The organism is Stenotrophomonas sp. PUT21, from assembly GCF_052232875.1.
Taxonomy (GTDB): domain Bacteria; phylum Pseudomonadota; class Gammaproteobacteria; order Xanthomonadales; family Xanthomonadaceae; genus Stenotrophomonas; species Stenotrophomonas maltophilia_N.
In genome coordinates, this window is sequence record NZ_CP197645.1 from 1,018,408 (window position 1) to 1,073,828 (window position 55,421).

General features: G+C 66.8%; 52 protein-coding genes (2 of these 52 only partly in view). 18 read left to right on the plus strand and 34 right to left on the minus strand.

The genetic code is table 11. The features are described 5' to 3' along the window. The 13 genes from ACTT2I_RS04730 to ACTT2I_RS04790 all read right to left on the minus strand — a co-directional run. Positions 1–748, minus strand: partial view of an HvfB family MNIO-type RiPP peptide maturase gene (locus ACTT2I_RS04730; protein ID WP_443096793.1) — the 5' portion only. The gene continues 125 nt to the left of window position 1, outside the view; the window shows 748 of its 873 coding nt (coding positions 1–748); the start codon lies at positions 746–748; the stop codon falls past the left edge of the window. Continuing rightward, on the minus strand, positions 735–1,109 hold the full coding sequence (locus ACTT2I_RS04735) for an HvfA family oxazolone/thioamide-modified RiPP metallophore (RefSeq protein WP_421099693.1): 375 nt from the start codon (positions 1,107–1,109) through the stop codon (positions 735–737). Before ACTT2I_RS04735 ends, ACTT2I_RS04730 begins: the two co-directional genes overlap by 14 nt. Before the next feature lie 217 nt (positions 1,110–1,326). Further along, positions 1,327–2,034, minus strand: coding sequence for a phosphate signaling complex protein PhoU (gene phoU / locus ACTT2I_RS04740; protein ID WP_019185895.1), 708 nt, complete (start codon positions 2,032–2,034; stop codon positions 1,327–1,329). Positions 2,035–2,099: 65 nt separating this feature from the next. Beyond that, positions 2,100–2,930: a phosphate ABC transporter ATP-binding protein PstB gene (gene pstB, locus ACTT2I_RS04745; protein WP_421099758.1), complete on the minus strand. Its 831-nt coding sequence runs from the start codon at positions 2,928–2,930 to the stop codon at positions 2,100–2,102. A gap of 19 nt (positions 2,931–2,949) precedes the next feature. After that, positions 2,950–3,816 carry a phosphate ABC transporter permease PstA gene (pstA, locus tag ACTT2I_RS04750; protein WP_019185893.1) on the minus strand — a complete coding sequence of 289 codons (867 nt, stop codon included), beginning with the start codon at positions 3,814–3,816 and terminating at the stop codon, positions 2,950–2,952. After that, positions 3,816–4,784: a phosphate ABC transporter permease subunit PstC gene (gene pstC / locus ACTT2I_RS04755; protein WP_019185892.1), complete on the minus strand. Its 969-nt coding sequence runs from the start codon at positions 4,782–4,784 to the stop codon at positions 3,816–3,818. The genes pstA and pstC overlap by 1 nt, the downstream gene beginning before the upstream one ends. 87 nt (positions 4,785–4,871) lie before the next feature. Then, positions 4,872–5,963, minus strand: coding sequence for a phosphate ABC transporter substrate-binding protein PstS (pstS, locus tag ACTT2I_RS04760; RefSeq protein ID WP_421099692.1), 1,092 nt, complete (start codon positions 5,961–5,963; stop codon positions 4,872–4,874). A 232-nt stretch (positions 5,964–6,195) separates the two neighbouring features. Beyond that, complete coding sequence (pstS, locus tag ACTT2I_RS04765) at positions 6,196–7,215, minus strand: phosphate ABC transporter substrate-binding protein PstS (RefSeq protein WP_070471808.1); 1,020 nt, start codon at positions 7,213–7,215, stop codon at positions 6,196–6,198. Positions 7,216–7,338: 123 nt separating this feature from the next. Next, a complete protein-coding gene (locus ACTT2I_RS04770) occupies positions 7,339–8,115 on the minus strand; it encodes a hypothetical protein (RefSeq protein ID WP_421099691.1) in 777 nt (258 codons plus the stop codon). A gap of 139 nt (positions 8,116–8,254) precedes the next feature. Further along, positions 8,255–9,466, minus strand: a complete 1,212-nt coding sequence (locus tag ACTT2I_RS04775) for an OprO/OprP family phosphate-selective porin (RefSeq protein WP_443096794.1) — start codon at positions 9,464–9,466, stop codon at positions 8,255–8,257. 180 nt (positions 9,467–9,646) lie between these two features. Continuing rightward, complete coding sequence (gene nth, locus ACTT2I_RS04780; protein WP_421099689.1) at positions 9,647–10,321, minus strand: endonuclease III; 675 nt, start codon at positions 10,319–10,321, stop codon at positions 9,647–9,649. Further along, positions 10,321–10,683 (minus strand): hypothetical protein, encoded by a 363-nt coding sequence (locus ACTT2I_RS04785; RefSeq protein ID WP_293980306.1) that lies wholly within the window; start codon positions 10,681–10,683, stop codon positions 10,321–10,323. The genes nth and ACTT2I_RS04785 overlap by 1 nt, the downstream gene beginning before the upstream one ends. 3 nt (positions 10,684–10,686) lie before the next feature. Next, entirely contained in the window at positions 10,687–11,445 is a 759-nt protein-coding gene (locus tag ACTT2I_RS04790; RefSeq protein ID WP_421099757.1) for an enoyl-CoA hydratase/isomerase family protein, read from the minus strand. Between the two features lie 191 nt (positions 11,446–11,636). Between ACTT2I_RS04790 and ACTT2I_RS04795 the strand changes: the two genes are divergently transcribed. The 3 genes from ACTT2I_RS04795 (at position 11,637) to ACTT2I_RS04805 (ending at position 14,116) form a co-directional block, all read left to right on the plus strand. After that, entirely contained in the window at positions 11,637–12,338 is a 702-nt protein-coding gene (locus tag ACTT2I_RS04795) for an FKBP-type peptidyl-prolyl cis-trans isomerase N-terminal domain-containing protein (RefSeq protein ID WP_088433054.1), read from the plus strand. Between the two features lie 87 nt (positions 12,339–12,425). Next, positions 12,426–13,229, plus strand: coding sequence for a CoA pyrophosphatase (locus tag ACTT2I_RS04800; RefSeq protein ID WP_421099688.1), 804 nt, complete (start codon positions 12,426–12,428; stop codon positions 13,227–13,229). Then, positions 13,226–14,116, plus strand: a complete 891-nt coding sequence (locus tag ACTT2I_RS04805; RefSeq protein ID WP_421099687.1) for a sulfurtransferase — start codon at positions 13,226–13,228, stop codon at positions 14,114–14,116. The genes ACTT2I_RS04800 and ACTT2I_RS04805 overlap by 4 nt, the downstream gene beginning before the upstream one ends. A 16-nt stretch (positions 14,117–14,132) precedes the next feature. Here the strand turns inward: ACTT2I_RS04805 and ACTT2I_RS04810 are convergent, their stop codons facing one another. After that, positions 14,133–14,702 (minus strand): N-acetylmuramoyl-L-alanine amidase, encoded by a 570-nt coding sequence (locus ACTT2I_RS04810; RefSeq protein ID WP_088433051.1) that lies wholly within the window; start codon positions 14,700–14,702, stop codon positions 14,133–14,135. Between the two features lie 57 nt (positions 14,703–14,759). Between ACTT2I_RS04810 and ACTT2I_RS04815 the strand changes: the two genes are divergently transcribed. From ACTT2I_RS04815 to ACTT2I_RS04825, 3 genes are all read left to right on the plus strand, one after another. Beyond that, entirely contained in the window at positions 14,760–15,287 is a 528-nt protein-coding gene (locus ACTT2I_RS04815; RefSeq protein ID WP_421099686.1) for a hypothetical protein, read from the plus strand. 107 nt (positions 15,288–15,394) lie between these two features. Beyond that, positions 15,395–17,539, plus strand: a complete 2,145-nt coding sequence (gene rlmKL / locus ACTT2I_RS04820; RefSeq protein WP_421099685.1) for a bifunctional 23S rRNA (guanine(2069)-N(7))-methyltransferase RlmK/23S rRNA (guanine(2445)-N(2))-methyltransferase RlmL — start codon at positions 15,395–15,397, stop codon at positions 17,537–17,539. A gap of 15 nt (positions 17,540–17,554) precedes the next feature. Continuing rightward, a complete protein-coding gene (locus tag ACTT2I_RS04825; protein WP_421099684.1) occupies positions 17,555–18,091 on the plus strand; it encodes a GNAT family N-acetyltransferase in 537 nt (178 codons plus the stop codon). A 34-nt stretch (positions 18,092–18,125) separates the two neighbouring features. Here ACTT2I_RS04825 and ACTT2I_RS04830 read toward each other — a convergent pair whose 3' ends face one another. From ACTT2I_RS04830 to ACTT2I_RS04845, 4 genes are all read right to left on the minus strand, one after another. Then, entirely contained in the window at positions 18,126–18,461 is a 336-nt protein-coding gene (locus ACTT2I_RS04830) for a DUF3325 domain-containing protein (protein WP_088433050.1), read from the minus strand. Continuing rightward, positions 18,458–20,074: a PepSY-associated TM helix domain-containing protein gene (locus ACTT2I_RS04835; protein ID WP_293980322.1), complete on the minus strand. Its 1,617-nt coding sequence runs from the start codon at positions 20,072–20,074 to the stop codon at positions 18,458–18,460. Before ACTT2I_RS04835 ends, ACTT2I_RS04830 begins: the two co-directional genes overlap by 4 nt. Then, the gene (locus ACTT2I_RS04840; RefSeq protein ID WP_253247664.1) at positions 20,071–20,430 is read right to left on the minus strand and encodes a DUF3649 domain-containing protein; all 360 of its coding nucleotides are present in this window, start codon (positions 20,428–20,430) and stop codon (positions 20,071–20,073) included. The genes ACTT2I_RS04835 and ACTT2I_RS04840 overlap by 4 nt, the downstream gene beginning before the upstream one ends. Before the next feature lie 83 nt (positions 20,431–20,513). Then, positions 20,514–22,745, minus strand: a complete 2,232-nt coding sequence (locus ACTT2I_RS04845; protein ID WP_421099683.1) for a TonB-dependent siderophore receptor — start codon at positions 22,743–22,745, stop codon at positions 20,514–20,516. 368 nt (positions 22,746–23,113) lie between these two features. Here ACTT2I_RS04845 and ACTT2I_RS04850 point away from each other — a divergent pair, with 368 nt between their 5' ends. Together ACTT2I_RS04850 and ACTT2I_RS04855 are read left to right on the plus strand one after the other, a co-directional pair. Continuing rightward, positions 23,114–25,501, plus strand: coding sequence for a TonB-dependent receptor plug domain-containing protein (locus ACTT2I_RS04850; protein ID WP_421099682.1), 2,388 nt, complete (start codon positions 23,114–23,116; stop codon positions 25,499–25,501). Beyond that, the gene (locus ACTT2I_RS04855) at positions 25,501–26,796 is read left to right on the plus strand and encodes an aminotransferase class V-fold PLP-dependent enzyme (RefSeq protein WP_088433046.1); all 1,296 of its coding nucleotides are present in this window, start codon (positions 25,501–25,503) and stop codon (positions 26,794–26,796) included. Before ACTT2I_RS04850 ends, ACTT2I_RS04855 begins: the two co-directional genes overlap by 1 nt. 63 nt (positions 26,797–26,859) lie before the next feature. On the opposite strand, the gene ACTT2I_RS04860 is transcribed toward ACTT2I_RS04855, so the two are convergent. The 3 genes from ACTT2I_RS04860 to ACTT2I_RS04870 form a co-directional block, all read right to left on the minus strand. After that, positions 26,860–28,152 (minus strand): DUF445 domain-containing protein, encoded by a 1,293-nt coding sequence (locus tag ACTT2I_RS04860; protein WP_421099681.1) that lies wholly within the window; start codon positions 28,150–28,152, stop codon positions 26,860–26,862. Positions 28,153–28,204: 52 nt separating this feature from the next. Further along, complete coding sequence (locus tag ACTT2I_RS04865; RefSeq protein ID WP_421099680.1) at positions 28,205–29,095, minus strand: plasmid replication/partition related protein; 891 nt, start codon at positions 29,093–29,095, stop codon at positions 28,205–28,207. 79 nt (positions 29,096–29,174) lie between these two features. After that, positions 29,175–30,527, minus strand: a complete 1,353-nt coding sequence (locus ACTT2I_RS04870; RefSeq protein ID WP_421099679.1) for an aspartate aminotransferase family protein — start codon at positions 30,525–30,527, stop codon at positions 29,175–29,177. Positions 30,528–30,641: 114 nt separating this feature from the next. Here ACTT2I_RS04870 and ACTT2I_RS04875 point away from each other — a divergent pair, with 114 nt between their 5' ends. Then, positions 30,642–32,144: an aldehyde dehydrogenase gene (locus ACTT2I_RS04875; protein WP_421099678.1), complete on the plus strand. Its 1,503-nt coding sequence runs from the start codon at positions 30,642–30,644 to the stop codon at positions 32,142–32,144. Between the two features lie 6 nt (positions 32,145–32,150). Here the strand turns inward: ACTT2I_RS04875 and ACTT2I_RS04880 are convergent, their stop codons facing one another. Further along, complete coding sequence (locus ACTT2I_RS04880) at positions 32,151–32,780, minus strand: hypothetical protein (protein WP_421099677.1); 630 nt, start codon at positions 32,778–32,780, stop codon at positions 32,151–32,153. Between the two features lie 173 nt (positions 32,781–32,953). On the opposite strand from ACTT2I_RS04880, the gene ACTT2I_RS04885 reads away from it, so the two are divergent. After that, positions 32,954–34,231, plus strand: coding sequence for an MFS transporter (locus ACTT2I_RS04885; RefSeq protein ID WP_421099676.1), 1,278 nt, complete (start codon positions 32,954–32,956; stop codon positions 34,229–34,231). On the opposite strand, the gene ACTT2I_RS04890 is transcribed toward ACTT2I_RS04885, so the two are convergent. Together ACTT2I_RS04890 and ACTT2I_RS04895 are read right to left on the minus strand one after the other, a co-directional pair. After that, complete coding sequence (locus ACTT2I_RS04890) at positions 34,232–34,693, minus strand: bacteriohemerythrin (protein WP_019185865.1); 462 nt, start codon at positions 34,691–34,693, stop codon at positions 34,232–34,234. Positions 34,694–34,763: 70 nt separating this feature from the next. Next, complete coding sequence (locus ACTT2I_RS04895; protein WP_421099675.1) at positions 34,764–36,110, minus strand: diguanylate cyclase; 1,347 nt, start codon at positions 36,108–36,110, stop codon at positions 34,764–34,766. Between the two features lie 350 nt (positions 36,111–36,460). Here ACTT2I_RS04895 and ACTT2I_RS04900 point away from each other — a divergent pair, with 350 nt between their 5' ends. Continuing rightward, a complete protein-coding gene (locus ACTT2I_RS04900) occupies positions 36,461–36,769 on the plus strand; it encodes a hypothetical protein (RefSeq protein ID WP_421099674.1) in 309 nt (102 codons plus the stop codon). 141 nt (positions 36,770–36,910) lie between these two features. On the opposite strand, the gene ACTT2I_RS04905 is transcribed toward ACTT2I_RS04900, so the two are convergent. Then, positions 36,911–38,515: an MASE1 domain-containing protein gene (locus ACTT2I_RS04905; RefSeq protein WP_421099673.1), complete on the minus strand. Its 1,605-nt coding sequence runs from the start codon at positions 38,513–38,515 to the stop codon at positions 36,911–36,913. 625 nt (positions 38,516–39,140) lie between these two features. Beyond that, positions 39,141–40,427, minus strand: coding sequence for an NAD(P)/FAD-dependent oxidoreductase (locus ACTT2I_RS04910; RefSeq protein ID WP_293980006.1), 1,287 nt, complete (start codon positions 40,425–40,427; stop codon positions 39,141–39,143). A gap of 196 nt (positions 40,428–40,623) precedes the next feature. On the opposite strand from ACTT2I_RS04910, the gene ACTT2I_RS04915 reads away from it, so the two are divergent. From ACTT2I_RS04915 to ACTT2I_RS04945, 7 genes are all read left to right on the plus strand, one after another. Further along, positions 40,624–41,382, plus strand: a complete 759-nt coding sequence (locus tag ACTT2I_RS04915; RefSeq protein ID WP_293980004.1) for a gamma-glutamyl-gamma-aminobutyrate hydrolase family protein — start codon at positions 40,624–40,626, stop codon at positions 41,380–41,382. Continuing rightward, positions 41,379–42,776, plus strand: coding sequence for a glutamine synthetase family protein (locus ACTT2I_RS04920; RefSeq protein ID WP_088433034.1), 1,398 nt, complete (start codon positions 41,379–41,381; stop codon positions 42,774–42,776). The genes ACTT2I_RS04915 and ACTT2I_RS04920 overlap by 4 nt, the downstream gene beginning before the upstream one ends. A 132-nt stretch (positions 42,777–42,908) precedes the next feature. Next, positions 42,909–44,015 (plus strand): polyamine ABC transporter substrate-binding protein, encoded by a 1,107-nt coding sequence (locus tag ACTT2I_RS04925; protein ID WP_293980000.1) that lies wholly within the window; start codon positions 42,909–42,911, stop codon positions 44,013–44,015. Positions 44,016–44,138: 123 nt separating this feature from the next. Then, entirely contained in the window at positions 44,139–45,272 is a 1,134-nt protein-coding gene (locus ACTT2I_RS04930; RefSeq protein WP_421099672.1) for an ABC transporter ATP-binding protein, read from the plus strand. Further along, positions 45,269–46,180, plus strand: a complete 912-nt coding sequence (locus ACTT2I_RS04935; RefSeq protein ID WP_421099671.1) for an ABC transporter permease subunit — start codon at positions 45,269–45,271, stop codon at positions 46,178–46,180. The genes ACTT2I_RS04930 and ACTT2I_RS04935 overlap by 4 nt, the downstream gene beginning before the upstream one ends. After that, the gene (locus tag ACTT2I_RS04940) at positions 46,177–47,022 is read left to right on the plus strand and encodes an ABC transporter permease subunit (protein WP_019185856.1); all 846 of its coding nucleotides are present in this window, start codon (positions 46,177–46,179) and stop codon (positions 47,020–47,022) included. The genes ACTT2I_RS04935 and ACTT2I_RS04940 overlap by 4 nt, the downstream gene beginning before the upstream one ends. A gap of 116 nt (positions 47,023–47,138) precedes the next feature. After that, positions 47,139–48,503, plus strand: coding sequence for an NAD-dependent succinate-semialdehyde dehydrogenase (locus ACTT2I_RS04945; protein WP_421099670.1), 1,365 nt, complete (start codon positions 47,139–47,141; stop codon positions 48,501–48,503). A gap of 137 nt (positions 48,504–48,640) precedes the next feature. Here the strand turns inward: ACTT2I_RS04945 and ACTT2I_RS04950 are convergent, their stop codons facing one another. The 8 genes from ACTT2I_RS04950 to miaB all read right to left on the minus strand — a co-directional run. Further along, entirely contained in the window at positions 48,641–49,639 is a 999-nt protein-coding gene (locus tag ACTT2I_RS04950) for a magnesium and cobalt transport protein CorA (protein ID WP_088433029.1), read from the minus strand. A 15-nt stretch (positions 49,640–49,654) separates the two neighbouring features. Next, a complete protein-coding gene (locus tag ACTT2I_RS04955; protein ID WP_421099669.1) occupies positions 49,655–50,932 on the minus strand; it encodes a lipoprotein N-acyltransferase Lnb domain-containing protein in 1,278 nt (425 codons plus the stop codon). A gap of 8 nt (positions 50,933–50,940) precedes the next feature. After that, positions 50,941–51,822 carry an HlyC/CorC family transporter gene (locus tag ACTT2I_RS04960; protein WP_046272009.1) on the minus strand — a complete coding sequence of 294 codons (882 nt, stop codon included), beginning with the start codon at positions 51,820–51,822 and terminating at the stop codon, positions 50,941–50,943. A 64-nt stretch (positions 51,823–51,886) separates the two neighbouring features. Then, positions 51,887–52,480, minus strand: coding sequence for a hypothetical protein (locus ACTT2I_RS04965; protein WP_421099668.1), 594 nt, complete (start codon positions 52,478–52,480; stop codon positions 51,887–51,889). Between the two features lie 81 nt (positions 52,481–52,561). Then, positions 52,562–53,248: a hypothetical protein gene (locus tag ACTT2I_RS04970; RefSeq protein ID WP_421099667.1), complete on the minus strand. Its 687-nt coding sequence runs from the start codon at positions 53,246–53,248 to the stop codon at positions 52,562–52,564. Between the two features lie 55 nt (positions 53,249–53,303). Continuing rightward, positions 53,304–53,789 carry an rRNA maturation RNase YbeY gene (gene ybeY / locus ACTT2I_RS04975; protein WP_121041647.1) on the minus strand — a complete coding sequence of 162 codons (486 nt, stop codon included), beginning with the start codon at positions 53,787–53,789 and terminating at the stop codon, positions 53,304–53,306. Then, positions 53,786–54,772, minus strand: coding sequence for a PhoH family protein (locus tag ACTT2I_RS04980; RefSeq protein WP_088433024.1), 987 nt, complete (start codon positions 54,770–54,772; stop codon positions 53,786–53,788). Before ACTT2I_RS04980 ends, ybeY begins: the two co-directional genes overlap by 4 nt. A 237-nt stretch (positions 54,773–55,009) precedes the next feature. Beyond that, on the minus strand, positions 55,010–55,421 hold the 3' end of the coding sequence (gene miaB / locus ACTT2I_RS04985) for a tRNA (N6-isopentenyl adenosine(37)-C2)-methylthiotransferase MiaB (protein WP_088433023.1). The gene runs 1,052 nt beyond the window's last position; only the last 412 of its 1,464 coding nucleotides appear in the window; its start codon lies beyond the right edge, outside the window; it ends in the stop codon at positions 55,010–55,012.

A 55,421-nucleotide genomic window follows, 5' to 3' on the forward strand; every position in this document is an offset into this window, starting at 1 on the left:
GGGCATAGGTGCGGGCGAGCAGCGCCCAGACCGGATCGATCACCGCGCTGCCGTGGGTATCGATCTTCAGGTCAGGGGCTTCATCGAGGTGACCGGCCACATGCAGGCAGACGATGCGCGCAGCCGGCAGCCCGGCAATGAAGGCGTCAGCGTCGTAGCCATGGTTGCAGGCGTTGACGTAGACGTTGTTGACGTCCAGCAGCAGGTCGCAATCGGCTTCGGCGAGCACCGCCGTGGTGAAGGCCAGTTCGTCCATGGCCGGTTCCGGGGCGAGGTAATAGGACACGTTCTCCACCGCGATGCGCCGGCCCAGCAGATCCTGCACCCGGCCGATACGCGCTGCGGTATGACGCACTGCTTCCTCGGTGAAGGGAATCGGCAGCAGGTCGTAGAGGTGGCCGTCATCGCTGCAGTAGCTTAGGTGTTCGCTGTACAGCGGCACCTTGTGCCGCTCCAGGAAGCGTCCCACCTGGTCGAGCAGGGTGGTATCCAGGGGCGCGGTGCTGCCCAGCGACAGCGACAGCCCGTGGCAGGTGAGCGGGTGGCGCGTGGCCAGCTCGGTCAGTGCATCGCCGGCCGGCCCACCGACGCCGATCCAGTTTTCCGGCGCGCATTCGAGGAAGTCCAGATCACCCGCGGGCGCCTCGCGCAGGTCCTGCAGCAGGGCACGGCGCAAGCCAAGTCCGGTCGCCGCCGCAGGCAGCGGCGACCGGTCCAGGCCCTTGGTGGGGAGGTCAGTGCTTGGCACCGCACTTGCCTTCGCCGCACTTGCCTTCCGCCGTCTTCTTGTCGCCACCGGCCGTTGCCTTGTCGCCGGCGGCCTTGCCCTTGTCGGCACCGCACTTGCCTTCCCCACACTTGCCTTCGGCGGTCTTGGCACCGGCGGTCGCGGCCTTCTCGCCCGCCTTGCTGCCGGCCTTGTCGCCGTGCGCACCACATTTTCCTTCGCCACACTTGCCTTCGGCCGCCTTGGTCGCCGCTTGGCCGGCCACCAGGTAGCCCTGGGCCAGGTCGGTCATGCTCAACGCGGACGCCGAGGCGCTGACGCCCAGGCCGGCGGCCAGCGCAGTGGCTGCCAACAGGGACAGCGAACGGGTGGGTGTGCTCATCGGGTGGATCTCCTTGGAATGGGCTGGGGCCCGGGATGGCTGCGTGGGGGCAGCAGGTGCGGCCATGGTGGACCGGCCCGGCTCATCGAATCCTCACACAGGATTCAACGTTTCGTGAAGTGCAGCGCGTCATTCCCGAAGTGCCCGGACGCTCCGGCCAAAAAAAAACCGCCACCCGAAGGCAGCGGCTGTTGCGTTCTGCTTCCGAAGCAGGTGCTCAGACGTGATCGGTACTGCTGGTCTCGTCGCGCTTCTCACGCGGCGGCAGCGCCTGCTCGCCATGCACCAGGAACCACACGTTCTCGGCGATGTTGGTGGCATGGTCGCCCACGCGCTCCAGGTTCTTGGCCATGAACAGCAGGTGGGTGCACGGGGTGATGTTGCGCGGGTCTTCCATCATGTAGGTCAGCAGCTCGCGGAACAGCGCGGTGTACTGCGCATCCAGGCGTGCGTCGTCGTCGCGCAGTTCCAGGGCCGCGGCGGCATCGTTGTCGCGGTAGGCTTCGATCGCACGGCGCACCTGCTGGGCCGCCAGCCGGCCCAGCGCACGCAGGCCCTGGATCTGCGGCAGCGGTGGCACCTTGCTCAGGGCGATGGAGCGCTTGGCCACGTTGGCGGCGTAATCGCCGATGCGTTCGATGTCGGCCGGAATGCGCAGACCGGCCAGGATCTCGCGCAGGTCGCGCGCCATCGGACCGCGCAGCGCCAGGCGCATGACGTCGTGGCTGATGTGCTGTTCGAGCGCATCGATGGCTTCATCGTTGGCGATGATGCGCTGGGCGGCGTTCTCATCGCGCTTCTCGATGACGTCCATGGACGCCTCCAGCTGGGCGACGGCCATCTCGCCCATGCGCACGATCTCGGCCACCAGGCGCTGCTGTTCTTCGTCGTAGCTCTTGACGATGTGGTCGTTGGGAAGATTCATGGTCTGCAATCCGGGTAGCGCCAGGCCATGCCTGGCGGGGGCATTGGGTGAGGGGACAGCACCGGTCAACCGAAACGACCGGTGATGTAATCCTCGGTCTGCTGCTTGTTGGGCTGCGAGAAGATCACTTCGGTGCGGTCGTGTTCGATCAGGTCGCCCAGGTACATGAAGGCGGTGTAGTCGGAGACGCGCGCGGCCTGCTGCATGTTGTGGGTCACGATCACGATGGTGTAATCGTGCTTGAGCTCTTCCACCAGCTGCTCGATACGGCTGGTGGAGATCGGGTCCAGCGCCGAGGTCGGCTCATCGAGCAGCAGCACGTCCGGGCGCAGCGCCACGGCGCGGGCAATGCACAGACGCTGCTGCTGGCCACCGGACAGGCCCAGCGCGCTCTGGTTGAGCTTGTCCTTCACTTCGTCCCACAGCGCGCCCTGGCGCAGGGCCTGTTCGACGCGGTCGGTCATCTCCGATTTGGAGAGCTTCTCGTGGTGGCGGATGCCGTAGGCCACGTTCTCGAAGATGGTCATCGGGAACGGCACCGGCTTCTGGAACACCATGCCGACCTTGCTGCGCAGGCGGTTCATCGGGTACTTCGGCGAGAGGATGTTCTCGCCATCCAGCAGCACTTCACCGCGCGCTTCCAGCTTGGGGTACAGCGCGTAGATGCGGTTGAAGATGCGCAGCAGGGTGGACTTGCCGCAACCGGAGGGACCGATCAGCGCGGTGACGCGCTTTTCCGGGATCTCCAGGTCGATGCCCTTCAGCGCATGGAACTTGTCGTAGTAGAAATCCAGACCGCGCGCGGCCAGCTTGATCGGCGTCGGGGTCAGCAGGTTTTCATGCGAGGCCGGGACCACGATGCGCTGCATCGGCACGGCGTTGGAGAGATCGTTCATGGCGATGTCCGTGGAAAGGTCAGTCATGGGAGATACGGTTGCGCAGCAGGATGCCGCGCGCGGAAAGGCTGACCAGCAGCACGAACACGGTCAGCACCAGCGCGCCGGCCCAGGCCAGCACCTGCCAGGATTCATACGGGCTGCCGGCGAACTGGTTCATCACCACCGGCACCGAGGCCATCGGCTGGAACACGTTGCTGTTCCAGTACTGGTTGCCGAAGGCGGTGAACAGCAGCGGGGCGGTTTCACCGGAGATGCGGGCCAGCGCCAGCAGGATGCCGGTCACGATGCCGGCAGCGGCGCTGCGGTACAGCACCTGCACCGTTACCTTCCACTGCGGGATGCCCAGCGACAGCGCCGCTTCGCGCATCTGCGAGGGCACCAGGCGCAGCATTTCATCGGTGGTCCGCACCACCACCGGCAGCACGATGAAGGCCAGCGAGAGCGCACCGGCAAAGGCCGAGAACTGGCCGCCGGTCTGCATCACATACAGGGTGTAGACGAACAGGCCCAGCACGATCGATGGCGCAGAGAGCAGGATGTCGTTGACGAAGCGGACCACCGTGCCGGCCTTGCGGAAGTTGCCGTACTCGGCCAGCCAGGTGCCGGCGAGCACGCCCAGCGGGGTGCCGATCGCGATCGCCAGGCCGCACATCACGGCGCTGCCGAAGAACGCATTGGCCAGGCCGCCTTCCTGCATCGGCGGCGGTGTCATCTTGGTGAACAGGTCCAGGTTGATCCCGGCCAGGCCCTTGGAGGCCAGTGTCCACAGGATCCAGCCGAGGAAGAACAGGCCGAACAGCGCGGTCAGGCAGGACATCAGCAGCGCGACCACGTTGACGATGCGGCGGCGCAGGTACAGCGGTTGGGCGTTGGCGGTGGACATCAGTTGCCCTCCTTGCGGGCCAGGCGCATTAGCATCAGGCGGGCGATCGCCAGCACCACGAAGGTCACGATGAACAACACGAAGCCGAGCAGCAGCAGTGCCGAACGGTAGGTTTCAGTGGCTTCGCCGAAGTCGTTGGCGATCAGGGCGGCAATCGTGGTGCCCGGCTCGAGCAGCGAGGGCGACAGGCGCACGCTGTTGCCGATCACGAAGGCCACCGCCATGGTTTCACCCAGGGCGCGGCCCAGGCCCAGGAAGATGCCGCCGATCACCGCCGAGCGGGTGTAGGGCAGCACGATGTCCCAGCTCACTTCCCACTTGGTGGAACCCAGCGCGTAGGCCGATTCCTTCAGGCGGGTCGGCACGGTGAGGAACACTTCGCGCATCACCGAGGAGATGAAGGGGATCACCATGATCGCCAGCACGAAGCCGGCGGTGAGCACGCCGATGCCCAGCGGCGGGCCCTGGAACAGCGGGCCGATGATCGGCATCGTGCCCAGATGGTCGTTGAGGAACGGAGTGACGTACTCGGTCATCACCGGCACCAGCACGAACAGGCCCCACATGCCGTAGATGATCGAGGGGATACCGGCCAGCAGTTCGATGGCGGTACCGACCGGGCCACGCAGCCAGCGCGGGGCGACCTCGGTCAGGAAGAAGGCGATACCAAAGCTCACCGGGACGGCGATGACCATCGCGATCAGGGCGGTGACGAGGGTGCCGTAGATCGGTGCGAGCGCACCGAATTTGTTCTCGACCGGATTCCATTCGGACGAGTAGAAGAAGCTCAGGCCCTGCTCCTGCAGGGCATGGCGGCCGCCCCACAGCATGGAGAGCGCGGCGCAGGCCAGGGCGACCAGCACCAGGATGACGGTGGCGATCAGTACCCAGCGGAACAGTGTGTCGTTGCGGGCATCACGCAGGTCGCGGAGGGACGGTGCGGGAACAGGCTGGGCGATGGCATTCATGGCTGAGGCGGGGGCCCGAGTGGTGGTTCGGCAGGGTGGTGCGGCGAGGAAAGCGGGCCTGCGCTGTGCACAGGCCCGCTGTCTGGCTTACTTGAACTCGCTGGTCCAGTACGCTTCGATCTGGGTGACCAGTTCGGCCGGCAGCGGCACGTAGTGCAGTTCGTTGGCCTGGGCCTGGCCCTTTTCGAAGGCCCACTTGAAGAAGGCCAGCGTGTCCTTGCTGCGCTGGGCATCCTTGGGCTGCTTGTGCATCAGCATGAAGTTGGTGGCGGTGATCGGCCATGCCTGGTCGCCCGGGGCATTGGTGATGACCAGGTTGAAGTCCTTGGCGCTGGCCCAGTCGGCGCTGGCGGCGGCCGCGGCGAAGGTTTCCGCGCTCGGCTGTACCCAGTTGCCGGCGGCGTTCTGCATCGAGGCGTACGGCATGCCGTTCTGCAGCGCGTAGGCCAGTTCGACGTAGCCGATCGAGCCCTTGATCTGCTTCACATACGAGGCCACGCCTTCGTTGCCCTTGCCACCCACGCCGTCCGGCCACTGCACCGAGGTGCCTTCGCCGACCTTGCTCTTCCAGTCCGGGCTGACCTTGGAGAGGTAGTTGGAGAAGTTGAAGGTGGTGCCCGAGCCGTCCGAACGGTGGACCAGGGTGATCTTGCCGTCGGGCAGCTTCACACCCGGGTTGGCGGCGACGATGGCCGGGTCGTTCCAGGTCTTGACCTTGCCCAGGAAGATATCGGCCAGCAGGGCGCCGCTCAGGCGCAGCTTGCCGGCTTCCAGGCCGTCGATGTTGACCACCGGCACCACGCCGCCGATGGCGGACGGGAACTGGCCGAGGCCGGCCTGGGTCAGCTCTTCGCTGCTCAGCGGCTTGTCGGAAGAACCGAAGTCAACGGTGCCGGCCTTGATCTGGGCGATGCCGCCACCCGAACCGATCGACTGGTAATTGATCTTGGCGCCGGTGGCGGTGTTGTAGTCGGCCGACCACTTGGACACCAGCGGGAAAATGAAGGAGGCGCCTGCGCCGGAGATCTCGGCGGTCAGGCGGTCGCCGGCGGCCGGCGCGGCAGCGGGCGCGTCGGTGGCCGGCGCGGCGGCCTGGCCTTCAGCGCCCGGCTTGCAGGCGGAAAGACCCAGCGCGATGGCCAGGGAAAGGGCGGCAATGCTGGCCGTGTGCAGTTTCATGCGTCACTCCATAGCGGGATAAGGGCCGGTCTTTCCGGCGACGCGACTATGAAATGATGTTTTTGTTACAGCTTGATGACGCCGTGACCGAGCGCACGCCAAGCCTTGCGGCACAAGGGCCGGCCCTTTGGTGCCAGGCAACAAAAAGGCGCGGAACCTTGCGGTCCGCGCCCGATGGCGCCGGAAGGGGGAGAGAGGTCCCTCCGGCGCCATTGCCTCGTTGTGCGGTGGATCAGTACTTCAGGTTCTGCGACCAGTAGGTCTCGATCTGCTTGACCAGGGTGTCCGGCAGCGGCACGTAGTCCAGCTGCTTGGCCTGGGCATCGCCGCTCTTGTAGATCCAGCGGAAGAACTCCTGGGTGGCCTTGGCGTTGGCGACGTTCTTGGGCTGCTTGCGCACCAGGATGAAGTTGGTGGCGGTGATCGGCCACGCATCGGCGCCCGGGGCGTTGGTCATGACCAGGTAGAAGTCCTTGGCGCTGGCCCAGTCGGCGCTGGCGGCAGCGGCGGCGAAGGAGGTGTCGCTCGGCAGCACGATCTTGCCCGAGGCGTTCTTCATCGCGGCGTAGGACATCTTGTTCTGCAGCGCGTAGGACAGTTCGACGTAGCCGATGCCGCCCTTGATCTGCTTCACGTAGGCGGCGACGCCTTCGTTGCCCTTGCCGCCGATGCCGACCGGCCACTGGACCGAGGTGCCTTCACCCACCTTGGTCTTCCACTCCGGATTGACCTTGGAGAGGTAGTTGACGAAGTTGAAGGTGGTGCCCGAACCGTCCGAGCGGTGCACGACGGTGATCTTGCCGTCGGGCAGCTTGACGCCCGGGTTCAGCGCGGCGATCGCCGGGTCGTTCCAGGTCTTGATCTTGCCGAGGAAGATGTTGCCCAGGGTCGGGCCGTCCAGCTTCAGCGCGCCCGGGGCGATGCCGGCCACGTTGATCACCGGGACCACGCCGCCGATCACCGACGGGAACTGGGCCAGGCCGGCGGCAGCCAGTTCTTCCGGCTTCAGTGGGGCGTCGGAGGAGCCGAAATCAACGGTCGCGGCCTTGATCTGGGCGATACCACCACCGGAGCCGATGGACTGGTAGTTGACCTTCTTGCCGGTCGCGGTGCTGTAGTCGGCCGACCACTTGGACATGACCGGGTAGATGAACGAGGCGCCCGCGCCGGTCACATCGGCGGCGTTGGCGGCGAACACGGACGACGCGGCGAGGACGGCAACGGCGGCGCGCGATTTGAAGGCGTGGATCACGGGGTGGCTCCTGGGATGGATGAAGGTGCGGGGTGTCCCGCCCGGTGCTCATTCCATAACGGTTCGATGACAGCGCAGCGACTGTCATATGACTGCCTCGTGACACGCTTTCCGGGAGGGGTGTCACAACGGCTGCAGTGCCTCCGGAACCGCATAGCGGCGGCCATCGAAGCGCAGCACATGGCGCTCGCCTTCCACCGGTGTGTCCTGGTCGCGGCAGGTGTCGCCCTTCATCCAGCTGTGCGTGGTGACCCGGCGTTCGCGCAGGATGAGGTCGGCCAGGCCGTGTTTGCCTTTGGGTCCAACGGCCACGGTGCGCGATACGTCGGTGGAGTCGCCCGCGCAGCGGGTGTCCCACTCGGCCTGGAAGCGACGCAGCACCATCGGCGGGCCGAGCGTACGCAGCGTGTCTGCCTGCACCGCCAGCAGATACAACTGTTCTTCGCTGAACGGATTGGGTCCGGAGCCATTACGCCGCTGCACACGCAGGCCGAAGGCGAGGGTATCCGGCGCAAGCTGGTAGCGCGCAGTGTCCAGGTGCATGCCGTCGAAGAAGATCGCATCGCTGTCGAGTGCGCCGGACAGCACCGCCCATGCACGCGTGGCGAGGGTGTCGGAGTCGATCACCAGCACCTCCACGTCGCCATCGCGGGCGTCGTTGTCGCCGCCGTCGCGCCAGACCGGCGTGGCCAGCAGGGTCAGCTCGGGGCGTGCCGGCCAGCGCCGGCAGACGCTGCCGGCGGTGTCGCGGGTGTAGCCGAGGCGATCGGGCAGTGCGTCGTCCGCCCGCACCACGTACGCCTCCTCCGCGGCGGCCTGGGCGTCGTGGCAGTCCTGCGCCTGGGCGGGCAGGGGGGCAGCGCACGCGGCGGCCAGCAACAGCGGGAGTGCGATACGCATCGGGTCCATCCAGGGGCAAAGGGCGCCCAGCATACGCGCGCACGGGAAGAGCCACCCCATGGGGAGGCTCTACCGGTGCGGGGCACGAAAAAAGGCGCAGCCGAAGCTGCGCCTTTGTGTCATACGCGTGTGGCAGGGCTTACCAGAAGAACTGCAGGCGCGCTTCGAGGATGTTCGGATCGTCATTGACGAACGTACGCGCGGTGGAGCTGTACTTCTTGCTGTCCACCATTACGTAGTTCAGGGCGAACTTGGTGTTGGAGCGCCAGTAGTAGTTCACGCCCACGGTCCAGATATCCATCTTGCCGCCGAGCACGCCATCGACGATCGGCGGGCGACCGGCCACCGGGTTCGCCAGCAGGTTGCCGTCGTTGAGGTCCATGTGGTCGTAACGCGCACCCAGCTGCCACATGCCACGGCCCGGCTCGTCCGGCAGGCCGGTGGTCGGGGTGCCGCCCTTGTAGCCCCAGGTTTCGCCGCTGATGTTCCACAGGCCGCTGACGTAGTAGCCGTCGCTGGTGTAGTTGTCGTGCGAGTAACGCTTGGCCTTGCTGCTGTAGTACTCGGCCTGGGCCTTGAACGGGCCACCGATGTACATCGCTTCGGCACCGAGCGTGCTGACGCGGTCGGTGTCGACCAGGTTGCCGCTGTCGACCAGGCGCGCGGTGGCCAGGTCGGCGTTCGGACGGGCGCGCACGCGCAGGGTGTCGGCGTCGGTGTCGTAATCGACATAGCTCAGGCCGAAGTGCAGGACCTGGCCCTTCTCGTTGATCGGCGCCCAGGTACCACGCGCGCCGTAGCCGCTGCCGTGGGCCAGGTTGCGGGTCAGCTCGCGGCCGAAGGCGCTGGCGGTGACCGACCAGTTGTTGTCGCCGATGCTGTAGGCGCCACCGAGGCGGCGGGCAACGGCGTAGGTGTTGGTGACCGCGGCCTTGGAGATGAAGTCGTTGTTCTTGGTGCTGGAGAGTTCTTCCAGGCTGTTGGGCTGCTTGAACTGGCCGAACTGTACGAAGTGGTTGGCGTTGCCGGCCAGCTTGTACTTCAGGTTGGTGTCCAGGAACTTGTCGGCCTTGGCGTCGTAGCCCACCACCCATTCCACGTTGCCCGGGCCCTTGCCCTTGAGCACCAGCTCGGCGCGGCGCAGCTCGAACTCGCTGTTCTTGCCGTTGCCGGCGTCACCGCCATTGAGGTCGGTCACATCGTTGTCGAACCAGTTGCCGTCGACCTGGACCAGGCCTTCGAACGTGATTTCCGAACCGCCGATCACATCGATGGCCACTTCAGCGTGAGCGGCCGGAACGAACAGCGCAGCCGCCACGGCCGCAGTAAGAAGTTGGCGATGCAGTTTCATGGAAGGAGCCTTGCAGGCAGGTGGGAAGATGCTGCGCAGGCTAATTAGTGAAGATTGCGTAAATGTGACAGTTTCAGACAAACCGTCATCGCCCGTAGCCCAAGCGGCGTCAGGGATGGCTATTGATGCCCGGCGGACATGACCGCCGGGTTGCGTGAATATGGCAGTCGCGCGGCCCGTTCAGGCCGCGGTCTTTTCCTTGAACCGGCACAGGTCGCGGATCACGCATTGCGGGCAGTCCGGCTTGCGTGCCTTGCACACGTAACGACCGTGCAGGATCAGCCAGTGATGTGCATCGAGCAGGAACTCGGCCGGGATGACCTTGACCAGCAGATCCTCCACCGCGCGCACGTCCTTGCCCGGTGCCAGGCCGGTACGGTTGGAGACGCGGAAGATGTGGGTATCCACCGCCATCACCGGTTCACCGAAGGCGGTGTTGAGCACCACGTTGGCGGTCTTGCGGCCGACGCCGGGTAGCGCTTCGAGCGCGGCACGATCGCGCGGCACCTCGCCGTCGTGCTGGTCCACCAGCATCGCGCAGGCCGCGATCACGTTCTTGGCCTTGGCGTTGTAAAGACCGATGGTCGCGATGTACTGCTTCAAGCCTTCCTCACCGAGAGCGAGGATCGCCTGCGGCGTGTTGGCGACCGGAAACAGCTTGCGCGTGGCCTTGTTGACGCCCACGTCGGTGGCCTGCGCGGACAACGTCACCGCCACCAGCAGTTCGAACGGCGAGCTGTACTCCAGTTCGGTCTTCGGGTGCGGGTTGAGTTCGCGCAGGCGGGTGAACATTTCGATCACGTCGGCCTTGGGCATGCGTGCCGTACGTGCGGTGGTTTTCTTCATCGTTGCCATCAGGAGGTGCGGCCTGCCGCTTTCGCCTTGGCGCGCGCGAGGATCGCGGCGGCGGCCGAGGGCAGGGCGGGTTTCTGGATCTGCGGGGTGGGGGCGGGGGCGCGGCGCGCATCGCGCTCGGCCGCGCGGCGCGCGAGCCGCTGCTGGCGCTGACGGTAACGCGCGCGGGCGGCCCAGGCCCGTTGCAGCTGCTGCTGCGCGTGCTGCAGGCGCAGCGGCAGATCGGGATGCCCAGGCAGCAGCTGCGCGTCGCCCGGTTGCGGGACGTAGTCCATCAGCCCGGCGGCCAGCGCGGCATCCCATTGATCGTCAAGGACGAGTGCCAGCAGGTGTGCCGGCGAAGCAGTAGCGGAAGGCGACATGGCTCAGCGGTTCTGGAACACCGGCGGGCGGCGCGCCAGGAACGCGCTGGTGCCTTCGCGCATGTCCTCGGTGGCGAACATCAGGCCGAACTGCGCACTCTCATATTCCAGCCCTTCGCCCAGCGGGCACTCGCCGCCGATGTGGATCGCATCCAGGACGCCGCGCAGCGCCAGTGGCGCGGCCGAGGCCAATTGCGACGCGAGGGTCTGGACCCGGGCATCCAGTTCGGCGGCGGGGACGACCTCGTTGACGATGCCCAGCTGCGCGGCGCGGGTGGCCGTGATCGGGGTGCCGAGCAGGCACAGCTCCAGCGCAGCGGCGCGGCCGCACAGGCGCAGCAGCCGCTGGCTGCCGCCGAAGCCGGGCATCAGCCCCAGATTGACCTCCGGCTGGCCTACCTTGGCGGTCTCCGCCGCCACCCGGAGGTGGCAGGCCATGGCCAGTTCCAGGCCACCGCCCAGCGCAAAACCGTTGATCTTGCCGATCACCGGCTTGGGCATCCGCTCGATGCGCCGCATCAATCCCTGGCCGAGCAGCGAGAAATCACGACCCTGAACCGCGCTCAGGCCGTTCATTTCCGCAATGTCCGCGCCGGCCACGAAGGCCTTGGGGCCGGCGCCGGTCAGCACCACCACCCGCACCGCCGGGTCGGCAGCGGCCTCGGAGAACGCAGTATCAAGGGCTTCCAGAGTCGCCCGGTTGAGGGCGTTGAGTTTGTCCGGGCGGTTGACCGTCACGGTGCGCACGGCGGCATCGTCCATAATCGAGATAAGGGCGTCGGCCACGGCAGGACTCCTGAAAACGTTAAAAAAAAGTGATGTTGAACTCTCGAAACAAAGTCAGGTCAGAGCCTGCGTCGTTAGTGGCGGTTCAACGTTGCGGCGGCTATCCTAACCCGTCGCCTCAGGGCGGCCCAACGCGTCCTGAGTTACCACCCCTGGAGAAAAGTTTGATGAAGTTGCGTTCTATCGCGGTCGCCGTCGCGGCCCTGGCCCTGACGGGCAATGCCTTCGCCCAGGACACTTCGTCCGAAAAGGGCAAGCTGAGCTATTACTTCGGTTACGACTACGGTAACAACCTGGCTGAACTCACCGCACGCGGCGAGCAGCTGGACATCAACTCGGTGGTGAAGGGCCTGCAGGATGCCTACGCCAAGAAGCAGCCGTCGATCACGGCCGAACAGTTGAAGCCCGCCGTCGAAGCCTTCCAGAAGCGTGAGCAGGGTCGTGCGCAGGCCGCCAAGGCCGAGTACGACAAGGCTGCCGCCGAGAACAAGACCAAGAGCGATCAGTTCCTGGCCCAGAACAAGGCCAAGACCGGCGTGCAGTCGCTTCCGAGCGGCGTGCAGTACCGCGTGATCGAAGCCGGCAAGGGCGCCAAGCCGACCCAGGCCAGCACCGTGCAGCTGGAAGTGGCCGGTCCGTACCCTTTCGGCACCCGTCCGGCCGAAGCGCGTCCGGCCCAGCAGATCCCGGGCATCAAGGTCAGCGAAGTTGAGATGAAGGCCATGCGTGAAGCCCTGCTGCAGATGCCGGCCGGCTCCAAGTGGGAAGTGACGCTGCCGCCGGACCAGGCCTATGGTGCCGATCCGCGCACGCCGTTCCCGCCGAACGTCGCGGTGCAGTTCGAAATCAAGCTCGTCAGCGTCAAGTAATTTCCGCAACATCAAGAACGCGCCGGTGGCAACACCGGCGCGTTTTTTGTTTGCGTGCATTCGCGTTACTGTTGACCGGTGCAATCGATGGAAGAATCCCCGCATGCCGTGCCCTCTCCCTGCATCGGAATCTGCGCGCTGGATCGCGCCGGTGTCTGCACGGGCTGCCTGCGCACCGTGGATGAAATCACCCGCTGGCGAACCATGAGCCGAACCGAACAGCATCACGTCATGCAGCACACGCTGCCCCTGCGCGAACAACTGCGGCAATCGCTGCGCGGTTCGCTGGCCGAACACGAGCGCCTGCTGCGCGCGCTGCATCCGCTGGACCAGCCGCCGCCCGGCGATGGATGGAACCGCAGCGAGCTGATCGATCTGTTGCCGCCCGGTCCGCCTGTTGAAGCGGCCGTGCTGGCCGGCATCATTCCGCGCGAAGGCGGCGCCCAGGTGCTGCTGACCCGGCGCACCGACACGCTGCGTCATCACGGTGGCCAGGTCGGTTTTCCCGGTGGCCGCATGGAACCGGAGGACCGCGATGCGGTGGCCGCCGCGATCCGTGAGAGCGACGAGGAAATCGCCCTGAAGCATGATCAGGTGCAGGTGCTCGGGTATCTGGATCCGTTCGTGACGATTACCGGTTATCGGGTGATGCCGGTGGTGGCCGTGATCGATCCCGCGTTCGTGGCCGTACCCGAACCGGGTGAGGTTGCCGAAGTCTTCGAAGTGCCGCTGTCTTACCTGATGGACCCGGCCAACCTGCACCACGTCGAGATCGACCACCGCGGCCGCATCCGCCACGTGCTCGAATACGGCTGGCCGGGCCAGCGGATCTGGGGCGCGACCGCCGCCATTCTCTACAACCTGCGTCGCCGCCTGGAGCAGACCACATGACCACGCCGCTGATCGATGTCGCCACCCTCGCACAAGCACTGGGCGAGGGCGCGATGCGCCTCATGGATGCGCGGGCGACCGCCAGTGCCGCCCCCGCCCTGCGGGTGGTGGATGCGCGGTTCTCGTTGGCCGATCCGCACTCCGGTGCGCAGCTGTATGCCCAGGGTCATCTGCCCGGCGCGCTGTACGCCGATCTCAACCGAGATCTGTCCGACCTGCGCCGCACCGGCCATGGCCGTCACCCGCTGCCGGACAGCGATGCGTTCGCCGCACGCCTGGGCGAGTGGGGCATCGGGCCGGATACCGCGGTCGTGGTCTACGACGCCGGCGACGGCAGCATGGCCGCCGCACGGCTGTGGTGGCTGCTGCGGCTGATCGGGCATGCGCAGGTGCGCGTGCTCGACGGTGGTTTCGCGGCCTGGCAGGCGGCCGGTCTGCCGGTCACCGCCGCGTTGCCGCAGGTGACCCCGTTGCCGCCGTATCCGGGGCAGTTCGACCGCCGCCAGATCGCCTCGGTGGAGGAAGTGCAGGCGCGTCTCAAGCACGCCCCGGGCTGGCTGATCGATGCGCGGGCCGGCGAACGCTTCCGTGGCGAAGTGGAGCCACTGGATCCGGTGGCCGGCCATGTGCCCGGCGCGGTGAACCGTCCGTTTGCGTTGAATGTGCATGACGGGCGGTTGCGCCCGGCGGAGGATCTGCGCGCGGCGCTGCAGCCGCTGCTCGGCACGCATGCCCCGGACGAGGTCGTCTTGATGTGCGGCTCCGGCGTGACCGCCTGCCATCTGCTGCTGGCAATGGAAGCCGCCGGCCTGGACGGCGCGCGGATCTATGCCGATTCGTGGAGCGGCTGGGTCAGCGACCCGTCACGCCCGGTCACAACCGGCTGATCATCGGCACACCCGCTCACCCACGCAATTCCTGCAACGGCACCGCCGCCAGCACGCGCGGCCACGGGAACAGCGGGCCCGGATCGCGCTTGCGCGGTACCCGCCGCTCCGGATCGTCGCTGGCCACTTCCTCGCGCGTATCCAGCCACTCATGCCCGGCGATATGCGCCAGTGCCGGCAGCGTTGCGCACAGGTGCTGCAGCAGATCGATCAGCGCCGCGATCTGCGCATCGGGGTAGGGCTCATCCATCGCCTGGTGGCGGGAATCCCACCAGTGCGGGTAGCGCCCGGTGTTGACCAGCTCGATGCCGATCGAGCGCGGATTGAAGCCACTGACCTGATGCGCGATGCGGTCCAGTGGCACGTACTGGACGATGCGCCCGTCGCGGTCGATGTAGTAGTGCCCGCTGTTGCCGGTGCCGCTCTCATACAGCACACGCTCACCGTACTCGCGGGCCATCGCCAGGTCCGGCAGCTCGGTGCAGTGGATGACCACCAGATCGATATCGTCGTGCGTGCGGGGCAGCAGCCTGTCCTGGTAGGGCAGGGGCTGTGCATCGATGGCGGGCGGGGCGCGGTCGGGCATGCGGCGATGCTAGCATTTGGGCATGAACGCTCCCATCGATTCCCGCGCGGTATGCGCATGAGCCGCGGCCACTGCATCCTCTCCCATGGCTTTGAAAGCGGCCCGGACGCCATCAAGGTGACCGCCCTGGCCGAGGTGGCCGAACGCCTGGGCTGGACCCACGAGCGCCCGGATTACACCGACCTGGATGCCCAGCGCGAGGTCAGCAGCCTGGGCGATGTACGCGCCCGCCTGCAGCGCCTGGTCACCCTGGCCACCGCCCGTGCGGCGCAGGGCCCGGTGGTCCTGGCCGGCTCCAGCCTAGGCTCCTACATCTCGGCCATCGCCTCGCTGCAGGTGCCCGTGCGGGGGCTGTTCCTGATGGTGCCGCCGACCCGGATGGGGCCGATGCCGGCGCTGGACGCCGCGCGGGTGCCGACCAGCGTGGTGCATGCCTGGCATGACGAGCTGATCCCCCCGGCCGAGGTGATCGCCTGGGCGCAGGCGCGCTCGGCACGCCTGCTGATGGTGGACGACGGGCACCGCCTGACCGATCACGTCGAGGCCTCGGGCCGGGCCTTCGAGGAACTGCTGGCCTCGCTGTAACCGGGCGATCCCGCCCACGTCACGTACAATGGCCCCCCGGGCTTCGCGCCCGGCTGCTTGCCGTGCCCGTGGGCACCCCCTCTCCGCTGACCTGCGATACCGATTCCGTGAAATTCTTTGTTTCCTGCGCCAAGGGCCTGGAGTATCTGCTCGCCGACGAACTGTTGGCGCTCGGCCTGGACAAGGCCACCGCCACCATTTCCGGCGTCAACGCCGAGGGCGAGCTGGCGCAGGCGCAGCGCGTGGTGCTGTGGTCGCGCCTGGCCAGCCGGGTGCTGTGGCCGCTGGCCGAGTTCGAGTGCCCGGACGAGGGCTCGCTCTACCAGGGCGTGTCGGCGATGGCGTGGGAGCAGCACATCAGCCCCGAGCTGACCCTGTCGGTGGACGCGCATGTGTCCGGCACCGAGATCACGCACGCGCGCTTTGCCGCGCAGCGGGTCAAGGATGGCGTGGTCGACAGTCTGCGCGCGCAGGGCCTGGAGCGGCCGTCGGTGAACGTGGAGTTCCCGGATGTGCGCATCAACCTGTCGCTGCGCAAGGGCCGCGCCACGATCTCGATCGATCTCGGCGGTGGCCCGATGCACCGCCGTGGCTGGCGCATGGCGCAGAACGAAGCGCCGCTGAAGGAAAACCTGGCCGCGGCCGTGCTGCTGCGTGCCAACTGGCCGAAGATCCACAGTGAAGGCGGTGGCCTGCTCGACCCGATGTGCGGCAGTGGCACGCTGCTGATCGAGGGCGCGCTGATGGCCGCCGACGTCGCCCCGGGCCTGCAGCGCCACGGCAGCATCCCGCCGAGCCGCTGGCTGGGCTTCGACCGCGACAGCTGGAACACCCTGATGGCCGAAGCGCGTACGCGCGAAGAAGCCGGCCGAAGTGCGCTCAAGCAGGTTATCCACGGCAGCGATATCGACCCGCATGCGATCCGCGCGGCCAAGGAAAATGCCGAAACCGCCGGTGTCGCCCACGCGATCTGGTTCGGCGTGCGCGACGTGGCCGATGTGCAGGTGCCACTGCAGGAAACCGGCTGCGTGGTCTGCAATCCGCCCTACGACGAGCGCCTGGCCGCCGATGCGCTGCTGTACCGCCGCCTCGGCGACGCGCTCAAGCGCGCGGTGCCGCAGTGGCGTGCCAGCCTGCTGTGCGGCAGCGAGGATCTGGCCTTCGCCACCGGCCTGCGCGCCAACAAGAAGTACCAGCTGTTCAACGGTGCCATCGAGTGCGCGCTGATTGTCTGCGACCCGATCGCCGTGCCGCAGCGCGAGAATGCCGGCCAGCCGCGCGAGCTCAGCGAAGGCGCGCAGATGGTGGCCAACCGCCTGCGCAAGAACATCAAGAAATTCAAGACGTGGCGCACGCGCGAGAGCATCACCTGCTACCGCGTCTACGATGCCGATCTGCCCGAGTACGCGGCCGCCATCGATGTCTACGAGGAAGACGGCGGTGCCCGTCGCACCTTCCTGCATGTGCAGGAATACGCCGCCCCGGCGACGATTCCGGATGTCGATGTGCGTCGCCGCCGCAACGAGCTGCTCTCGGCCGCGCGCGAGGTCTTCCAGGTGCCGGCCGAGCAGGTCGCGCTGAAGTCGCGCGAGCGTGGCAAGGGCGGCAGCAAGTACGGCCGGTTCGAGCAGCGCGGCGAGTTCGTGCTGGTGCGCGAGAACGATGCCCTGCTGCGCGTGAACGTGTTCGATTATCTGGACACCGGCCTGTTCCTGGACCATCGTCCGCTGCGCTGGCATATGGCGCAGGAAGCCCAGGGCAAGCGTTTCCTCAACCTGTTCTGCTACACCGGCGTCGCCTCGGTACAGGCCGCCGTGGCCGGTGCCGCGACCACCACCAGCGTGGATCTGTCCGGTACGTACCTGCAGTGGTGTGCCGACAACCTCGCCCTGAACGGCAAGGGCGGCAGCCAGCACCAGCTGATCCAGGCCGATGCACTGGCGTGGCTGGAGGCCGAGCGCCACCGCTTCGACGTGATCTTCTGCGATCCGCCGACCTTCTCCAACTCCGCCCGTGCCGATGATTTCGACATCCAGCGCGAACACGTGCGCCTGCTGCGCGCGGCCGTGGCCCGCCTGAGCCCGGAAGGCGTGCTGTATTTCTCCAACAACTTCCGCCGCTTCAAGCTGGACGATGAAGCGATCAAGGAATTCGCGGAGTGCAAGGAGATTTCGCCCGAGACCATCGGGGCGGACTTCGAACGCAACCCGCGCATCCACCGCGCGTGGGAACTGCGCCGCTACGGCGCCTGACGGAGGAAGGCTGACATGGACTCCAGCCCGCTCCACGCCGAGGGACTGCTGCTGCGGCCGTTCGAGGATGCCGACGCCGCCCCGTTCGCGGCGGCGGTGCGCGAATCGGCCGAGGGCATGCAGCGCTGGATGCCGTGGAGCGCCGTTGATTACCGCGTCGAGCAGGCACTGCAGTGGTTCCAGGCCTGCCGGGACGGCTGGGTGGATGGCACGGCCTGCGAGTACGGAATCTTCGACCAGGACACGGCCGCCTTCCTCGGCGGCGCAGGACTGAACCGGATCCAGAGCGATCCGCGGTTCTGCAACCTGGGCTACTGGGTGCGGCAGTCATGCCGCGGCCAGGGCGTGGCGCCCCGTGTCGTCCGGGCGCTGGCTGCCCAGGCGTTCGGGCCGCTGGGGCTGCAACGGGTGGAGATCGTCGTGGCGGTGGGCAACCTCGCCAGCGAACGGGTCGCGGTGAAGTCCGGCGCCCTGCGCGAGGGCGTGGCGCGCAACCGACTGGTCATCGACGGCCGTCCTGCCGACGCGCACATGTTCTCACTGGTGCCCTGAGCGGCGATCGCGATGCGGCTGCGCACCTGCTTTCTCAGCGCGCGACCAGCGCCACCGCCAGCCCCACTACCGGCAACACCCAGGCCAGCGGCGCAATCCAGCGCGGGCGGTACGGATACAGCCCGAACGCGATCAGCAACCCGCTGATCGTCAGCGCGCCCAGCCACAGCACCGGGCCGATCGCCCAGCCGTGATCGAGCACGCACAATGCGAAGGCGACGGTCAGCAACGTCCAACCCACCCAGCGCCACACCCGCATGCGCGATGCGCTGGCGCCGGCTTTGCCGTGCAGGTCCAGCTGGTGCTTGTCCATGGCCAGCGACAGCGCCGTGAACGCGGAGAAGGTCAGTGTGATCGCGAGCAGCATCATGCCGTCGCCTCCGCAGCAGCGGCCTGCTGGCGGCGCTTCTTCTCAGCCGCGCTCAGCGGTGGCTGCCAACGCTGCATGCGATGGCCGCAGTAGGCCAGCATCGCGCCGAAGGCGAGCATGGTCAGATCGAACCCGGCCAGCACCCAGTCACCGGTGCGCAGGGTGACGCCCAGATGCGCCTGCGTGGTGAAGGCGTTGACCACCGGAATCAGGGCGAACAGCACGCCCCCCAGGTACAGCTGCCAGGTCCACATCATCCGCTTGGGCCAGATGAAACCGGCCAGCAATGCGGCGGCCCAGGCATAGAAGAACGCATTGACCTCGGCGTTGGAGCGCTCGGCCATCTGCACCGGCAGCAGGCGATTGGCCAGGAAATAGGTGGCGAACGCGATCGGCAGGCCGGCCACCGCACCGATGTTGAGCGCGTCGACCAGGCGCAGGCCGAACCCGGTCTTGCCGGACTTGGCGTGCTTGGGCCGCTCCTTGACCGCCCACAGCACCACGCCGCTGGCGACCATCAGGCAGCCGATCAGGCCGGACAGGAAGAACAGCGCACGCAGGCCCCAATCGGCGAAGCGCGCCAGGTGCAGCCCGTACATCACACCGCGGGTCTGGGTCGCACCACCGGAGGCCGGACTGGCCTCGAGCAATTGCCCGGTGACGGCGTTGAAGCGCAGCGACGGGGTATCCACCGACAGGCGCTTCCCATCGCGCTGGGTGATATCCACGATCGCATTCGCTGCGCCCGGGTGGTACAGGGTGAAGCCGGCGACATCCGCCCCCTTCCATTCGGCGCGGGCGCTGTCCAGCAGCTGCTGGATCGGCAGCGGTGTGGCGCGTCCTTCGGCGGGGGTCTCGATCTCGGCCAGACGCGCGAAGGCCTCGCTGAAGAACGCCTCCTCATCCTTGGGGTAGGCCACGCTCACGCCCCAGGGCAGGTACATGAACATCAAGGTGACGATGCCGGTATAGGTGATCATCGCGTGGTACGGCAGCGCCATCACCGCGCTGACGTTATGGAAATCCAGCCACGAACGCAGGCCCTTCTCCGGGCGGAAGGTGAAGAAGTCCTTGAAGATCTTCTTGTGCGTGATCACGCCGGTGATGATCGCCACCAGCATGAACATCGCGCAGAAGCCGACCAGATAACGCGCCCAGTACACCGGGATGTAGTGCAGGTCGAAATGCAGGCGGTAGAAGAAGTCGCCACCGCGGGTTTCGCGTGCGGCGATTTCCTCGCCCGTGTTCGGATCGACGGTGGCATCGCCGAAGCGACCACCGCCGCGCCGGCGGCGCTCGCCTTCCACCGGCGGCTTGACCATCGATTCGGGATTGCGCCAGAACATGCGCATCGCCGGATTGCGCGGGTCGGGCAGGGTGACGTTCCAGCTCTCGGCCTGCGGCGCCTTGTGCTGCAGGAAGGTCAGGGCGCGCTCGGCGGCCACATCGGCGGTGACGCTGCTGCGCGGCAGCTCCGGGCGCATCCAGCGGCTGATCTCTTCGCGGTAATAGCTGGCGGTGCCGGCCATGAAGATCAGCAGCAGCAGCCAACCGACCAGCAGGCCGGTCCAGGTGTGCAGCCACGCCATCGATTGGCGGAATCCGTTCTTCATGCAGCCCCCTGCAGCAGGCGGGTGCCCACCCAGAACAGCAGGGTGGGAATCAGGATGCCCACCCAGGCGCGCAGCGCGGTGCGGGTAGCGAACGCCCACAGGGCCGCGCAGGCGCACAGCACGATCGCCACCAGCATGCCGGTCAGCACGGCTTGCCCGCGCGCGATCGGCAGCGCGACCGCGAAGAACATCGAGCAGGTGGCAGCCAGCGCGTAGCCGCCGAACATCGCAGCGAGCGAACGTGACAAGACACCCAGCCAAGGGCGGGTGAAGAAGGAACCAAGACGGTTGAACCTGGCGCTGGCGTGCGGCGTGCTGTCCACGGAAACCTGCTGATCGATCGGGGAAACGGGCATCACCGGCCGCAGCCGGTGATGAAGAATAGTGGCCATCCGTGGCCGTGTTCACTGCGCGTCGCAGTGGTCCCTTGGAGCCGGTGTCAGAGCTTCCAGCGCAGGTTCAACATCACGTTGCGCGGTTCGCCCCAGTACACGCCGTTGTAGAAACCGACGTTGCTGAAATACTTCTTGTCGAGCAGGTTGTTGACGTTGAGCTGCGCGGAGAAGTTGTCGTTGAAGCGGTAGCCGGCGAACACATTCACCAGGTAGAACGCGTCCTGGGTGATGAACGCCGATTCGGTACGGCCGCTGGTCGCGTAATCCGCGCGCGGCTTGGTGCTGGTGCGGTAGATCCGGCTCTGCCAGGTCACCCCGCCGCCCAGCGACAGGCGGTTCCATTCACCGCTCGGGCGCCAGCTGGTGTTGAGGCGGAACGTGTCCACCGGGTTGGCGGTGTTCTGCGCCACGCCGGCCTGGTTGCGGATGGTGGTGTGCGCGAAACCGGCCGAGAGGTTCCAGTTCTCGGTCAGGCTGCCTTGGGCTTCCAGTTCCCAGCCCTTGACCTTGTTGCCCTTGCCGGTGGAACGGTAGGCGCTGCTGCCATCGGGCAGCGAGGCGGCCGGTACCGAATCGTCGAGCTCGGCCACATTGTCCTTCTCGCCCTTGAACACCGCGGCGGAGGTATTCAGGCGCCCGCCGAAGAATTCACCCTTCAGGCCGGCCTCCCACATGTCGCCGACCACCGGCTCCAGGTAGTCGTTGTTCCTGTCGCGGTAGTCCTGCGGCTGGAAGATGTCGGTGTAGCTGGCGTAGGCGCTGAACTGCCTGCTGAAATCGTAGACCAGGCCGAAATAAGGGGTCAGCGAATCGTCCGGCTTGTAGCCGCCACGGGTGGTACCGGTGCGGTTGCCGGCCGCATCGTGGGTGTAGCGCCAGCTGCGGGTTTCCCAGCTCCCATAGCGCGCGCCGAGCACGGCCAGCAACGGATCGGCCAGCTGCAGGCGGGCGGCCACGTAGGCGGCCTTCTGCGTCAGCTCGTTCTCCGAGGCCAGCCAGTCATGCCGGGTGAGCGGCAACGGGGCGACATCCCCGGTCCAGGTGCGCCAGTCCGGTACGACGTCGTAGCCCGGCGGCTGCGTGAACTCCGAAGCCGGCGATTCGCCCTTGCGAACGGACTGGCCGACGCCGAACACCAGTTCATGCTCACGGCCGAACAGCTGGAACGGGCCACTGGCGTTGAGATCGAACACGGTCATTTCGCTGCGTTCGGCGAAATGCGAGAGGTAGGCGCGCACACCGGTGCCATCCGGCGCCGGATAGCCCTGGGCGCCATACCAGACGTCGCCATCGGTGTTGCGCTTGGCCTGGGTCGCGCTGGCCTTCAGCGACCAGCCGTTGCCGAGCTGCTGCTCCAGGCGCACGAAGGTAGTCTTCTCCACGATCGGCCAGCTGCTCCAGCGTGCCGAGAGGTTGGTCGAGCGCGGCAGGTTGGCCGGCTTGCCGTCCGGACCCCAGTACGGCACCACGCCCCAGGTCACGCCCTTGGTTTCCGGCGACTGGTAGTCATAGCCGACTTCGAACAGGGTGCTGTCGGTCAGGTCGGCCTGCACGATGCCGTAGAACACGTCCTTGTCCAGACGGTACACATCGCGGAAGGAATCGCTCTGCTGCTTGGCGGCGACGAAGCGCGCACGCACGCGGCCCTCCAGCGCGACCGGGCCGCCGATGTCCGCCTCCAGGCGCTGGTTGCCCCAGCGGCCCAGGGTCAGCCCGGCGCTCATCGCCATCTCCTGGGTCGGGCGCTTGCGGACCATGTTGATGGTGCCCGACGGATCACCGGCGCCGGTGGTCAGGCCGGTCGCGCCGCGGACCACTTCGATGCGTTCGTAGATCGCGCTGTCGGTGTTGGTCTTGAGCGAGCCACCAAACGTGTTGAGCATCCCGTCGATCTGGAAATTGGTGATGCTGTAGCCACGCGAGATGTAGTTGATGCGCTCTGAATCGGTGACCGACACATGCACGCCGGTAACCTGGCCCATCACATCGGACAGCGCGTACAGGCCCATGTCGTCCAGGCGCTGGCGGGTCAGCACGGTGACCGACTGGGGGGTATGGCGCAGCGACAGGCTCAACTTGGTGGCGGTGCTGGCCTGCTTGACCGTATAGGCGTTCGGGATCTCGCCATCGGCGGTCACCTTGACCGTGTCCAGCGTGGTCGCATCGCCAGGTTCGGCCTCGGCGAATGCCGGCAGCGCCGGTCCGGCGAGGGCAGCAACGAGGGCGATCGCCAACAACGAGGGCCGGGACAACGGTGAAGCAGACGAGCAGGGCATGGCAACACTTCCAGTGTGGGAGAACGTCAGCGCGCCAGGCACAGCGGCGCTGCCGAAGGCAGCAGGGCAGGCAGGGCAAGCGGATCAGGAGGTGTACACGGGGCGTTGCGCGGGGAAGCCGTCATGCATCCGGGCGCGGATTGGCTGGGCGTACAGTCGATCAGTGAATGATAGTCATTATCATTTCGTTAGACAAGCGTCACGGTGGCGTGGAGCGCTGGGGAAAATCCATGCGCTGGCGTATGTGTGGCGTGTGGCAGCGACGGTCGTCTGCGTGTCACTGCGGGGCAATATCGCGTCAACAGACTGTGAGGATGTCGTGACACACCGTCACGCCCACCCCCACCTGTTCGTTCGCGGAGTCGTCAGTGAATCGTTGTGTGCTTGCTGTAGCGGTATCGTCCGTCCTTACTTTCGCCCTGGCCGCCGATGCGCGCGCCGAGGCCGCCCCGGCAGGGAATGCCGCGGCCCCCGCCACCCTGGACACGATGATCGTCACCGGTACGCGCGGCAGCAACCGCACGCAGTTCGACACGCTGGCCCCGGTGGACGTGTTCTCGCAGGAAGAGATCCAGGCGATCGAATCCTCCGACCTCAACGATGTCCTGGCGCAGCTGGTGCCGTCGTTCGTGGTCCAGCGCATGCCGATGAACGACGGCCTAGTCTTCGTGCGGCCGGCCACGCTGCGCGGCCTCTCGCCGGACCAGACCCTGGTGCTGGTCAATGGCCGCCGCTTCCACCGCTCGGCGCTGCTGGGCGCGCGCGGTGCGCAGGGCCCGGATCTGGCCCAGATTCCAGTACATGCGATCCAGCGCATCGAGGTGCTGCGCGATGGCGCGTCCGCGCAGTACGGCTCGGACGCGATCGCTGGCGTCATCAACATCATCCTGGACGACCGCGTCGGCGGAGAGCTGTCGCTGGGGGTCTCCGAGTACAGCGAGGGCGATGGCCTGGGCCGCAAGATCGGGGGCCGCCACGGCTTTGCGCTGGGCGACAAGGGCAGCCTGTCGCTGTTCGCCGACTGGGACAAATCCGATGCCACCTCGCGCAGCCGGCAGCGCGCCGATGCGATCGCCTTCCAGAACGCCCACCCCGATCTGGTGGTGCCCGACCCGGTGCAGCGCTGGGGACAGCCGGACCTGGAAAACCGCCATTTCGGCTTCAACCTCAACCTGGCCTTGAACGACAGCGTCGACCTCTACGGCTTCGGTCTGTACGGCCACAGCGAGGGTGTCAGCGATTTCAACTGGCGCAACCCCGATGGCACCGCCTCGGTCTACAACCGCAGCCGCGTGTTCCCCGGCTGGGACGCACGCAGCCTGTACCCGACCGGCTTCAGCCCGAAATACGGCAACGAGCAGGACGATCTGCAGGGCGTGCTCGGTCTGCGTGGTTACTGGGGCGAGCGCTGGCGCTGGGATGTGAGCGGCTCCTACGGGCGCAACCGCATCGACTACACGCTGGGCAACTCGATCAATGCCTCGCTTGGCCCGGACAGCCCCACCGCCTTTTACCTCGGCCGGCTCTCGCAGGAGGAAAAGAACCTCAACGCGGATATCGTCTACTCGCTGCCGGTCAGCGCGCTGGCCGCGCCGATCAACATCGCCTTCGGCGCGGAGACGCGCGAGGAAACCTACGGCGTGGATGCCGGTGACCCGGCGTCCTATGCGATCGGCCCGGGTGCGGTGACCGGCCTGGCCGGGGGCGCCAACGGTGCGCCGGGTTTCAGCGCGGCCAATGCCGGCCGCTGGAGCCAGCGCAGCCGCGCGGCGTACATCGATGTCGAAGCGCCGTTGACCGCACGCTGGACCGTCGGCGCGGCGACCCGTTACGAGCACTTCTCCGCCTTCGGTGAAAGCGTGGACGGCAAGCTCTCCAGCCGCTTCGAGTTCACGCCGGACCTGGCCGTGCGCGGTTCGCTTTCCACCGGCTTCCGTGCGCCCACGCCGGGCCAGCTCTACACGCAGAGCACCCAGCAGGGCCTGGATACCGTGACCTTGCAGGTGTTCACCACCGGCCGCCTGTCGCCCAGCGATCCGCTGGCGATCCAGCTGGGGGCCAAGCCGCTCAAGCCGGAGCAATCGCGCACCGCCTCGCTCGGGCTGACCTGGAAGAACGAGCTGGGCTTCTCCGGCTCGGTGGACCTGTACGACATCAAGGTCACCGATCGCTTCAGCCAGTCGGCCTCGTTCGCGGTGCCGGCCGGCGTGCCCAACCCGCTGGCGTACACCTCGGTGAGTTTCTACACCAACGATTTCGACACCACCACGCGCGGTGTCGACGTGGTCGCCAGCCACACCACCGCGCTCGGCGCGGGCCGGTTGAGCACCACGCTGGGCTACAACTACAACCAGACCCAGGTGGACAGTGGCGCCACCGGCGTGGCCACCAATGAAAGCCAGCGCCGCATCTTCGAAGAGCGCCTGCCGCGGCAGAAGGCCACGCTCAGCAGTACCTATGCGTGGGGCCGCTTCAGCGTGCTCGGCAAGCTGCGATACTACGGGGCATGGACAGACTCTTCGGGCAATGCCACGGGCGACATCTTCCAGCGTTTCGGGGCGATGAGCTTCGTCGATCTGGCGGTAAGCTGGAACGTCACCGAGCAGCAGACGCTGCGGATCGGCGCGGACAACCTGTTCAACCGCTACCCGGACGAGGCCAGCTTCCAGGCCAGCCGCGGCCTGATCTACTCGCGGAACGCGCCGTATGACACCGACGGCCGCAACCTCTACGCCGAATACCGGATCCGCTACTGATGGACCGGCAACGACGACATCTGCTGCGTGGCGCGCTGGCCCTGCCGGTCGCCACGGCGCTGTCCGGTGCGACCGCCATGGGCACTGAGCCGATGACGCTGCCGGCGGTGGGCACGCGCACGCCGGCCGAGCTTGCCGGTGATGAAGGCTGGTGGGCCCAGGTCCGTGCGCTGTACGACCTCACCGACGAGGTCGTGATGCTGGACAACGGCTATTGGGGCGCAATGGCGCGCCCGGTGATGCAGGCCTACCAGCAGGCCACCGCCACGGTGAATGCCGGCAATGCCTGGTTCGGGCGGCTGGCGTTTCCACCGCTGTTCGAACAGGCCCGCGTGCGCCTGGCACAGGTGCTGGGCGTGGAGACCGACGAGATCGTGCTCACGCGTGGCGCCACCGAGGCGATGCAGGTGCTGATCGGCAGCTACCGCGGTCTGTCGCCGGGCGATGCGGTGATGTACGCCGACACCGACTACGACAGCATGATCAGCGCGATGCAGTGGCTGCAGACGCGGCGCGGGGTGCAGCCGGTGGCGATCACGCTGCCCGAGCCGTTCGACCACGACAGCATCGTGGAGACCTACCGCCGCGCGCTGGCCGCCAACCCGCGCGTGCGGCTGCTGCTATTGACCCACGTCAACCACCGCAACGGCATGCTGCTGCCGGTGGCCGAGATCGCCGCGCTGGCGCGGGCGGCCGGTGTGGAGGTGGTGCTCGACGCCGCGCATGGCATCGGCCAGGTGGACACGCCGCTGCGCGCGCTGGGCGTGGATTTCATCGGCATCAACCTGCACAAGTGGATCGGTGCACCGGTCGGCGTCGGGGCGGTGTATGTCCGCCGCGGCCGGGTGCGCGATCTGGATCCGTACATGGGCGAGCAGGACCACGACGACATCCGCACGCGCGTGCACACCGGCACGGTCAACTTCGCAGCCTACATGGCGCTGCCGGTCGCGCTGGACCTGCACGAGCGCATCGGTGTCGCCAACAAGCGTGCGCGCCTGCTGCGCCTGCGCAGTCAATGGATGGACGCATTGCGGGATGATGCGCGCATCCAGTTGCTGGGGTCGGACGACCCGCGGCTGTCCAGTGCGATCACCTCGTTCCGGCTGCGCGGGCAGACTACGATGCGCGACAACACCGCCACCTCGCAGCGGATGGTGAAGCAGTCGGGGGTGTTCGTGGTGCCACGCGAAGGGCTCGCCTCCGGCGCCTGCCTGCGGGTGACGCCGGGGATCTTCAGCACGCCGGCGCAGATGGACGCCTTGGTCGCGGCGGTGCGGGCGGTCGCGGGCTGAATGACTCGACGACGCTGGCGGTGCCCCCGCCAGCGTCGCCGCTCGGTGCCAACGGTCAGCGCGTTACCAGTGGAACCAGACCGTCAGCGCGTGCAGGATCACGCCGATCAGGCCGCCCACCAGGGTGCCGTTGAAACGGATGAACTGCAGGTCGCGGCCGACACTCAGTTCCAGCTGTTCCACCAGATGGCGTTCGTCCCAGCTTTTGACGGTCTGCGCGATGTGCTCGGTCACGCCGCTGCGCAGGCGCGTGGTCAGGCGTTCGGCGCCGTCCATCAGGTGTTGGTTGAGCGCCTCGCGCAGCGACGGGTCGGCCTGCAGCGCCTCACCCACCGAAGCCAGACTGCGGCGCAGATGGCCGGCCAGCGCAGACTCCTCGCTGGCCAGGTCGGCACGCAGGCTGGCATGGATCCGCGCCCACAGGCCCTGCACGTACTCCTGCACGGCGGGGTGGTCGATCACCTGCTGTTTGAGCTGCTCGACCTTCTCGGCCAGGGCCGGGTCCTCGCGCAGCCGCTGGATGTAGTCGCTCAGCCAGGTTTCGTAATCGCGTCGCAGCGGATGTTCGGGCTGGGCCAAGATCTGCTGCAGTTCTTCCAGCACCGCGTGCGCCAGGCGCTCGGCAAGGGTGTCACCGATCTCGTCGATGGGCTTGACCCAGTTGACCGTGCTGGCCAGCTTGGGCCACTCACGCTGGATGTAACTCACGATCAGGGTGGAGGCGCGGTCCTTGACCTTCTCGTTGCCCAGCCATTCGCTGATGCGGGTGAGGCCCTCATCCAGCACGCGCTGGTGGCGGTTGTCGGCCGTGAGCAGGCCCAGCAGTTCGCCCGCGGTGGCGGCCGCGTTCCACTGCCGCAACTGCTGGATCACAAAGCTCTGGATGCTGCGCCGAACCGCCGCCTCGTCGAGGAAGTCGAGCGCCTGCAGGGCCCAGCCGCGCGCCATGTCGGCCAGCATGCGGGCCCGCGCCGGCTCGGCCAGCCAGCTGCCCAGGCGGCTGGCCGGATCGAACACCTGCAGCCTCGCCAGCAGCGCCTGCGGCTCCAGGAACTGGTCGCGCACGAACAGCGCCAGGCTGTCGGCAATGCGGTCCTTGCTGCGCGGGATGATCGCGGTGTGCGGGATCGGCAGGCCCAGTGGCCGCCGGAACAGCGCGACGACCGCGAACCAGTCGGCCAGCGCGCCGACGGCAGCGGCTTCGCAGAAGGCCGAGACCCAGGCCCAGATGCCGCGTTCGCCGTGCCAGTGGCTGACCGCGAAGCCGGCCAGCATCGCCACCAGCATGGCCAGGGCGATCAGTTTGAGCCGGCGCAGCTGGGCGCGGCGCGGGTCGGGAGGGGAGAGGGGCGTCATGCCGGCAGTCTAACGGCCGCCGGATGATTGCGAGGTCGTGCCGGGCCGGTGATCAGGCGTCGGCCATCCCGCTGTCCTGCACCTGCCTGCGCAGCGCGGCCAGCTGCTGGCGCAGGGTGTCGTTCTCCAGGGTCAGGGCGATGATGCGCTGGCGCAGCTCGGCCGGGCCTTCGCCCAGCGCGTTGAGCGCATCGGCGATCTCGGCGGCGCGGCTGGGGTCGACCTCGGCGTCGCCATCGGCACTGTGCAGCACCTCCTGGGCCGGCTTGCGCGGCTTGCGCTTGGACTCGCGCACGCGCTTGGCGGCCTGCTTGAGCTCGTCCTTGCCGGCCGCGGCGGCGGCGCGCTGTTCGTCTTCCGGCAGGTCGGCCACGGCTGCCGCGGCGCTGATCGAGATCACCCCGGTCTTGACCGCTTCCACCAGCTCCGGCGCGGCCTGCTTGTGGATGCGCTCGATCATCGTCACCTGGCTGCTGCTCAGGCGTGCTTCGCGGGCCATGTCCGCGCGGCTGACCTTCGGCGCGGCCGCCCACGGCGGGCTGTCTTCGTCAGCGGCATCGGCCGGCCCACTGATCTCGCCGTCGCTTTCCTTCTGCAGCTGGGCCTGATCGGCGCGGTGGCGCTCGGCCAGGATGTCGCGCTTGCGCAGCGCCAGCACGCCACGCTGGAAATCGGAGACGCTGCGGCGGCCCAGGTGCTGTTCGATCATCCACAGGTGGACATCGTCCATCGACTGGAAGCGGGTGTTCTGGATCGTCTGGAACGGCAGGCCATGCTTCTGGCAGATGCCGTAGCGGTTGTGGCCGTCCACCAGCACCTCGCCCCACAGCACCAGTGCGTCGCGGCAGCCTTCGGCGAGGATGCTGCGCTCCAGGGCGTCGTGCTCGTCCGGGGTCAGCGGGTCGATGTAGGCCTTGAGTTCTTCTTTGACGACAATGTCCATGCAATCCGGTACGCGAGCGAAACGTGACCGACCATTGTAAGGATCGCGGCGGCCGCCGTCGTCGCCGGCGGATTCAGGCTCAGCCGGTGGCGCGGATCATCTCGCCCAGCACGTCCACGATCCGGTCGATGTGGCTGCGCTCCAGGATCAGCGGGGGCGACAGTGCCATCACATCGCCGGTGCAGCGCACCAGCAACTGGCCATCGCGGAAGCAGCGCTCGAACACCTCGTAGCCACGCGCGCCGGGGGCGTCCTTGCGTGGCATCAGCTCGACCGCACCGATCAGCCCGAAATTACGGATGTCGACCACATGCGGCAGCCCGCGCAGGCTGTGCAGTCGTTCCTGCCAGTAGTCGCCCAGCTCGAGGGCGCGCTCGAACAGATGCTCCTCGGCGTAGGTGTCCAGGGCGGCCAGGGCTGCCGCGCAGGCGAGCGGGTGGCCCGAATAGGTGTAGCCATGGAAGAACTCGATGGCGGCCGCCGGGCCCTGCATGAAGGCGCCGTGGATCGCATCGCTGACGAGCACCGCGCCCATCGGCACCGCGCCGTTGGTCAGGCCCTTGGCCAGGGTCAGCAGGTCCGGGGTGACCCCGAAGCGCTGCGCGGCGAAGGCGTTGCCGACCCGGCCGAAGCCAGTGATCACCTCGTCGAACACCAGCACGATGCCGTGCTGGTCGCAGATCTCGCGCAGGCGCTGCAGATAGCCTGGCGCGGGCAGTATTACCCCGGCGGAGCCGGCGATCGGCTCGACGAACACCGCCGCGATGGTCGAGGCATCGTGCAGCGCGATCAACCGTTCCAGATCCTCGGCCAGTTCGGCACCGTGGCGTGGCAGGCCAGGGCTGAAGGCATTGCGCTCCAGATCGAGCGTATGGCGCAGGAAATCGCTGCCGGGTAACAACGGCCCGAACGTCTTGCGGTTGTTGGGCAGGCCACCGATCGACATGCCGCCGAAGCCGACGCCGTGATAGGCCTTCTCGCGGCCGATGAAGCGGGTGCGGTGCCCCTCGCCACGCAGGCGATGGTAGGCCAGCACGATCTTCATCGCGGTATCGACGGCCTCGGAGCCGGAGTTGGTGAAGAACGCATGGTTCAAGCTGGCCGGCGCCAGTGCAGCCAAGCGCTCGGCCAGCACGAAGGGCAACGGCGTGCCCATCTGGAACGGTGGCGCGAAATCCAGTGTGGCCGCCTGCTGCTGGATCGCCTGCACGATCCGCGGCCGCGCGTGGCCCGCATTGCAGCACCATAGACCGGCCGCGCCATCCAGGATCGGGCGGTCGTCGACGTCGTGGTAGTACATGCCCTCGGCACGCACCAGCAGGCGCGGCGAGGCCTTGAACTGGCGGTTGGCGGTGAACGGCATCCAGTACGCGTCCAGCGCTGCCGGGGCCTGTCGGGCCAGGGTGGACAACGACGAGTCGGGACGAGGCATGAGGCACTCCGCAGGGTCGCGATGGTCACGACTTTATCGCACCTGCATCACGTCATCCCGTGACGGCCGCGGGTATAACCGCCTTACCCGGATCAGTGAACGAGGACGCCGCCGATGACTGCCGCACGTACCCGTGACGACTGGCAACGCCAGGCCGATGCCCTGACCTTTCAGGGGCAGGCCTTTATTGATGGCCGCTACGTAGATGCAGCCAGTGGCGCGCGCTACGAGTGCATCAGCCCGATCGATGGCCGCGTGCTGGTGCAGGTGGCCGACGCCGACACGACCGATGTCGACCGCGCGGTCACAGCGGCGCGGCGCAGTTTCGATGCGGGCGACTGGTCACGGGCCGCGCCGTCACATCGCAAGCAGGTGCTGTTGCGGTTGGCCGATCTGGTCGAGCAGCACGCCGATGAACTCGCGTTGCTGGAAACCCTGGACATGGGCAAGCCGGTGCGCGATGCGCGCGAAGGCGATCTGGCGGGTGTGTTGCGTTGCCTGCGCTGGACCGCAGAAGCAGTGGACAAGGTGTACGGCGAGGTCGCCCCCACCGCGCTCGACACGCTGGGCCTGATCACCCGCGAGCCGGTGGGTGTGGTGGCGGTGATCGTGCCGTGGAATTTCCCGCTGCTGATGGCATCGTGGAAAATCGCCCCGGCCCTGGCAGCAGGCAATTCCGTGGTGCTCAAACCCTCCGAGCGCTCACCGCTGAGCGCGATCCGGCTGGCTGCCCTGGGGGCCGAAGCCGGTGTGCCGGACGGCGTGTTCAATGTGCTTCCCGGTCATGGCGAGCGCACTGGCGAACCGTTGGCGCTGCACATGGAGGTGGACGCGTTGGCGTTCACCGGGTCCACCGCAGTGGGTCGCCGCCTGCTGCAATGCGCGGGCAGATCGAATCTCAAGCGCACGTGGCTCGAGTGCGGTGGCAAGAGCCCGAACCTCGTGTTCGCCGATGCGCCGGATCTGGACAAGGCCGCGCAGGCGGCCGCCACGGCGATCTTCTACAACCAGGGCGAGGTCTGCACCGCGGGCTCGCGCCTGCTGGTCCAGCGTTCAATCAAGGATGCCTTCGTCGCCCGGGTCCTGGCGCATGGGCGCCACATGCAGCCGCAGCACCCGTTCGAGCCGGACGCGGCGATGGGCGCGCTGGTCGACGAGGCGCACGCCGGGCGCGTGCTGGACTACGTGGCACGCGGCGAGGCCGATGGCGCGCGGCTGCTGCTGGGTGGCAAGCGGTTGGCGGTGGTGCCGGGTGGCAGCTATGTCGAGCCGACCGTGTTCGATGAGGTCGATCCGCAGCACACGATCGCCCGCGAGGAAATCTTCGGGCCGGTGCTGTCGGTGCTGACCTTCGATCACGAAGCGGACGCGCTGCGCATGGCCAATGATTCGATCTACGGGCTGGCCGCGGGCGTCTGGACACGCGACCTGGGCCGCGCGCACCGGGTGGCACGGGGGCTGCGTGCCGGCAGTGTGTGGGTCAACCAGTGGGACGGCGGCGACATGACCGCCCCGTTCGGTGGCTACAAGCAGTCCGGCATCGGCCGCGATAAATCCCTGCATGCCTTCGACAAGTACACCGAACTCAAGGCGACCTGGATCCACCTGGGCGGCTGACGACGTTCAGCAGTCCTGGCTGTGGCGGATCAGGGACTCCCGCAGCAGGTCGCGATCCATCTCATCCACGGCGTTGCGCAGGTAGTCGATCTGCTGCCGCGTCAGGCGGCACTGGTCCACCATGTAGCCCGGTGGCCAGGCGCCGATCAACTGAAAGATGCCCTGCACGATCTGCTCCGGGGTCATGCCGGCCTTCATGCGGAAGCGCTTTGGTTTGGGCTGGAAGGCCGCGTGCACGTCGCGGGCGCCCAGGATGCGTGGTGCCAGCGAGCCAGCTTCAATGCCGCTGCCGATCAACGACGATGGCACGCTCAGGTCGAGCGGGGTGCTCACGTCCGGGCGATCAGGTGCGGCGTCCGCCGTGGCGACCGGCACCACCACGAGGGGCGCAGGCCGGCGCCGCGAGCCGGAGACCGGCAGTGCCGGCGGCGTCGGCGCACTCGAGGGGGGAGGAACCGGGGCCGGCAACGGGCGCGGCAGCCAATACACCTGCAGACGTGCCTCCTCGCCGGTAGTGCCCGGGGCGGGTGAACGCAGCAGCACCCCCAGCATCAGCCCATGCACGGCGATCACCACGGCGATGGCGGTCGGCTGGGTCCAGCGCGAGCGGGCGGTACTCTTCCTTGAGCCTGACATCCGGAACCATCCTGGCGGGTTGACGGCGATCAGACCCCGCGGCCGGGAGGAAGTTCCTGCCCGACACGCGCGTCGTGTACCGGGTCACAGGCTGACAGTCTCGTCTGCAACCATCGCGGCAGGCGCGGGAAGGCCGTGGCAGAATCCGGCAGCTGCCCTTTTCTGCGTGCCCGATGTCCACACCTGTTGTCGCCCCTGTCGTGAATTCTCCCCGCCGCATTCTGCTGGCGAGCCTGATCGGCACCACCATCGAGTTTTTCGATTTCTACATCTACGCCACCGCGGCGGTGCTGGTGTTCCCGCACCTGTTCTTCCCGGAGAGCAGCGATGGCGCGGCGATGCTGCAGTCGCTGGCGACCTTCGCGGTCGCCTTCATCGCCCGGCCCGTCGGCTCGGCGGTGTTCGGCCACTACGGTGACCGCATCGGGCGCAAGGCGACGCTGGTCGCGGCGCTGCTGACGATGGGTATCTCCACGGTGGCCATTGGTCTGCTGCCCACGCATGCCAGCATCGGGCTGGTGGCGCCGGCGCTGCTGGCGCTGTGCCGCTTCGGCCAGGGCCTGGGGCTGGGCGGGGAGTGGGGCGGGGCGGTGCTGCTGGCCACCGAGAATGCACCGCCCGGCAAACGCGCCTGGTACGGCATGTTCCCGCAGCTGGGGGCCCCACTGGGCTTCCTGCTTTCGGCCGGCATCTTCCTGCTGCTGGGCCGCGCCATGAGCGAGGCCGACTTCCTGCAGTGGGGCTGGCGCGTGCCGTTCCTGGCCAGTTCGCTGTTGGTGGGCATCGGCCTGTGGGTGCGCCTGAACATCCACGAGACCCCACAGTTCCAGGCCGCACTGGACCGCAACGAGCGGGTCAAACTGCCGATGTGGTCGGTGCTGCGCGACCATCCGCTGACCCTGGTGCTGGGCACCCTGGGGGCATTTGCCACCTTCGTGCTGTTCTACCTGATGACGGTGTTCACGCTCGGCCATGGCACCACCGTGCTGGGCTATTCGCGTGAGCAGTTCCTGCTGCTGCAGATGGTCGGCATCCTGTTCTTCGCCGCCGGCATTCCCATTTCCGCGCTGTATGGCGACCGCTGGGGCACGCGCCGCACCATGATTGTGGCCAGCGGCCTGATCCTTGCCTTCGGCGTGGTGTTCGCGCCGCTGTTCCAGGCCGGCAGCCCGTGGCTGGTGCTGGGCTTCCTGGCGCTGGGGCTGTTCCTGATGGGCCTGACCTACGGCCCCTGCGGCACCTTCCTGGCCGAGATCTACCCGGTGCAGGTGCGCTACACCGGCGCCTCGTTGTCGTTCAACCTGGCCGGCATTCTCGGTGCGGCCCCGGCGCCGTACGTGGCCACCTGGCTGGCCGAGCGGTACGGGCTGGTCGCGGTGGGTTACTACCTGTGCGTCACGGCGCTGATCACCATCGTGGCCCTGCTGGCGATGGGCCGGCGCGGGCGCTGATCAGCGGAAGAAGCGCTTGAGCGTGCGGCCCAGCCAGCTTCCCTGCTGGTGCTCGCGCGCGAACTGGTTGAGATGCTGCTTGACCTGAGGCGCATAGGCCTTGTCGTCGCCCCGGATGTGATTGAACAGCCAGCGCGAGAGCATCGTGCGCAGCTCCTCGGTGATGTCCTCGCCGGCCTGGAAACGCAGCCGGTACTCGCCCACGCGCTTGCCGAAGATTTCATGCACGCGCTTGTGCGCCGAGCAGAACGGGTATCCGGCTTCCTCCATCAGCTCTTCTTCGAAGGCGAAATGGGACATCGTGTAATCCACCAGCTCGTCGATCACCTCGGCCACGGCCAGGCGCTCCAGGCTCTTCTGGGCGACGTGCAGGTGGTTGAGCATCTCCACGATGCGCATGTGCTGGTGATCGATGACATCGATACCGATGTTCAGATCGTCCTGCCAGACCAGAAGTGCCATGGTGCGTTCCCCGCGCTGTTCAACTGGGGGCGACTCTAGGCAGTCGCGGCCGGGGCCGCGTTGATCTCGATCAAGGCACCAGGGCAGGCTCGCGCTGGCGTGGGCCGGTGGCCACGGTGGCACAGTGGACCCGGTTGCGGCCGCCGGCCTTGGCCAGGTACAGCTGCCGGTCGGCCTCGGAAATCAGGCGGTGCAGCGAATCGCGCTGCGGGCGCAGGCAGCACAGCCCGATGCTGACCGTCATGCGCAGCGTGGTGTGGCCCAGGTCGACCTCCAGCCCGGCGATGGTCTGGCGCAGCTCGTCGAAGTAGTGGACAGCCTGCTCTTCATCCATGCCCGGTACCAGCAGGCAGAACTCCTCGCCACCGAAGCGCGCGATCAGATCTTCCTGGCGCGCATGCTGGGCCACCGCAGCGGCCACCGCGCGCAGCGCATCGTCGCCGGCCTCGTGGCCGTGGGTATCGTTGATGTGCTTGAAGTGGTCGATGTCGATCATCGCCACCGCCACCTGCTCACCATCCAGGTGCAGCTGCGGCAGCTGGCGCTGGCTCTGTTCCAGGAAGCAGCGGCGATTGGGCAGGCCGGTCAGGAAATCGCGGGTGGCCAGGTCCTGCAGGGTGCCGATCAGCTCCAGCTGGTCCACGTTCTGCGAGACGCGGCAGAAGAATTCCTCGCGCGAGAAGGGCTTGCGCAGGAAATCGTTGGCACCGTTCTTGAGGAAGCGCGGGATCAGCGACGGGTCGGTGTTGCCGGAGATGCCGATCACCGCCAGCTTGTCGCGCGAGCGCATCGTACGCAGGCGGCGGGTGAACTCCACGCCCTCCATGCCCGGCATTTCCTGGTCGACCACCGCCAGCCGGATCGCCGGGTGCGCCTCGATGGCTTTCAGCCCCTCGGCACCGTCGGCGGCCTCATGGACATCATGCCCATACATGCGCAGCAATGAGGCGGCGTACATCCGCGCCGACATCGAGTCATCCACCACCAGTGCGGCGATACGCCGGTTGCGCTCCAGCCGCTGCACCAGCCACACCAGATAATCGATGCTGCCTGGCGTGTTCTTCAGCACATAATCGATGATCTGCTGCTGCAGCACCCGTTTGCGCAGGTCCTCGTCGTAGACGCCGCTGACCACCACCGTGGGCAACCCGCGTGACAGGAAATAGTCGACCACGGTATCGCGGTCGCCATCGGCCAGCACCAGCCCGGTCAGGACCAGGAACCAGCCCTGTTCCTCATCCAGCAACCGCCCGGCCTCGGCCAGGCTGGTCGCGACCGACACCGGCAGCTCCAACCGCTGCTCGATCGCCTCGCGCAGCATGCTGGTGAACGTGCGCGAGTTTTCCACCAGCAGGATCCGCTGGGGCAGGGCATCACCGGGGTCGCTGAGGACAGCGCCCTGCAATAGTGCCGGCATGAGGCGTACGCTCGGTTCCGAGTGGGTCGGGACTGGTAGCGGCGGTTTCACACGTAACTTTAGGGGCGAGGGGGTGCCGCGCAATGTCGCAGCCCCGGCCGGGTTGCCGGGTGGGTCGCCGCCCTGTGCTGGCGGCTCGGGCGGACCCTGTTGATTGATGGATGTCCGCTTACGGTTACTATCACTGAAGTTCCCCTCAACGTTTTAATCAGGAGGTAAATGTGCGCATTCCAAGGATTGTTGGTGTTGTGGGTGTAGTTATTCTCGCGTCGGTTCCGATGGTTGGAATGGCGCAATCGGACGGACACGGAACTCCTCTGGCGAGAAGTGGACTGGGTCAAGCGCAGCCAATGGCTGTCAACCTCAGTCAGGATCCGAACTGGCTCGTGTACGGATTCCAGCGCGACGGTATCTCGTACTTCCAGGTGAATGATCTCGCCGGACGCGTACAGGTGATTATCGGAAACACCGATGACGTGTTCTGGACACTGCCCGCCGGTGACGGCCGTGCTCGGGTGTCGTTGCCGACGCAGCACGTGCAGCATCCCACTAGCGCACCGAGGATTGAACTGTATCGGGGAGCCAACTTCTCGTTGGTACGCTATGGGCAGGGCGGCGACGCCGTGTGGGCTGTCGAAGTTGCAGATGAGCAGCGCTAGAGACAGCTGACACGCTTGCCGTAACGTGCTGTCACCCGCAGGGTGACAGCACGTTGTTGAAAGAAAAACTGGGGCGGCGGGGCCTCCTGCGAATAACCGTCATCGTTGGTGCAACCCGCTGCAGGATGGACCAGAATTTGATCAGGTTAATGCCCGACTGTTGCCAAAGTCCGATGTTCTGCTGTCCGCCGAATCGTAATGAGTGGCTCTGTTGGATGAGTGTGTTGGCGTTTCCGTCAGCAGCATTCTGATCCGGTTTCGACGGCACTGTACGACGCCTCCGTAAGCGAGAGGCAAGCCCGCCAAATGCTCATTGACCAACGCGATGGTTGTGTCGGACAACGGCTGTGTCGAATCAAGAAGTGCAACCACTACAAGGATTCCCCGCTGTGACGCTCGCGCTCCGCACCGGGCGCGGACCATTACCTGCCCGAACTCATGTTCCAACAGCAGAGATACCGCCTCAATGAGCGCCCGGTAGGCTGCCAGTTGCAGGCCTGTGCTCAGCATGCAGGGGTCGCCCTCCAAACGAGGCCGGGTCACCCGGTTGCTCTGGTCCCAGCACTCGCGCACTCCGCCGGCCTGCAGGGCAACGTAGAGGCCCAACTGATCCAGTGTGGTGGGATAGACCATGCTTGCCTGTGTGCGGAATTGCTGTGAGTGCACCGTCGCTGTGTTCAAAAGCCCACGTGCGATCTCATGGTGGCCCTGCGATTTCAGCCAGTTCACCACTTCCTTGAGAGATATCTCGATACCGTCACCGAGTTTCCTGAGGTGGAGTGCACGCTCGCGAAGGCTCTTTTCACTTGCAATATGCGAATTTCTTGCCAGTTTCAGGGCATTTTTCTCGCCGTCGTCACGGATCCGGTAACGATGATAATAGTGCGTAATGCGCGAACCGAACAAAAGCAGAGCGACACTGGCAATAGCCATGACCATCTGGGTTGTAAAGGTCGTTGGATCAAATGCCAACGGATACGGTTTTGGTGTCGTAAGCCCAATGATCAGATTGAGTGATGGCACGGCTATCGCCGCTCCGCGCCAACCAAGCAGGCAGGTAAGGGCAATGGCCGGTAGCGCCATCAACAACTGCAGACTCGTCTTGACCGTGGCTGATTCTGCGGGAACCAGCGCCGAGGCCATCCCGGTCAGGATCATCAACGCCAGCGCAGCGATACTCGGTGTGAGGAAACGTCCCGTCCATGTCAGTTCGGTGCGCCTGCTTGCCCAAAGCAGGGCAAGCGGCACGACCGTTAGAATGCCGATGAAGTCGCCTACGATGTAGCGCGCCGCACCGGTAAGTAGTGGTACATCCGGGGTGGGCCAAAGCAAGTGCATAAGCACCAGATTCAACGAGGTGACAGCTACGGCCGATGCGGCGCCAACCGATAGGAGCCAGGCTTGGGTGGTCGCGGCCACCACCTTGCGATGCAGTCGCACGATCATTGCTACCGTGGGCATCAGCGAGACGGAGGCGAGGATGACCCACGTCACCCCGTACTTGTCGACCATCGGGTAACGCATCTGAGCAAAGTAGGCGTATTCGCCGAGGAACAGGTAGGGCCACAGCCGGGGCGGGCAGAGCAGTAGCGCAGCCACTCGTATACCTGCAGGCAGGTAGAACTGGTCTAGGGACAGTTTGCGCGCTCCCCAACATGCAAACGCATAGACGACTGCAAGAACAAGCCCGATCGGCTCGATGCGCAGATTCAACTGAAGTCCGTTTTTCCACCATTCTCCGCGCACTGGCTCCCCCTGTTCGTGCCTTCAACATCCCTGTGTAGCAATGCCGCGATTAGATTGGACGGTATATATACGCGCCCGATTATGCAATTGCGAAAGCGGTCCGGCGCGTTGGCGGCATAAGGTATGGATGGACGCACAGGCATGTGTCACGTTCATGGGCGTGACACATATCTCATTTTGGGGTGATGCCCTTCACACCGGCTCGGGCGCCGGCGTTGGTGAGGCGCTGCAGCCACGCGGATCAAGCCATGAGCTCGACGAAGGCCTGTCTCAGCCACCGCGGGCGTTGATGTGACGCATTCTGCTCGTTTCGTTGTTATGTGATCCGACACGTGAAAGGCGTGGTAAGCACTGCCATAACATCTGCTGCCCCTCCTGTTCTGGAACTTCCGGAAAGTGGAATGCCTGATTTCAGACGCCGCGCCGCGTCTCACTTTTCCGTTGCAGTGCGTCAGGCGAGCAGCCTACGGCACGACGTTCTTCACAATCCCCCGGCGGACGGCCGCGGAGCTCGTTGAGTGTCTGCAAGTGTCGAATCGACGCAAGGGTTCGAGCCCGCCGCCACGCAGTCCCCGGCCGGCACCACCGCCGAACCCGCCGCCCCCGCCGAAAGCCCCTTGAACCCTCACCACAACGCATCGCGCAGCTTGTACCAGGACATCGCCGCCACCAGCAGTGGGGTCCGCAGCATGCGCCCGCCGGGGAAGGGCCGGTGGGGAATGCGTTCGAACACATCCAGGCGCTCTGCCTGCCCGGCGATGGCTTCGGCCAGCACCTGGCCCGCCAGCCCCGCGGCGGCAACACCGTGGCCGGAAAAGCCCTGCGCGAAATAGACATTCGGGGTCAGCCGGCCCCAGTGCGGGGCGCGGTTGCGGGTGATGTCGACATAACCGCCCCACACGTACTCCAGCTCGACGTCGGCCAGCTGTGGGAACACCGCACGCATGCGCCGGGTCATCACCCCGCGCAGGCCGGGCGGGGGCAGGGCGGAGTAGCTGGCCTGGCCGCCGAACAGCAGGCGGTGGTCGCGGCTGAGGCGGAAATAGTCCAGCGCCCAGCTGACATCGGCGACCGCCATGTCGTTGCGGATCAGCGATTGCGCCCGCGCCTGCCCGAGGACCGCGCTGGCGCCGATATAGGTGCCAACCGGCATGATCCGTGATTCCAGCTCCGGCGCGATGCCCTCCAGCCAGGCGTTGCCGGCGATCACCACGTGGTCGGCGCTGACCGTGCCGTGCGCGGTGCGCAGTTGCGGCCGGGCCCCACGGATCAGCTGCAGTACCGGCGACTGCTCGTGGATCACCGCCCCGGCTGCCTCGGCGGCACGGGCCAGGCCTTGCGCGTAGGCCAGCGGATGCAGGTGGCCGCTGTGCGGATCGAACATCGCGCCGCGATAGCGGGGGCTGTCCAGTTGCCCGCGCAGCTGGGTGCGGTCCCACCATTCCAGGGGATAGTCGTAGCGCTGGGCCAGATCGATCAGCCCGGCGCGCAGCATGCGCTCCTGGCGGGGTTTGATCGGCACGCTGGCGTGGCCGTCGCGCCAGTCGCAGTCGATCTGATGCCGGGTGATGCGGTCGCGCAGCAGGCGCATGCCATCGCGGGAGAACTCGAACAGCGCCCGCGCGTCCTCGGCGCCGACCAGATGCTCTAGCGTGTCCACCTCGCAGCCGTAGCCGACGATGGCCTGGCCGCCGTTGCGGCCGGAGGCGCCCCAGCCGACGCGGTGGGCCTCCAGCAGCACGACGCGATAGCCACGCTCGGCCAGGGTCAGGGCGGCGGACAGCCCGGTGTAGCCGGCGCCAAGCACGCACACATCGGCGTTCAGATCGCCCGCCAGTGGTTCACGCAGCGGGGCGGCAGGCACGCTGTCGGCATACCAGCTGGGGGCGTGTGCCTCGCCGGCGGTCGTCATGCCGGGCTCCGGCGGGAAGGGGACAGGGCAACAATCATGGACAAAGGATGCCAGCAACCGGCGCGCAGGACAGGGGGCAGTCTGTCGCAGCATCTGCCCCCGGCGTGTGAGGGGGTGTGCGCCGACGATGCGGCGCTGTGTTGCGCGGGATCTGCGCACGGGGGTAACGTGGCTGCAGGTCATCCGAGCATGACGCATGGTCTCGCCCCCTTGGGTCGGCCTGCCCACCGACAGCACGATGCTGGGCCATCACCGCTTCGCGGCGGCGGGTGAAAAGTACATCCGCGCGCTGGTCGAGGCCGCCGGTGTCACCCCGGTACTGCTGCCCAGCCTGCAACCGCCGTTGCCGCCTGCGCATTGGCTGGACCGCCTGCAGGGCCTGCTGCTGACCGGCGCGGTGAGCAATATCGAGCCGCATCTGTATGCGGGGCCGCCGAGCTGGCCGGGCAATCGGCATGATCCGGCGCGCGATGCGACCGCGCTGTCGCTGTTGCATGAAGCGCTGGCCCGCGATCTGCCCGTGCTGGCGATCTGTCGTGGTTTCCAGGAATTGAACGTCGCCCTTGGCGGTAGCCTGCATCCGCGCGTGCACGAGGTGCCGGGCCTGGGCGATCATCGCGAAGACCCGCAGGCCGCGGTGGAAGTGCAGTATGGTCCGGCACATGCGGTGCAGCTGTCCGAGGGCGGTTGGCTGGCCGGCTGGGCCGGCGCGCCCACGGCACGGGTCAATTCCGTGCACGGGCAGGGCATCGATCGGTTGGCCGACGGGCTGCGGGTCGAGGCCATCGCTGCGGACGGCCTGATCGAAGCGGCGCGCAGCACCGCGCACCGTTTCGTGCTCGGGGTGCAGTGGCATCCCGAGTGGCGGGTGGCCGACAATCCGTTCTATCACAGCATTTTTCACGCTTTCGGCGATGCTTGTCGCCGCAACTCTCTTACAGCAGACCGGTCATGACCACCCGAACGCGTTCGCGCAAAGCCGCCGCCCCCAAGCCTGTTCCGCAGGAGAGCACGCTGCTGCGCTGGCTCAAGGACCGGCGCATCACCGAGGTGGAGTGCCTGGTGCCGGACATCACCGGCAATGCGCGCGGCAAGATCATTCCGGCCGACAAGTTCTCGCACGACTACGGCACCCGCCTGCCGGAGGGCATCTTCGCCACCACGGTCACCGGCGAATTTCCGGACGACTACTACGAGCTGACCTCGCCCTCGGATTCGGACATGATCCTGCGCCCGGATGCCGACACCGTCCGCATGGTGCCGTGGGCGACCGATCCCACCGCGCAGGTCATCCACGACTGTTTCACCAAGACCGGCGAGCCGCACGAGCTGGCCCCGCGCAATGTGCTGCGTCGGGTGCTCAATGCCTATGCCGAGCTGGGCCTGCGCCCGGTGGTGGCGCCGGAGCTGGAGTTCTTCCTGGTCCAGAAGAACACCGACCCGGATTTCCCGCTGCTGCCGCCGGCCGGCCGCTCCGGGCGCCCGGAGACGGCGCGCCAGTCGTACTCGATCGATGCGGTCAACGAGTTCGATCCGATCCTCGATCTGATGTACGACTACTGCGACGCGATGAAGCTGGACGTGGATACGCTCATCCACGAATCCGGCGCCGCGCAGCTGGAGGTCAACTTCACCCACGCCAACGCGATGGATCTGGCCGACCAGGTGTTCCTGTTCAAGCGCACCATGCGCGAGTCGGCGATGCGCCACGGCATCTACGCCACGTTCCTGGCCAAGCCGATGGAGAACGAGCCGGGCAGTGCGATGCACATCCACCAGAGCCTGCTGCGGATCAGTGATGGCAGCAATGTGTTCAGCGGCGAGCATGGCGGTGAGGATTTCAGCCCGCTGTTCGGCCATTACCTGGCCGGTCTGCAGAAGTACGTGCCGGCGGCGATGGCATTCTTCGCCCCGAACGTGAACTCCTACCGCCGGCTGATGTTCGGCGAGGTGTCCCCGAGCAACGTGCACTGGGGCTTCGACAACCGCACCTGCGGGTTGCGGGTGCCGCTGGATACGCCGGAGAACATGCGGGTGGAAAGCCGCTTCGCCGGCTCGGATGCCAACCCGTATCTGGCCATTGCGGCCACCTTGGCCGCCGGCCTGCTCGGCATCCGCGAGCAGTGCTCGCCGACCGCGCCGATCAGCGGCAGCGCCAAGGAGCTGGGCTACGACCTGCCGCGCTCGCTGGGCGAGGCGCTGGATGGGCTGGAGGGCTGCCCGGAACTGCGCGAGATGCTCGGCGAGCGCTTCTGCCGCGCCTACGTGTCGGTCAAGCGCAAGGAGTACGAGACCTTCTTCCGGGTGATCAGCTCCTGGGAGCGCGAGTTCCTGCTGCTCAACGTCTGAGCCCACGCACCACATCCGGCATGGCCGTGAGGGCCGTGTGCTGGGAAAATGGGGGCATGCCCGGTAGGCTGGCACCCGTTGCGCCGGTCCGGCCGGTTCCCCCCAACTCGCACCTGACCTGTGGAGAGTCCGATGAAGCTGCGAATCCTCACCCTCGGCATTGCCGTTTCTGTGCTGACCGCCTGTGGCGGCGGTGACAAGCAGGACGACGCCAAGGTGCTGAACGTCTACAACTACAGCGATTACATCGCTGAAGACACCATCCCGAACTTCGAAAAGGCCACCGGCACCAAGGTGACCTATGACGTGTTCGACAGCGATGAGATGGTGGAAACCAAGCTGCTGGCCGGCAACAGCGGGTACGACGTGGTCGTGCCGACGCTGAACTTCTTCGGCCGCCAGATCAAGGCCGGCGTGTTCCTGCCGCTGGACAAGAGCAAGATCCCGAACCTGGCTAACCTGGACCCGGAGGTGATGAAGCGCATCGCCCAGCAGGACCCGGGCAACGAGTACGGCGTGCCGTACATGATCGGCACCACCGGCATCGGCTACAACGTGGAGCTGCTCAAGCAGCGCTTCGGTGGCAGCACCGACATCGCCAACAGCTGGGACCTGATCTTCAAGCCCGAAAACATCGCCAAGATGAAGGACTGCGGGATCACCATCCTGGATACGCCGTCGGACATGATCCCGATCGCGCTGCACTACCTGGGCGAAGATCCGCACAGCCAGGACCCGGCCACGCTGGAGAAAGCCGCCGCGCTGCTCAAGAGCATCCGGCCGTACGTGCAGAACTTCCACTCCTCGCAGTACGTGGGCTCGCTGGCCAACGGCGGCACCTGCCTGGTGGTGGGCTGGTCCGGTGACATCATCCAGGCCCGCGACCGCGCGGCCGAAGCTTCCAACGGCGTGACCGTGGCCTACTCGATCCCGCGCGAAGGTGGTCCGCAGTGGTTCGACATGCTGGCCATCCCCAAGGATGCCAAGCACCCGGAGGCGGCCTACGCCTTCATCAACTACCTGCTGGAACCGAAGGTCGCCGCGGCCAACACCAACTTCATCCATTACGCCAACCCGGTGACCGCGGCCACGCCGCTGGTGGACGAATCGATCCGCACCGACCCGACCATCTACCCGCCGGCCGATGTGGCGGCCAAGATGTTCACCTACTCGATCAATACGCCGGAAGTGGACAAGCTCTACACCCGCTTGTGGACCGAGGTGAAAACCGGGCGCTGACCGCCCCGCGCGACGCCGGCCCCGGGCCGGCGTCGTCGTTTCAGGGGGTAGGACATGACGCTGCCACCACCGGTAAAATGGGATGCTCCCCCCGTCCTGCCGCCGCTCCTGGAGCCGCTCCCCATGCCATTTGAAGCCAAGCCGGAAGGCGCGGTCCTCCCGGTCCTGGAACCGGGTTACCTGTCCATCCGCGCGCTGCGCAAAGAGTTCGACGGCTTCGTCGCGCTCGATGACGTCACCCTGGACGTGCGCAAGGGCGAGATTTTCGCGCTGCTGGGTGGCTCGGGCAGCGGCAAATCGACCCTGCTGCGCTGCCTGGGCGGCTTCGAGACCCCCACCCAGGGCACCATCGACCTGGACGGCCAGCGCATCAACGCGCTGCCGCCGTACCAGCGCCCGATCAACATGATGTTCCAGTCCTACGCGCTGTTCCCGCACATGACGGTGGAGCAGAACATCGCCTTCGGCCTGAAGCAGGACGGCATGGCGCGCGATGCGATCAACCGCCGTGTCGGCGAGATGCTGGACCTGGTGCAGCTGGGCAAGCTGGCCAAGCGCAAGCCGCACCAGCTTTCCGGTGGCCAGCAGCAGCGCGTGGCGCTGGCGCGGTCGCTGGCCAAAGGCCCGAAGCTGTTGTTGCTGGATGAGCCGATGGGCGCGCTGGACAAGAAGCTGCGCTCGCAGATGCAGCTGGAGCTGGTCAACATCATCGAGACCACCGGGGTGACCTGTGTGATGGTCACCCACGATCAGGAAGAGGCCATGACCATGGCCACCCGGATCGCGGTGATGGATGCCGGCTGGATCCAGCAGGTCGGCAAGCCGGATGAGATCTACGAGCAGCCGGCCAACCGGTTCGTGGCCGAGTTCATCGGTTCGGTGAACCTGTTCGACGGGGTGCTCGATGAGGACCTGCCCGAGTACGTCACGGTGCGCACGCCGCTGTTCCCCGCGCCGATCTACGTCGCCCACGGCATCACCGGCTACGAGGGCCAGCCAGTGGCCTTCGCGCTGCGCCCGGAGAAGGTGATGATCGGCAAGGACGAACCGGCCGGTGACACCAACAAGGCGCAGGGCGTGATCGAGGAGATCGCGTACTTCGGCAGCCACTCGGTGTTCCATGTGCGCCTGCCGAGCGGGGCCAAGGTGCTGTCCAACTTCGCCAACTCGCAGCGCTGGGCCAGCGATGGCCTGACCTGGGGTGATAACGTCTGGGTGCACTGGCGCGACAACGACGGCGTGGTGCTGACCTCATGACCGCGACCGGCTGGAAGCGCTGGCTCCCGGGCACGCGCGCCGGCGTGATCGCCGCGCCGTACCTCTGGCTGCTGCTGTTCTTCGCGGTGCCGTTCGTGATCATCCTGATGATCTCCTTCGCGCGCACCCAGGTCGGCTCGCCGCCGTATACCTGGCTGCTGGAGTACGTGGACGGCGCGTTCTCGCTCAAGCTCAACCTGGGCAGCTATGCGGCCCTGATCAAGGACAACCAGTACCTGCTGGCCTACCTGAGCTCGATCAAGATCGCGGTCATCTCGACCCTGCTCACGCTGCTGATCGGCTACCCGATGGCGTATGTGATCTCGCGGATGAGCCCGGCCGCGCGCAACGTGGCGATGATGCTGGTGGTGCTGCCCTCGTGGACCTCGTTCCTGATCCGCGTGTATGCCTGGATCGGCATCCTGGACCGCAACGGTCTGCTCAACCAGCTGCTGCTCAAGATCGGCCTGATCGATGCGCCGCTGCAGATCCTGTACACCCCGACTGCGGCCTATATCGGCATCGTGTACTGCTACCTGCCGTTCATGGTGCTGCCGCTGTACGCCAACCTGGTCAAGCTGGACAACCGCCTGCTCGAGGCCGCCTACGACCTCGGCGCCAAGCCGTGGCAGGCCTTCATGCGCATCACGCTGCCGCTCTCGCGCACCGGGATCATCGCCGGCTGCATGCTGGTGATGATCCCGGCCGTGGGTGAGTTCGTGATCCCGGAAATGCTCGGCGGGCCGGACACGCTGATGATCGGCCGCGTGCTGTGGGGCGAGTTCTTCAACAACCGCAACTGGCCGACGGCCTCGGCGGTGGCGATCGTGATGCTGGCCTTGCTGCTGGTGCCGATCCTGCTGTTCAACCGCATGCAGCAGCGCGAGCTGGAAGGGAAGCTGGCATGAGCATGGTGCGCAGCAACCGCTGGCTGGGCTGGAGCCTGCTCGGGCTGGGCTTCGCCTTCCTGTACCTGCCGATCCTGTTGTTGATGGTGTATTCGTTCAACGCCTCCAAGCTGGCCACCGTCTGGTCCGGCTTCTCCACGCGCTGGTACGGCGAGCTGTTCAACAACCGCCAGATCCTGGATGCGTTGTGGATCAGCCTCAAGGTCGCGTTCTGGACCGCCTGCGCGGCCACCGTGCTCGGCACGATGGCGGCGATGGTGATGACCCGCATGCGCCGCTTCCCGGGCAAGACCCTGTTCGGCGCGTTGATCACCGCGCCGCTGGTGATGCCGGAAGTGATCCTGGGCTTCTCGCTGATGACCCTGCTGGTGGCGATGGGCGGCATTCCCGGCTTCCCCAGCCGTGGTGTCACCAGCATCTGGATCGCGCATGTCACCTTCACCCTGTCCTTCGTGACGGTGGTGGTGTCCTCGCGCCTGCAGGAGCTGGACCGCTCGCTGGAAGAGGCCGCGATGGATCTCGGCGCGAGCCGGCTCAAGGTGTTCTTCCAGATCACCCTGCCGATCATCGCCCCGGCGCTGGTGGCCGGCTGGCTGCTGGCGTTCACGCTCTCGCTCGATGACGTGGTGATCGCCAGCTTCGTGGCCGGTCCCAACTCCACCACGCTGCCGATGAAGGTGTTCTCCTCGGTGCGGATGGGCATCAAGCCGGAGATCAACGCGCTGGCCACCTTGATGGTGCTGGCGGTGTCGATCGCGGCCGTGGTGGGCTGGTACATCACGGCCCGGGCCGAGAAACGCCGCCAGCGCGACATGCAGATGGCGCTGCAGGACCCCAGCTGAACGGTGCCGGGGCAGGGCGCTGCTGCGACGCTGTGTCGCGGCGTTCACCCTGATCCGGCAACATCCGGCTCACGAGGCCGGGCGCACAATGCGGGTCTGACTTTCGGAGACCCGCGATGACCGCTGACATCATCAATCCCGCGACCGGCCAGGTCACCTACCGCCACGAACTGCTCACCGCCAAGGAGGTGGAGCAGCGTCTGGCTGCGGCCGCCGAGGCGTTCCCGGCGTGGGCAGCGCGTTCGCTCCAGGAGCGCGGGGCGATCCTGCGCGCCATCGCCGCCCAGTTGCGCCAGCGCAAGGGTGACATCCAGCACGCGATGACCACCGAGATGGGCAAGCTCAAGGCCGAAGCGCTGGGTGAGATCGAGAAATGCGCCGAGGCCTGCGAGTTCTACGCCGATCACGCGGCCGATTACCTCAAGCCGCAGCTGATCGATACCGAAGCCCAGCGCAGCTACGTGCGCTATGAGCCGATCGGCTGCGTGTTCGCGGTGATGCCGTGGAACTTCCCGATCTGGCAGGTGTTCCGCTTCCTCGCGCCTGCGTTCATGGCCGGCAACGTGGCCCTGCTCAAGCACGCCAGCAACGTGCCGCAATGCGCCGACCTGATCCTGGCCGTGTGCCGTGACGGCGGCCTGCCCGAGGGCGTGTTCGACGTGCTGCACATCGACAACGACCAGGCCGCCGAAGTGCTGCGCGACAAGCGGGTCAAGGCGGTGACACTGACCGGCAGCGAGCGTGCCGGGCGGTCCATCGCGGCCAATGCCGGCGACCAGCTCAAGAAGTGCGTGATGGAACTGGGTGGCAGTGATGCCTTCGTGGTGCTGGAGGATGCAGACCTGGAGAAGACGGTCGCCGCCGCGGTGAAGTCACGCTTCGACAACAGCGGCCAGACCTGCATCGCGGCCAAGCGTTTCATCGTGGTCGATGCAATCGCCGATGCGTTCGTGGAGAAGTTCGTCGCCGCTGCAGGCAAGCGCGTCTACGGTGATCCGCAGGACGAGAAAACCACGCTGGCCCCGATGGCGCGAGCGGACCTGCGCGACGAACTGCACAAGCAGGTGCAGGACAGCATCGCCAAGGGCGCCAAGCTGCTGCTGGGCGGCGAGCCGGTGGCCGGTTCGCATGCCGGCTATCCGGCGACCATCCTGGACAACGTGGGCCCCGGCATGCCGGCATATGACGAAGAACTGTTCGGCCCGGCCGCCGCGATCCTGCGCGTCAGCGATGACGCCGAAGCACTGCGCGTGGCCAACGACACCAGCTTCGGCCTGGGCGGCAGCGTGTGGACCACCGATGCGGCCCGCGGCGAAGCCATCGCCCAGCAACTGGAATGTGGTGCCGCCTTCGTCAACGCCATCGTCAAAAGCGACGTACGCCTCCCGTTCGGCGGCAGCAAGCGCTCCGGTTTCGGGCGCGAACTGGCCGAACATGGCATCCACGAGTTCATGAACATCAAGACCGTTTACGTGGCTTGATTGCGTCTGGAGCCATAGCCCCCCTTGGAGTTCAAGGGGGCGCGCCGACAGGCGCGGGGTTGTGGGGATGGTGAGCCGGGGCCCGCGGTTTGCGCAGCAAAGCGTGGGGTGGATGCGCGAATGCGCAGCCGCGCTGCCTACAACCAGCGTGCGCGCTTGAACAACCGGTACAGGCCCACGCACACCGCACCCACGCCGATGATCATCGCCGGATAGGCCCACGGCTTGTCCAGCTCGGGCATGTTCGTGAAGTTCATGCCGTACCAGCTGGTGATCAAGGTCGGGGCAGCCAGCAGCGCGGCCCACGCACCCAGGCGCTTGACCGTCTCGCCCTGGGCCAGCGTCACCAGCGACAGGTTCACGCTCAGGGCGGTGCCCAGCATTTCGCGCAGGGTATCGATCACATCGCTGATCCGCACCGCGTGGTCGTGCACGTCGCGCAGGTACAGCTTCACTTCGTCCGGCACCAGCTCACCCTGGTAGCGCTTGATCTGCGAGAGCATGTCCTGCAGCGGTGCGACGGCCATGCGCATCTTGTTGAGCTCGCGCTTGAGCTCGTACAGGCGCACCACCGTCTGGCGCTTGTAGTTGTCGGAGAAGATGTCCTTCTCCAGCAGTTCCAGCGTGTCACGGTAGCGTTGGGTGATCGGCAGGTAATTGTCGACCACGAAATCCAGCACCGCGTACAGACAGTACGAGGGCCCCATGGTGCGCAGCAGCTCCGGCTCGCGTTCCACGCGGGCGCGCGGGGCGGCATAGGACAGCGACGCGCCGTGGCGCACCGTGACCAGGAAGCGGGGCCCAAGGAAGGCATGTGTCTCCCCGTAGCGGATCCGCTCGTCCACCATCTGCGCGGTGGTCACCACCACGAACAGCGAATTGCCGTAGGCCTCGACCTTGGGCCGCTGATGCGCGTTGCGGGCATCCTCGATGGCCAGCGAGTGCAGGCCGAATTCTTCCTGCAGTTTCAGCAGCACGCTGTCGTCGGGTTCGTACAGGCCGACCCACACGAAGCCGTTGTCGCTGGCGATCACATCGCTGATGGCATCCAGGCTGATGTCGTGGCGCTTGCCCTGGTCATCGTAATGAACGCAGTTGATGACGCAGGCGGGGTTATCGGGTGTGACGGTATCCATGGCGGGCATCGTGCGTCAGCGGCCCGTGACGGGCAGGTCACGGCGGCCCAGTGCCCACGCCAGCGCCACGTGGATCGGCAGCAACAGCACGATCCACTGCAGGTTGTACTGCGCCTGCAGGGTCAGCCAGTGCAGCACCAGGCCCAGCAGCGACAGCCCGGCGACGGCCCACAGCACGATGCGGAACCCTGCGCGCGGCGCGCGGCCGCGCAACAGGGTGATCGCAGCGGGAACGAGCAGCAGGCACAGCGGCGAGAGCTGCAGCAGGTTGCGGTTGGCCCAGGCGGCCTGGTGCGCGCTGAAGCCCCACAGATAGGTCAGCAGCGCGCCACCGATCCCGCAGAACAGCCAGAACGGCAGTGCGAGGCCACCGAGCAGACGACGCCGGCGGCGCAGTGCGGCCACCCCTGCGGCGGCGATCAGGCCGCACAGCAGCCACGGCCACCAGCGGCGCGGCGACTCGGTCGGTTCCGGCGCGATCCGGTGCGGCAGCAGTTCCTGTTCGGCCTGCACCAGCGGGCGACCTTCGCTGTTGCGGACCTGGCGCAGCGCATCGGCCAGGCGCATCGGCACGAACGCTTCCTGCCAGCGCGACAGCGGCTGATCGGCGAACGGACCCAGGCCGATATCGAAGCCCAGCCACATCCATGGCGAGGGCGAGGCCAGGCGCACCGATTCACTGCGGTAGGTGTTGCCGCGCGAACGGCCGGACAGCTGCGAATGCAGGCCGCCACCGAGGGCGCCATCGATCGCGTCGCGGACCATGGTGGCGCAGTTGGCGGTGTAGTAATCGTAGTGGTAACGCGCGTTTTCCGGCTTGGCGCGTTCGGCCAGCGATTCGGCCAGGGTGCGCGCCTGCACGGGCGTCAGGTCCAGCCACTGCACGCTCGCGCCGCGGCCGCTCTCCTGGTAATAGGAGAGATCCTGCCCCAGCGGCAGCGCGACCAGGTAATACATCATGTCCCCGCGCACGAAGTTGCCGATGAAATCGGACTCGCTCGGGTCGAAGTAACCGAAGTTGTACGAGGTCGCTTCGCCAGTCACCGGATCGACCACGACCAGCGCGTCATGCCCGAAGCGCTCGAAGAAGATCTCGCCCGGCTGCATGGTGACCACGCCGATGCGCGGCGCCTCGCTCGGTGCCGGTGCCGGTGCCGGTGCCGGGGTGGCAGTGGCAGTGGCGGGCGCGGCCTCCTGCGCGGCCAGTGCCCCGAAGGGCAGGCTGGCCATCGCAAGCAGCGACAACACGAACAACAGGCGGCACAGCGACCACCGATTCAAAGGGGGCCGCATGGCGTGGGTCAATCCTCGTTGTGGGTGTCGGGCGGCAGTACGGTCACGTGGAACGCCTGCACGCGGCGGGCATCGGCACGCGCCACCCGGAACACGAAGCGGTCCAGGGTGAGTTCGTCACCGGTTTCCGGCAGGTGCCCGATCGCCTCGGTGACCAGGCCACCGATGGTGTCGTAGTCATCGTCGGGGAAGGTGGCACCGAAGCGCTCGTTGAAATCCTCGATCGCGGTTAACGCGTCGACCACGTACTGGCCATCGGCCTGGATCGCGATCTGCGAGGTGTGGTCCTCGGCCTCGTCGTGCTCGTCGTCGATCTCGCCGACGATCTGCTCCAGCACGTCCTCGATGGTGACCAGCCCGGCGACACCGCCGTACTCGTCCACCACGATGGCCATGTGGTTGCGCGAGAGCCGGAACTCCTTCAGCAGCACGTTGAGCTTCTTGGCCTCGGGGATCAGCACCGCCGGGCGCAGCAGCTCACGGATGTTGGCCGGCCCGTTGTCGGCCACCACGCCGCGCAGCAGGTCCTTGGCCAACAGGATGCCGAGGATGTCGTCCTTGTTGTCGCCGTGCACCGGGAAGCGCGAATGGCCGGATTCGACCACCTGCTTCATCAGTTCAAGGAAGGGGGCTTCGACCGGCAGGGAGACCATCTGCGAGCGCGAGATCATCACGTCGCCGACGGTGAGCTCGGCCACCGAAATGGCGCCTTCCATCATCCGCAGCGTGTCCGCGGCGATCAGGCCGTCTTCGTGCGCGGTGTGCAGTACCGCCACCAGCTCGTCGCGGGTGTGGGGTTCGCCGGAGAAGGCAGAGGTCAGGCGTTCGAGCCAGCTGCGCTTCTTTTCATTGTGCTCCTGCGCGGAGCTACTACTGTCGTCTTCAGACATCTCTGGAAAAAAGGCACCCGGCGTGCCGGGCGTTGGATTTAGTCTATCAGGATGCGGGCGCCTGTCAGTGCCCGGCCGGGGGCGGATTCACGCCCGGCATGGCGGTCGGGGCGGCCCCCGGGGCCGGGGTGTCTTCCTCCGCCGGCAGGTCCAGGCTGTAGGTGCAGCCGGCCAGGGTCTTGCCGGGGTGGGACTTGACCGTGGACAGGCTCAGGATCACCGATTCGATCAGGGCCTCGCCGGTACGCGGGTCGGTGACGTCGCGGCTGACCAGTTCGCGGCCGGCCATGAACTTCTCCGGGGTATCCACGCCATCCTCCAGCGCCAGGCGCTTGGCCAGCGGGCGCGGGTCGGCCAGGTCCAGGATGGCCATGATGCTGGCCCCGGCGACCGTGATGTACTCGGCGCGCTCCCCAAATACCGTGATCGGTGCGGCCAGGCGGAATTCGGTCATGAACTGGTTGGTCTGCGGCAGCGGCTGCAGACCGTTGGCGACCGCCTTGAGCGGGTCGGCCACTACCGGGGCGACCGCGTTGTAGTCGCCCACGCTCTGGCGGCATTCGATCAGGGCGGTCAGGTCCAGCGGGGCCGCATCGGCGAACGCCGAGATGGGCAGCAGGCCCAGCAGGCCAAGGCAGGCAAGTCGCAGCGGGGTCATCAAAGCAGATCCATCAACGGAGGCGTGCAGCGCACGGATGCGGCGACGATCATAGCGGGGGAGGCCACGCGTGGCACGGCCTCACCGGCGGCGCAGCAGCCAGCGCAGCGTGGGCAGGAAGGTGACGACGGCGATCCCCGCCGCGAACAGTACCAACGCGGCGGTGCCCAGATGGATCGCCCCCGGGCCACTGGCGGTAGCCGACAGCAGCCCGCGCCCGAAGAACAGGGCGAACGACGCGGCAAGAACAAACAGTAGGGCCACCTGCACCGGCCGTGCACGGAAGGTCGATGACTGTCCCGGCGAAACGCCGTCGCGGCCGAACCAGCGATACAGCGTGCGCCAGCCCAGCGGCGCGACCAGGGCAGCCGCCAGCCCCGACCAGATCACCACGCTCAAGCCGGCCGCGCTGAGGGTCGCCTCGCCAGAACCGGCCAGCAGACGAGGCAGGATCAGGCCCGCCACCACGCAGGTCAGCATGCCTGCCACGAACACCCCGGCGGCCAGGCCGGACAGACGCCCGGCCCATGCGGCGGACAGTGGCGCGCGCTGCTGCCGCGCTGCCCACCAGCTTCGCGCAGGCGCCAACGACAGCGCTGCGATCACCGCCGACAGCCCCAGCATGCCCAGCTGCAGTGCACCCGGGTCACGCCCCGCCGGCGTCAGTGCGGTGAGCCCCGGGGCTCCGATCGCGGCGTACAGAAGCCCGGCCCAGGACACTGCAAGCAGCACGGGACCCAGTGCGGAACGACGCTCAGGAATCGGCATGGCGGCATACGTCCTTGTATGGCAGAGGGATCAACACAGATAGCGAGGGGGCCGCTCAGCGCTCGCCGGCATACGGGTCGGCGATCCCGAGCTCGGCCAAGATGTCCCGTTCCAGCTGTTCCATGGCGTCGGCTTCCTTTTCGTCCTCATGGTCCCAGCCGAGCAGGTGCAGCACGCCATGCACGGTCAGGTGCGCGTAGTGGGCATTGAGCGCCTTGCCCTGTTCGTCCGCTTCGCGGGCGACCACCGGTGCGCAGATCACCAGATCACCCAGCAGCGGGAACTTCACGCCCTTGGGCAGGCCTTCGGGCAGTTCGGCCGGGAAGCTGAGTACGTTGGTCGCGTAATCCTTGCCGCGGTAATGGCGGTTCAAGGACTGGCCTTCCTTGGCATCGACCAGGCGGATCGCCAGGTCGGCCTCGCGGATGCGGCCCTTCAGGGCGGCGGCGACCCACTTGCGGAAGCTCACCGCCGAGGGCAGGCCGGCACGGGGCAGGGCGTAGCTGATCGCGACGTCCAGTCGCACGGGACCACGGGTCATGGGGTCGCTCCGGGTTGGACCTGCTGCAGATCGCGGCGGTCGTAGGCGCTGACGATGCGGGCCACCAGCGGGTGGCGGACCACGTCGCGCGCTTCGAAGAAGGTGAAGCTCACGCCCTCCACATCGCGCAGCACGTCGATCGCATCGCGCAGCCCGGATTTGACGTGCTTGGGCAGATCGGTCTGGGTGAGATCACCGGTGACCACCGCGGTGGAGCCGAAGCCCAGGCGGGTCAGGAACATCTTCATCTGCTCGACCGTCGTGTTCTGCGCTTCGTCCAGGATCACGTACGCATCGTTGAGCGTGCGCCCACGCATGTAGGCCAGTGGCGCGATCTCGATGACGTTCTTCTCCAGCAGCTTGAGCACCTTTTCCACGCCCAGCATTTCATACAGCGCGTCGTACAGCGGGCGCAGGTACGGGTCGACCTTCTGGCTCAGGTCGCCGGGCAGGAAGCCCAGCTTCTCGCCGGCTTCCACTGCCGGACGGACCAGGATCAGGCGCTGCACGCGCGCTTCATTGAGCGCTTCCACCGCGCTGGCCACGGCCAGGAAGGTCTTGCCGGTACCGGCCGGGCCGATGCCGAAGTTGATGTCGTGCGTGGTGATCTGATGCAGGTAACGGGCCTGGTTGGCACCGCGGCCGCGTACGGTGCCGCGCTTGACCTTGATCGCCACTTCCTGGGCTTCGTAGGCGCGCTCGACCACATGCTCCACGTTGGCCTGGTTCAGGCGCAGGTGGATGGCATGGCTGTCGAACACCACGTCACCGGCTTCGGCGTACAGCGCCTCGATCAGGGCCTGCGCATCGGCGACCACGGCCTTGGGACCGGTCACGCGGAACACGTGGCCACGGTTGGCGATTTCCACGCCGAGTTTGAGTTCCACCTGGCGGAGATGTTCGTCGAACGGGCCGGCCATGTTGGCCAGGCGCTCGTTGTCTTCCGGGGTGAGGGTGAAGTCGCGTTGTGCGAGTGCGGTCATTGCGTCCGGCGGCCGCCGGTCCAGCCGACCGGGCCGCAAGCAGGGAAAGGGAGAACAGGGTAGCGCGGGTGTGGGGCGGCCGCTACAGCACGGGCGGAAAGCGGTTTTCCACAGGGGCTGTGCAACGCCGGTGCAGCAACCTGTGGATAGGTGTCGCCAGCCTTACTGCGGCAAAGGGTTCGATTGCGTGGTCAAAAAAGCGTCAACGATGACCGGGCCGTGGCCCGGCCACCTTGTTCAATCCGCCGTCACCATCCGCGCGCGCAGCGAATTGCTGTACGCCTCGGTGATCACCACATCCACGAACTGGCCGACCAGGCGCGGGTGCCCCGGGAAGTTGACCGAACGCATGTTCTCGCTCTTGCCGGTCAGCTCGTTCGGGTTGCGCTTGGAGGGGCCTTCCACCAGCACGGTCTGCACCGTGCCGACCATCTTTTCGGAGATGGCTGCAGCCTGCTCGTTGATCCGGGCCTGCAAGCGCGACAGGCGTGCGTGCTTTTCCGCATCGGAGGTGGTGTCTTCCAGATCGGCTGCAGGGGTGCCCGGGCGGCGCGAATAGATGAAGGAAAAGCTCTGGTCGAAGCCCACGTCCTCGATCAGCTTCATGGTCTTCTCGAACTCGGCATCGGTCTCGCCGGGGAAGCCGACG

What these genes read in the sequence shown, in the direction of transcription:
- pstA (WP_019185893.1), bottom strand. Translation starts at nt 3,816, where the DNA reads ATGTCCACCGCCAACGCCCAACCGCTGTACCTGCGCCGCCGCATCGTC.
- ACTT2I_RS04935 (WP_421099671.1), top strand. Translation starts at nt 45,269, where the DNA reads ATGACCGCGACCGGCTGGAAGCGCTGGCTCCCGGGCACGCGCGCCGGC.
- ACTT2I_RS04965 (WP_421099668.1), bottom strand. Translation starts at nt 52,480, where the DNA reads ATGACCCCGCTGCGACTTGCCTGCCTTGGCCTGCTGGGCCTGCTGCCC.
- ACTT2I_RS04825 (WP_421099684.1), top strand. Translation starts at nt 17,555, where the DNA reads ATGGACTCCAGCCCGCTCCACGCCGAGGGACTGCTGCTGCGGCCGTTC.
- ACTT2I_RS04810 (WP_088433051.1), bottom strand. Translation starts at nt 14,702, where the DNA reads ATGCCCGACCGCGCCCCGCCCGCCATCGATGCACAGCCCCTGCCCTAC.
- ACTT2I_RS04955 (WP_421099669.1), bottom strand. Translation starts at nt 50,932, where the DNA reads ATGCGGCCCCCTTTGAATCGGTGGTCGCTGTGCCGCCTGTTGTTCGTG.
- ACTT2I_RS04920 (WP_088433034.1), top strand. Translation starts at nt 41,379, where the DNA reads ATGACCACCCGAACGCGTTCGCGCAAAGCCGCCGCCCCCAAGCCTGTT.
- phoU (WP_019185895.1), bottom strand. Translation starts at nt 2,034, where the DNA reads ATGAATCTTCCCAACGACCACATCGTCAAGAGCTACGACGAAGAACAG.
- ACTT2I_RS04735 (WP_421099693.1), bottom strand. Translation starts at nt 1,109, where the DNA reads ATGAGCACACCCACCCGTTCGCTGTCCCTGTTGGCAGCCACTGCGCTG.
- ACTT2I_RS04845 (WP_421099683.1), bottom strand. Translation starts at nt 22,745, where the DNA reads ATGCCCTGCTCGTCTGCTTCACCGTTGTCCCGGCCCTCGTTGTTGGCG.
- ACTT2I_RS04875 (WP_421099678.1), top strand. Translation starts at nt 30,642, where the DNA reads ATGACTGCCGCACGTACCCGTGACGACTGGCAACGCCAGGCCGATGCC.
- ACTT2I_RS04805 (WP_421099687.1), top strand. Translation starts at nt 13,226, where the DNA reads ATGACCACGCCGCTGATCGATGTCGCCACCCTCGCACAAGCACTGGGC.
- ACTT2I_RS04940 (WP_019185856.1), top strand. Translation starts at nt 46,177, where the DNA reads ATGAGCATGGTGCGCAGCAACCGCTGGCTGGGCTGGAGCCTGCTCGGG.
- ACTT2I_RS04860 (WP_421099681.1), bottom strand. Translation starts at nt 28,152, where the DNA reads ATGACGCCCCTCTCCCCTCCCGACCCGCGCCGCGCCCAGCTGCGCCGG.
- ACTT2I_RS04910 (WP_293980006.1), bottom strand. Translation starts at nt 40,427, where the DNA reads ATGACGACCGCCGGCGAGGCACACGCCCCCAGCTGGTATGCCGACAGC.
- ACTT2I_RS04970 (WP_421099667.1), bottom strand. Translation starts at nt 53,248, where the DNA reads ATGCCGATTCCTGAGCGTCGTTCCGCACTGGGTCCCGTGCTGCTTGCA.
- ACTT2I_RS04885 (WP_421099676.1), top strand. Translation starts at nt 32,954, where the DNA reads ATGTCCACACCTGTTGTCGCCCCTGTCGTGAATTCTCCCCGCCGCATT.
- ACTT2I_RS04790 (WP_421099757.1), bottom strand. Translation starts at nt 11,445, where the DNA reads ATGGACGATGCCGCCGTGCGCACCGTGACGGTCAACCGCCCGGACAAA.
- ACTT2I_RS04925 (WP_293980000.1), top strand. Translation starts at nt 42,909, where the DNA reads ATGAAGCTGCGAATCCTCACCCTCGGCATTGCCGTTTCTGTGCTGACC.
- nth (WP_421099689.1), bottom strand. Translation starts at nt 10,321, where the DNA reads ATGGCAACGATGAAGAAAACCACCGCACGTACGGCACGCATGCCCAAG.
- ACTT2I_RS04815 (WP_421099686.1), top strand. Translation starts at nt 14,760, where the DNA reads ATGAGCCGCGGCCACTGCATCCTCTCCCATGGCTTTGAAAGCGGCCCG.
- ACTT2I_RS04930 (WP_421099672.1), top strand. Translation starts at nt 44,139, where the DNA reads ATGCCATTTGAAGCCAAGCCGGAAGGCGCGGTCCTCCCGGTCCTGGAA.
- ACTT2I_RS04870 (WP_421099679.1), bottom strand. Translation starts at nt 30,527, where the DNA reads ATGCCTCGTCCCGACTCGTCGTTGTCCACCCTGGCCCGACAGGCCCCG.
- ybeY (WP_121041647.1), bottom strand. Translation starts at nt 53,789, where the DNA reads ATGACCCGTGGTCCCGTGCGACTGGACGTCGCGATCAGCTACGCCCTG.
- ACTT2I_RS04785 (WP_293980306.1), bottom strand. Translation starts at nt 10,683, where the DNA reads ATGTCGCCTTCCGCTACTGCTTCGCCGGCACACCTGCTGGCACTCGTC.
- ACTT2I_RS04800 (WP_421099688.1), top strand. Translation starts at nt 12,426, where the DNA reads ATGGAAGAATCCCCGCATGCCGTGCCCTCTCCCTGCATCGGAATCTGC.
- pstC (WP_019185892.1), bottom strand. Translation starts at nt 4,784, where the DNA reads ATGAATGCCATCGCCCAGCCTGTTCCCGCACCGTCCCTCCGCGACCTG.
- ACTT2I_RS04770 (WP_421099691.1), bottom strand. Translation starts at nt 8,115, where the DNA reads ATGCGTATCGCACTCCCGCTGTTGCTGGCCGCCGCGTGCGCTGCCCCC.
- ACTT2I_RS04890 (WP_019185865.1), bottom strand. Translation starts at nt 34,693, where the DNA reads ATGGCACTTCTGGTCTGGCAGGACGATCTGAACATCGGTATCGATGTC.
- ACTT2I_RS04900 (WP_421099674.1), top strand. Translation starts at nt 36,461, where the DNA reads ATGGCTGTCAACCTCAGTCAGGATCCGAACTGGCTCGTGTACGGATTC.
- ACTT2I_RS04980 (WP_088433024.1), bottom strand. Translation starts at nt 54,772, where the DNA reads ATGACCGCACTCGCACAACGCGACTTCACCCTCACCCCGGAAGACAAC.
- ACTT2I_RS04830 (WP_088433050.1), bottom strand. Translation starts at nt 18,461, where the DNA reads ATGATGCTGCTCGCGATCACACTGACCTTCTCCGCGTTCACGGCGCTG.
- ACTT2I_RS04865 (WP_421099680.1), bottom strand. Translation starts at nt 29,095, where the DNA reads ATGGACATTGTCGTCAAAGAAGAACTCAAGGCCTACATCGACCCGCTG.
- ACTT2I_RS04835 (WP_293980322.1), bottom strand. Translation starts at nt 20,074, where the DNA reads ATGAAGAACGGATTCCGCCAATCGATGGCGTGGCTGCACACCTGGACC.
- ACTT2I_RS04880 (WP_421099677.1), bottom strand. Translation starts at nt 32,780, where the DNA reads ATGTCAGGCTCAAGGAAGAGTACCGCCCGCTCGCGCTGGACCCAGCCG.
- ACTT2I_RS04775 (WP_443096794.1), bottom strand. Translation starts at nt 9,466, where the DNA reads ATGAAACTGCATCGCCAACTTCTTACTGCGGCCGTGGCGGCTGCGCTG.
- ACTT2I_RS04795 (WP_088433054.1), top strand. Translation starts at nt 11,637, where the DNA reads ATGAAGTTGCGTTCTATCGCGGTCGCCGTCGCGGCCCTGGCCCTGACG.
- ACTT2I_RS04840 (WP_253247664.1), bottom strand. Translation starts at nt 20,430, where the DNA reads ATGCCCGTTTCCCCGATCGATCAGCAGGTTTCCGTGGACAGCACGCCG.
- pstS (WP_421099692.1), bottom strand. Translation starts at nt 5,963, where the DNA reads ATGAAACTGCACACGGCCAGCATTGCCGCCCTTTCCCTGGCCATCGCG.
- pstB (WP_421099758.1), bottom strand. Translation starts at nt 2,930, where the DNA reads ATGAACGATCTCTCCAACGCCGTGCCGATGCAGCGCATCGTGGTCCCG.
- ACTT2I_RS04960 (WP_046272009.1), bottom strand. Translation starts at nt 51,822, where the DNA reads ATGTCTGAAGACGACAGTAGTAGCTCCGCGCAGGAGCACAATGAAAAG.
- ACTT2I_RS04915 (WP_293980004.1), top strand. Translation starts at nt 40,624, where the DNA reads ATGGTCTCGCCCCCTTGGGTCGGCCTGCCCACCGACAGCACGATGCTG.
- ACTT2I_RS04950 (WP_088433029.1), bottom strand. Translation starts at nt 49,639, where the DNA reads ATGGATACCGTCACACCCGATAACCCCGCCTGCGTCATCAACTGCGTT.
- ACTT2I_RS04855 (WP_088433046.1), top strand. Translation starts at nt 25,501, where the DNA reads ATGGACCGGCAACGACGACATCTGCTGCGTGGCGCGCTGGCCCTGCCG.
- ACTT2I_RS04895 (WP_421099675.1), bottom strand. Translation starts at nt 36,110, where the DNA reads ATGCCGGCACTATTGCAGGGCGCTGTCCTCAGCGACCCCGGTGATGCC.
- ACTT2I_RS04945 (WP_421099670.1), top strand. Translation starts at nt 47,139, where the DNA reads ATGACCGCTGACATCATCAATCCCGCGACCGGCCAGGTCACCTACCGC.